This is a genomic window from Photobacterium proteolyticum, from assembly GCF_001939735.1.
Taxonomy (GTDB): domain Bacteria; phylum Pseudomonadota; class Gammaproteobacteria; order Enterobacterales; family Vibrionaceae; genus Photobacterium; species Photobacterium proteolyticum.
Genome location: NZ_MJIL01000053.1, coordinates 54,553 through 112,223, shown reverse-complemented (window position 1 = coordinate 112,223; position 57,671 = coordinate 54,553). Strand labels below are relative to the sequence as shown.

General features: G+C 53.2%; 52 protein-coding genes (2 of these 52 only partly in view). 30 read left to right on the top strand and 22 right to left on the bottom strand.

Going from position 1 to position 57,671, the window contains the following annotated elements; translation table 11 throughout:
• Nucleotides 1-786 carry the 3' portion of a 6-phosphofructokinase gene (gene pfkA, locus BIT28_RS07430; protein WP_075762991.1) on the top strand. It extends 177 nt beyond the left edge of the window, so the window shows 786 of its 963 coding nt (coding positions 178-963); its start codon lies off the left edge, out of view; the stop codon is at nucleotides 784-786.
• Nucleotides 787-909: 123 nt separating this feature from the next.
• Here pfkA and tpiA read toward each other — a convergent pair whose 3' ends face one another.
• Nucleotides 910-1,680: a triose-phosphate isomerase gene (gene tpiA, locus BIT28_RS07425; RefSeq protein ID WP_075762990.1), complete on the bottom strand. Its 771-nt coding sequence runs from the start codon at nucleotides 1,678-1,680 to the stop codon at nucleotides 910-912.
• A gap of 378 nt (nucleotides 1,681-2,058) precedes the next feature.
• On the opposite strand from tpiA, the gene BIT28_RS07420 reads away from it, so the two are divergent.
• Nucleotides 2,059-2,406 (top strand): 5-carboxymethyl-2-hydroxymuconate Delta-isomerase, encoded by a 348-nt coding sequence (locus BIT28_RS07420; RefSeq protein ID WP_075763049.1) that lies wholly within the window; start codon nucleotides 2,059-2,061, stop codon nucleotides 2,404-2,406.
• A gap of 17 nt (nucleotides 2,407-2,423) precedes the next feature.
• Here BIT28_RS07420 and BIT28_RS07415 read toward each other — a convergent pair whose 3' ends face one another.
• The 6 genes from BIT28_RS07415 to BIT28_RS07390 all read right to left on the bottom strand — a co-directional run bounded on the left by BIT28_RS07415 (nucleotide 2,424) and on the right by BIT28_RS07390 (nucleotide 8,154).
• Complete coding sequence (locus tag BIT28_RS07415; protein WP_075763048.1) at nucleotides 2,424-2,771, bottom strand: DUF3135 domain-containing protein; 348 nt, start codon at nucleotides 2,769-2,771, stop codon at nucleotides 2,424-2,426.
• Between the two features lie 181 nt (nucleotides 2,772-2,952).
• Complete coding sequence (locus tag BIT28_RS07410) at nucleotides 2,953-3,696, bottom strand: ferredoxin--NADP reductase (RefSeq protein WP_075762989.1); 744 nt, start codon at nucleotides 3,694-3,696, stop codon at nucleotides 2,953-2,955.
• Nucleotides 3,697-3,709: 13 nt separating this feature from the next.
• Nucleotides 3,710-4,327 (bottom strand): helix-turn-helix transcriptional regulator, encoded by a 618-nt coding sequence (locus tag BIT28_RS07405; RefSeq protein WP_075763047.1) that lies wholly within the window; start codon nucleotides 4,325-4,327, stop codon nucleotides 3,710-3,712.
• Between the two features lie 179 nt (nucleotides 4,328-4,506).
• Complete coding sequence (glpX, locus tag BIT28_RS07400) at nucleotides 4,507-5,514, bottom strand: class II fructose-bisphosphatase (protein ID WP_075762988.1); 1,008 nt, start codon at nucleotides 5,512-5,514, stop codon at nucleotides 4,507-4,509.
• A gap of 225 nt (nucleotides 5,515-5,739) precedes the next feature.
• A complete protein-coding gene (gene glpK, locus BIT28_RS07395) occupies nucleotides 5,740-7,254 on the bottom strand; it encodes a glycerol kinase GlpK (protein WP_075762987.1) in 1,515 nt (504 codons plus the stop codon).
• A 48-nt stretch (nucleotides 7,255-7,302) separates the two neighbouring features.
• Nucleotides 7,303-8,154, bottom strand: a complete 852-nt coding sequence (locus tag BIT28_RS07390) for an MIP/aquaporin family protein (RefSeq protein WP_075762986.1) — start codon at nucleotides 8,152-8,154, stop codon at nucleotides 7,303-7,305.
• A gap of 694 nt (nucleotides 8,155-8,848) precedes the next feature.
• On the opposite strand from BIT28_RS07390, the gene zapB reads away from it, so the two are divergent.
• Nucleotides 8,849-9,091 carry a cell division protein ZapB gene (gene zapB, locus BIT28_RS07380; RefSeq protein WP_075763046.1) on the top strand — a complete coding sequence of 81 codons (243 nt, stop codon included), beginning with the start codon at nucleotides 8,849-8,851 and terminating at the stop codon, nucleotides 9,089-9,091.
• 97 nt (nucleotides 9,092-9,188) lie between these two features.
• On the opposite strand, the gene rraA is transcribed toward zapB, so the two are convergent.
• The 7 genes from rraA to priA all read right to left on the bottom strand — a co-directional run bounded on the left by rraA (nucleotide 9,189) and on the right by priA (nucleotide 17,051).
• The gene (gene rraA / locus BIT28_RS07375; RefSeq protein WP_075762984.1) at nucleotides 9,189-9,674 is read right to left on the bottom strand and encodes a ribonuclease E activity regulator RraA; all 486 of its coding nucleotides are present in this window, start codon (nucleotides 9,672-9,674) and stop codon (nucleotides 9,189-9,191) included.
• 162 nt (nucleotides 9,675-9,836) lie between these two features.
• A complete protein-coding gene (locus BIT28_RS07370; RefSeq protein ID WP_075762983.1) occupies nucleotides 9,837-10,748 on the bottom strand; it encodes a 1,4-dihydroxy-2-naphthoate polyprenyltransferase in 912 nt (303 codons plus the stop codon).
• A gap of 151 nt (nucleotides 10,749-10,899) precedes the next feature.
• Nucleotides 10,900-12,231 carry an ATP-dependent protease ATPase subunit HslU gene (gene hslU / locus BIT28_RS07365; protein ID WP_075762982.1) on the bottom strand — a complete coding sequence of 444 codons (1,332 nt, stop codon included), beginning with the start codon at nucleotides 12,229-12,231 and terminating at the stop codon, nucleotides 10,900-10,902.
• Nucleotides 12,232-12,241: 10 nt separating this feature from the next.
• On the bottom strand, nucleotides 12,242-12,769 hold the full coding sequence (gene hslV, locus BIT28_RS07360) for an ATP-dependent protease subunit HslV (protein WP_075762981.1): 528 nt from the start codon (nucleotides 12,767-12,769) through the stop codon (nucleotides 12,242-12,244).
• Between the two features lie 165 nt (nucleotides 12,770-12,934).
• Nucleotides 12,935-13,507: an SPOR domain-containing protein gene (locus BIT28_RS07355; RefSeq protein ID WP_075763045.1), complete on the bottom strand. Its 573-nt coding sequence runs from the start codon at nucleotides 13,505-13,507 to the stop codon at nucleotides 12,935-12,937.
• A gap of 164 nt (nucleotides 13,508-13,671) precedes the next feature.
• Nucleotides 13,672-14,676 carry a DNA-binding transcriptional regulator CytR gene (cytR, locus tag BIT28_RS07350; RefSeq protein WP_075762980.1) on the bottom strand — a complete coding sequence of 335 codons (1,005 nt, stop codon included), beginning with the start codon at nucleotides 14,674-14,676 and terminating at the stop codon, nucleotides 13,672-13,674.
• Between the two features lie 173 nt (nucleotides 14,677-14,849).
• Complete coding sequence (gene priA / locus BIT28_RS07345; protein WP_075762979.1) at nucleotides 14,850-17,051, bottom strand: primosomal protein N'; 2,202 nt, start codon at nucleotides 17,049-17,051, stop codon at nucleotides 14,850-14,852.
• A 242-nt stretch (nucleotides 17,052-17,293) separates the two neighbouring features.
• On the opposite strand from priA, the gene rpmE reads away from it, so the two are divergent.
• Both rpmE and BIT28_RS07335 read left to right on the top strand, forming a co-directional pair.
• A complete protein-coding gene (gene rpmE, locus BIT28_RS07340; RefSeq protein ID WP_075762978.1) occupies nucleotides 17,294-17,506 on the top strand; it encodes a 50S ribosomal protein L31 in 213 nt (70 codons plus the stop codon).
• 363 nt (nucleotides 17,507-17,869) lie between these two features.
• Complete coding sequence (locus BIT28_RS07335; protein ID WP_075762977.1) at nucleotides 17,870-19,117, top strand: malic enzyme-like NAD(P)-binding protein; 1,248 nt, start codon at nucleotides 17,870-17,872, stop codon at nucleotides 19,115-19,117.
• Between the two features lie 321 nt (nucleotides 19,118-19,438).
• Here the strand turns inward: BIT28_RS07335 and metJ are convergent, their stop codons facing one another.
• Nucleotides 19,439-19,756, bottom strand: coding sequence for a met regulon transcriptional regulator MetJ (gene metJ / locus BIT28_RS07330; protein ID WP_075762976.1), 318 nt, complete (start codon nucleotides 19,754-19,756; stop codon nucleotides 19,439-19,441).
• A gap of 183 nt (nucleotides 19,757-19,939) precedes the next feature.
• Between metJ and BIT28_RS07325 the strand changes: the two genes are divergently transcribed.
• From BIT28_RS07325 to metF, 3 genes are all read left to right on the top strand, one after another.
• Nucleotides 19,940-21,109, top strand: coding sequence for an O-succinylhomoserine (thiol)-lyase (locus BIT28_RS07325; protein WP_075762975.1), 1,170 nt, complete (start codon nucleotides 19,940-19,942; stop codon nucleotides 21,107-21,109).
• The gene (locus BIT28_RS07320) at nucleotides 21,106-23,538 is read left to right on the top strand and encodes a bifunctional aspartate kinase/homoserine dehydrogenase II (RefSeq protein WP_075762974.1); all 2,433 of its coding nucleotides are present in this window, start codon (nucleotides 21,106-21,108) and stop codon (nucleotides 23,536-23,538) included. The genes BIT28_RS07325 and BIT28_RS07320 overlap by 4 nt, the downstream gene beginning before the upstream one ends.
• 309 nt (nucleotides 23,539-23,847) lie before the next feature.
• Entirely contained in the window at nucleotides 23,848-24,750 is a 903-nt protein-coding gene (gene metF / locus BIT28_RS07315) for a methylenetetrahydrofolate reductase (RefSeq protein WP_075762973.1), read from the top strand.
• Nucleotides 24,751-24,833: 83 nt separating this feature from the next.
• Here the strand turns inward: metF and BIT28_RS07310 are convergent, their stop codons facing one another.
• The gene (locus BIT28_RS07310) at nucleotides 24,834-25,403 is read right to left on the bottom strand and encodes a PadR family transcriptional regulator (protein ID WP_075762972.1); all 570 of its coding nucleotides are present in this window, start codon (nucleotides 25,401-25,403) and stop codon (nucleotides 24,834-24,836) included.
• Between the two features lie 462 nt (nucleotides 25,404-25,865).
• Nucleotides 25,866-28,496: a phosphoenolpyruvate carboxylase gene (gene ppc / locus BIT28_RS07305; protein WP_075762971.1), complete on the bottom strand. Its 2,631-nt coding sequence runs from the start codon at nucleotides 28,494-28,496 to the stop codon at nucleotides 25,866-25,868.
• Nucleotides 28,497-29,093: 597 nt separating this feature from the next.
• On the opposite strand from ppc, the gene argC reads away from it, so the two are divergent.
• The 4 genes from argC (at nucleotide 29,094) to argH (ending at nucleotide 34,130) form a co-directional block, all read left to right on the top strand.
• Nucleotides 29,094-30,107, top strand: coding sequence for an N-acetyl-gamma-glutamyl-phosphate reductase (gene argC / locus BIT28_RS07300; RefSeq protein WP_075762970.1), 1,014 nt, complete (start codon nucleotides 29,094-29,096; stop codon nucleotides 30,105-30,107).
• 11 nt (nucleotides 30,108-30,118) lie between these two features.
• The gene (gene argB / locus BIT28_RS07295) at nucleotides 30,119-30,898 is read left to right on the top strand and encodes an acetylglutamate kinase (protein WP_075762969.1); all 780 of its coding nucleotides are present in this window, start codon (nucleotides 30,119-30,121) and stop codon (nucleotides 30,896-30,898) included.
• 93 nt (nucleotides 30,899-30,991) lie between these two features.
• Entirely contained in the window at nucleotides 30,992-32,206 is a 1,215-nt protein-coding gene (locus tag BIT28_RS07290; protein ID WP_075762968.1) for an argininosuccinate synthase, read from the top strand.
• 46 nt (nucleotides 32,207-32,252) lie between these two features.
• Entirely contained in the window at nucleotides 32,253-34,130 is a 1,878-nt protein-coding gene (argH, locus tag BIT28_RS07285; RefSeq protein WP_075762967.1) for an argininosuccinate lyase, read from the top strand.
• Between the two features lie 65 nt (nucleotides 34,131-34,195).
• On the opposite strand, the gene BIT28_RS07280 is transcribed toward argH, so the two are convergent.
• The 3 genes from BIT28_RS07280 to BIT28_RS07270 form a co-directional block, all read right to left on the bottom strand.
• Nucleotides 34,196-34,465, bottom strand: a complete 270-nt coding sequence (locus BIT28_RS07280) for a DUF3624 domain-containing protein (protein ID WP_075763044.1) — start codon at nucleotides 34,463-34,465, stop codon at nucleotides 34,196-34,198.
• Nucleotides 34,466-34,564: 99 nt separating this feature from the next.
• Complete coding sequence (locus tag BIT28_RS07275; protein ID WP_075762966.1) at nucleotides 34,565-36,016, bottom strand: dihydrolipoyl dehydrogenase; 1,452 nt, start codon at nucleotides 36,014-36,016, stop codon at nucleotides 34,565-34,567.
• 92 nt (nucleotides 36,017-36,108) lie between these two features.
• The gene (locus BIT28_RS07270) at nucleotides 36,109-36,837 is read right to left on the bottom strand and encodes a glutathione peroxidase (protein ID WP_075762965.1); all 729 of its coding nucleotides are present in this window, start codon (nucleotides 36,835-36,837) and stop codon (nucleotides 36,109-36,111) included.
• A 170-nt stretch (nucleotides 36,838-37,007) separates the two neighbouring features.
• On the opposite strand from BIT28_RS07270, the gene oxyR reads away from it, so the two are divergent.
• Nucleotides 37,008-37,910, top strand: a complete 903-nt coding sequence (gene oxyR / locus BIT28_RS07265; protein ID WP_075762964.1) for a DNA-binding transcriptional regulator OxyR — start codon at nucleotides 37,008-37,010, stop codon at nucleotides 37,908-37,910.
• A 69-nt stretch (nucleotides 37,911-37,979) separates the two neighbouring features.
• Here oxyR and BIT28_RS07260 read toward each other — a convergent pair whose 3' ends face one another.
• Nucleotides 37,980-40,526 (bottom strand): penicillin-binding protein 1A, encoded by a 2,547-nt coding sequence (locus tag BIT28_RS07260; RefSeq protein WP_075762963.1) that lies wholly within the window; start codon nucleotides 40,524-40,526, stop codon nucleotides 37,980-37,982.
• Nucleotides 40,527-40,671: 145 nt separating this feature from the next.
• On the opposite strand from BIT28_RS07260, the gene pilM reads away from it, so the two are divergent.
• The 9 genes from pilM (at nucleotide 40,672) to BIT28_RS07215 (ending at nucleotide 49,607) form a co-directional block, all read left to right on the top strand.
• Nucleotides 40,672-41,682 carry a type IV pilus biogenesis protein PilM gene (gene pilM, locus BIT28_RS07255; RefSeq protein ID WP_075762962.1) on the top strand — a complete coding sequence of 337 codons (1,011 nt, stop codon included), beginning with the start codon at nucleotides 40,672-40,674 and terminating at the stop codon, nucleotides 41,680-41,682.
• Entirely contained in the window at nucleotides 41,679-42,275 is a 597-nt protein-coding gene (locus tag BIT28_RS07250) for a PilN domain-containing protein (protein ID WP_075762961.1), read from the top strand. The genes pilM and BIT28_RS07250 overlap by 4 nt, the downstream gene beginning before the upstream one ends.
• Nucleotides 42,272-42,856 (top strand): type IV pilus inner membrane component PilO, encoded by a 585-nt coding sequence (locus BIT28_RS07245; protein WP_075762960.1) that lies wholly within the window; start codon nucleotides 42,272-42,274, stop codon nucleotides 42,854-42,856. The genes BIT28_RS07250 and BIT28_RS07245 overlap by 4 nt, the downstream gene beginning before the upstream one ends.
• An 11-nt stretch (nucleotides 42,857-42,867) precedes the next feature.
• Entirely contained in the window at nucleotides 42,868-43,398 is a 531-nt protein-coding gene (locus BIT28_RS07240) for a pilus assembly protein PilP (RefSeq protein WP_075763043.1), read from the top strand.
• Nucleotides 43,399-43,414: 16 nt separating this feature from the next.
• Complete coding sequence (locus BIT28_RS07235) at nucleotides 43,415-45,130, top strand: type IV pilus secretin PilQ (RefSeq protein WP_075762959.1); 1,716 nt, start codon at nucleotides 43,415-43,417, stop codon at nucleotides 45,128-45,130.
• Nucleotides 45,131-45,458: 328 nt separating this feature from the next.
• Entirely contained in the window at nucleotides 45,459-45,977 is a 519-nt protein-coding gene (aroK, locus tag BIT28_RS07230) for a shikimate kinase AroK (protein WP_075762958.1), read from the top strand.
• Between the two features lie 22 nt (nucleotides 45,978-45,999).
• Nucleotides 46,000-47,079: a 3-dehydroquinate synthase gene (gene aroB, locus BIT28_RS07225; RefSeq protein WP_075762957.1), complete on the top strand. Its 1,080-nt coding sequence runs from the start codon at nucleotides 46,000-46,002 to the stop codon at nucleotides 47,077-47,079.
• A gap of 14 nt (nucleotides 47,080-47,093) precedes the next feature.
• Nucleotides 47,094-48,674, top strand: a complete 1,581-nt coding sequence (locus BIT28_RS07220; protein ID WP_075762956.1) for an AAA family ATPase — start codon at nucleotides 47,094-47,096, stop codon at nucleotides 48,672-48,674.
• A gap of 108 nt (nucleotides 48,675-48,782) precedes the next feature.
• A complete protein-coding gene (locus tag BIT28_RS07215) occupies nucleotides 48,783-49,607 on the top strand; it encodes a Dam family site-specific DNA-(adenine-N6)-methyltransferase (RefSeq protein WP_075762955.1) in 825 nt (274 codons plus the stop codon).
• Here BIT28_RS07215 and BIT28_RS07210 read toward each other — a convergent pair.
• Entirely contained in the window at nucleotides 49,604-49,834 is a 231-nt protein-coding gene (locus BIT28_RS07210) for a DUF2970 domain-containing protein (RefSeq protein ID WP_075762954.1), read from the bottom strand. The two genes, BIT28_RS07215 and BIT28_RS07210, sit on opposite strands and share 4 nt — an antisense overlap.
• A 141-nt stretch (nucleotides 49,835-49,975) precedes the next feature.
• Between BIT28_RS07210 and rpe the strand changes: the two genes are divergently transcribed.
• The 8 genes from rpe to BIT28_RS07170 form a co-directional block, all read left to right on the top strand.
• Nucleotides 49,976-50,650 carry a ribulose-phosphate 3-epimerase gene (gene rpe, locus BIT28_RS07205; RefSeq protein ID WP_075762953.1) on the top strand — a complete coding sequence of 225 codons (675 nt, stop codon included), beginning with the start codon at nucleotides 49,976-49,978 and terminating at the stop codon, nucleotides 50,648-50,650.
• Nucleotides 50,650-51,339 (top strand): phosphoglycolate phosphatase, encoded by a 690-nt coding sequence (locus tag BIT28_RS07200; protein WP_075762952.1) that lies wholly within the window; start codon nucleotides 50,650-50,652, stop codon nucleotides 51,337-51,339. Before rpe ends, BIT28_RS07200 begins: the two co-directional genes overlap by 1 nt.
• Before the next feature lie 96 nt (nucleotides 51,340-51,435).
• The gene (gene trpS / locus BIT28_RS07195) at nucleotides 51,436-52,449 is read left to right on the top strand and encodes a tryptophan--tRNA ligase (RefSeq protein ID WP_075762951.1); all 1,014 of its coding nucleotides are present in this window, start codon (nucleotides 51,436-51,438) and stop codon (nucleotides 52,447-52,449) included.
• 136 nt (nucleotides 52,450-52,585) lie between these two features.
• Nucleotides 52,586-53,161, top strand: a complete 576-nt coding sequence (locus tag BIT28_RS07190) for an aminodeoxychorismate/anthranilate synthase component II (protein WP_075762950.1) — start codon at nucleotides 52,586-52,588, stop codon at nucleotides 53,159-53,161.
• Nucleotides 53,162-53,571: 410 nt separating this feature from the next.
• Nucleotides 53,572-54,786, top strand: coding sequence for an aspartate aminotransferase family protein (locus tag BIT28_RS07185; RefSeq protein ID WP_075762949.1), 1,215 nt, complete (start codon nucleotides 53,572-53,574; stop codon nucleotides 54,784-54,786).
• Between the two features lie 182 nt (nucleotides 54,787-54,968).
• Nucleotides 54,969-55,985, top strand: a complete 1,017-nt coding sequence (gene astA, locus BIT28_RS07180; RefSeq protein WP_075762948.1) for an arginine N-succinyltransferase — start codon at nucleotides 54,969-54,971, stop codon at nucleotides 55,983-55,985.
• Nucleotides 55,986-56,003: 18 nt separating this feature from the next.
• Nucleotides 56,004-57,461 (top strand): succinylglutamate-semialdehyde dehydrogenase, encoded by a 1,458-nt coding sequence (gene astD / locus BIT28_RS07175; RefSeq protein ID WP_075762947.1) that lies wholly within the window; start codon nucleotides 56,004-56,006, stop codon nucleotides 57,459-57,461.
• Between the two features lie 46 nt (nucleotides 57,462-57,507).
• Nucleotides 57,508-57,671: the start of a DUF1338 domain-containing protein gene (locus tag BIT28_RS07170; protein ID WP_075762946.1), read on the top strand. 631 nt of this gene lie beyond the right edge of the window; only the first 164 of its 795 coding nucleotides appear in the window; its start codon is at nucleotides 57,508-57,510; its stop codon lies off the right edge, out of view.

Genomic DNA, 57,671 nt, shown 5'->3' with positions numbered 1-57,671 from the left:
GATGTGATCAATAAGGGTGGTACATTCCTGGGTTCAGCACGTTTTCCTGAGTTTAAAGACGAGAAGGTACGTGCACAGGCTATCGAGAACCTGAAAATTCACGGTATCGACGCACTGGTTGTGATCGGCGGTGACGGTTCGTACATGGGGGCGAAGAAGCTGACTGAAATGGGCTATCCATGTATCGGTCTGCCGGGCACCATTGATAATGACGTAGCAGGAACTGATTACACGATCGGTTACCTAACGGCACTGAACACGGTTATTGATGCCATTGACCGTCTGCGTGATACGTCTTCTTCTCACCAGCGTATCTCAATTGTTGAGGTCATGGGGCGTCACTGTGGTGATCTTACCCTGATGTCTGCGATTGCCGGTGGTTGTGAATATATCATCACACCGGAAACAGGCCTGAACAAAGAAGAGCTGCTGGCGAAGATCAAAGAAGGGATCTACAAAGGCAAGAAGCATGCGATTATCGCACTGACTGAGCTGATGACGGATGCCAACGAGCTGGCGAAGTACATTGAAGATGAAACGGGCCGTGAAACGCGCGCGACCGTGCTTGGTCACATTCAGCGTGGCGGACAGCCAACGGCATTTGACCGTATTCTTGCATCTCGCATGGGTGCGTATGCGGTTGAGCTGTTGCAGGAAGGTCACGGCGGTCGCTGTGTGGGTATCCAGAATGAAAAAATGGTTCACCACGACATCATCGATGCGATTGAAAACATGAAGCGTCCGGTTCGCAAAGATCTGTACGATCTGGCTGACAAACTGTTCTAAGACAGGTTTTACTTGATAGATAAAAGCCGACTTTAGAGTCGGCTTTTTTGTTTTTGTTGCTGTGCCGTCCATTAAAAAGGCCACCCGAAGGTGGCCTTTGTTATGCTTGATAATCAAGGTTGATTATTTTTTCGCTTTAGCTGCTGCTTTAGCGATAGCTGCGAAGCTTTCTGCATTCAGTGCCGCACCGCCAACTAGCGCACCGTCGATGTCCGGCTGTGCGAAGTATGCTTCAGCGTTTTCAGGCTTAACAGAACCGCCGTACTGGATAACAACTTTCTTGGCTACTTCTTCGCTCTTCTCAGCGATGTGTGCACGGATAGCTGCGTGAATACGCTGTGCATCGTCAGCTGTCGCTGCTTTACCAGTGCCGATTGCCCAGATTGGTTCATAAGCGATGATTGCACCGTCCAGGGCTTCAACGCCTTGGGTGTTGATCACAGCATCGATCTGACGAGCACACACTGCAACAGTTTCGCCAGCTTCGTTCTGAGCTTCAGATTCACCGATACAAAGAACAGGTGTCAGGCCGTGCTCTTTTAGGAAAGCAAATTTCTTCGCTACGAACTCGTCTGACTCGCTGTGGTATTCACGACGCTCAGAGTGGCCGATGATGATGTGGCTTGCACCGAAGTCTTTTAGCATCTCAGGAGAGATATCACCTGTGAATGCGCCGCTCGCGTTAACGTCGACATTCTGTGCACCAAGGATGATTTTGCTTTCACCTTTGCCGATTAGCTGCTCAGCCAGGTCAAGGTACATTGCTGGTGGAGCTACTGCTACGTCAACACCTTCAACACCTTTAAGTTCAGCATCAAGGCCCTTAAGTAGGTTAGATACCATTTCCTTGCTACCGTTTAGCTTCCAGTTACCCATAACCACAGGATGGCGCATAGCTTTTCTCCAAATCAATTTGATGTAAAAAATAATACCAAAAAGCGTAATTCTCTGATCTGATCAGACAACTATGCTGTTTGGTATCCAGCCATTTTGTAAAAATATAACAGCCTAGGCTGATACTTTTACTGTCCAAAATCATTTCTGTGCTTGGTTGTACCTTTTTCAACAGAAAAAGTGAACTCTCGGCTGAAAATAATTTTAAATAATTTATTTTAGCAGATAAAAAAAGCAGAAAAAGACAGTGATCAATGGTTGAAAAACAACCTAATTGCTTGGCTTGTCAGCAATAGATCAGGTAAGTTGGGTCTTCTGGGATACAGTTTCCTGTATTTTCAACGATTAACAGCATTTCTTAACGTCATGGAGGAAGATGTGCCGAATCTTGTCATGGAATATGCCGATCCGGTTGCCGAACGTGTCAATGTACCGGGGTTGTTGGAAGACTTACACCAAATCTTATTAACATGCGGCCTGTTTGAGCCCGACTCAGTTAAATGTCGCAGTTATCCCTGTCATACCTGGCTGGTAGGCACTGAGGGAGATCTCAATACCTTTATCCATATCGAGCTGAGTATGCTGTCGGGGCGCACTACAGAGCAAAAGCGGGAGCTGGCCAGAAGCTTGATATCGGTGTTGGAGCAGCATGCAAGTACCATCAATAGCCTGACTGTCGATGTGCGCGATATGGATCGTGACAGCTTTATCAAGGTGAGTTGCTAACCTCGCTGCCAGCAGGCTCACTCTTCCCGTTGCTGGGGCAACACCTCTTGCTTCTTTGACGGGGGGGAGAAGGGCATTATCTTCGCCTGGTGTTCCGTTAGCGTCTCAGGCGCGTTTAGTGCCTGGGCAAAGCGTTTTAGCTGTACCTGCAGTTCGGCCATCAGCAGTATGTTGGTGTGGTTGGGGTTTTTCCCCTTGGCAATGACCTGGTTGATATGGCTCATTTGGGCCCGGAGCCTGGGTTGCATTTCGGTACTGGCATTGCTGATGATTGCTTCACTCATCGACAGCCGTAGTGCTTCTAGATCGTCCGGTGCCTGTTCCGCCATTGCTCGTAATTCATCAAAGGAAGGTAAATCTTGCATAACGTATCCCCCAATCTCGCCACCGGCGTTTATACCCACGAGATTCACCCTGAACGATGAGTGGGCTGGTATGTGTTATGCCTTTAAAGGTAGCCAGTCCGTTTGTTGCGGACTGACTCAATTGTGAGACGTTGCATGAGATTGCAGTGATACAAGGTGACCCTTGACCGTTAGCTAATGCTTACCAGTAGTGCTCCATGGTGATTTGGCCGGGCTTGCGACGCAGGTTCTTGGTAAAGCCCATGGATTCCAGCACGGCCTTGGTTTCCCGGACCATTTCCGGATTACCGCAAAGCATGATCTGACTTTTTTCGGGGCTGAGCGGCAGGCCGATATGGCGCTCCAGCATGCCATCGGCTATCGCCAGCGGGATCCGGCCCGGAAGCGATAAGGGGGCAGGCTCACGGCTGACAAAGGGCTGGACGATCAATTGCTCCGGATACTGTGCCTTGAGCTCGTTAATTTCAGCCTGATAACTGAGATCGGCGGCGTAGCGAACAGCATGGATCAGCACGACCTTGCGGAATCGGCGCCAGACATCGGCTTCACGCAGGATAGACAGGTAGGGGCCGATAGCGGTTCCGGTCGCCAGCAGCCATAGGTGTTCGCTGTCGGGGACTTCATTGAGAGTGAAATAGCCATTGGCCCGTGCTGAAATAAACACGGTGTCCCCGCTATCAAGGGCATGGAGGCGTGGGGAGAGCAGGCCGTCGGCAACCCGGGTAGCATAGATCTCTATATTGTTATCGCTGGGGGGATTGACAAAGGAGTAGGCTCGCTGGACCATTTTGCCGTCAATTTCCAATCCAAGCTTGGTAAACTGCCCAGCCTTGAAAGGCTCTATATTTGCATGCAAGACAAGGCTAAACAGGTCACTATTCCAGTGACGATTGGTGATAACCTTCGCGGGGATCCAGTCGGCCATAATAATCTCCTAATTATGATTTTTGTATTCGATAAGCGCAGCGCCTCTCTCCGGCAATAATGTGTTCGTTTCGCTCGACGCGGTACTCGTTGCCCAACAAGCGTTGGAAGACAGAAAGCTCTGATTTACATAGGGAAGGACAGCGCGTGGCGGCATGGCAGATCGGGCAGTGGTTTTCCACCAGAATGAAGTCTTCACCGTCCTGGTGAAGCTGGGCCATGTAGCCTTCCTGTTCCCTCAGTGTAGTAAGTATTTCCAGTTTTTCTCTTACATTATAGCTGTTTGCCAATGCATGCCGATATTGTTCAAAGGTTTGATTCTCTCTGCGTTCAACCACCTGGTTGAGCCCGTCAGTCCCAAAGAGCTCCTCGACAGAATCAAGCATTTGAATAATAAGTTCGCCATGGCGGTCGGCAAAGCGGCGGTGGCCCTTGCTGGTCAGGTTCCAGTGCCGGGTCGGGCGACCAACCTTGGCCTTGATATCCTGGTAATCCACCAATCCGTCTTCCTCTAGCCCCTGTAGGTGCTGGCGTACGCCCATGGTCGTCAGTTTGAATTCTTCGGCCAGCACCTTGGCTGTGACGGGGCCATCCCGCTTCATGCGATAGAGTATTTTTTCAATCGTTTTCATATCAGCTGCTATTTCCTTTATTGGTTTATTATGTAGCCAGTTAAGTAAATAAAGCAACAGCTTTACAAAGTTAAGTATATACCAGAAGTGCCGAGCCGGTGGGAGGGCCTGCTGTTGGCAGTGGAGATAAAAAAAGGCGTGCATCAAATGCACGCCTTCGTTACAACCTGGAGGGCCGGTTACAGAATATGCCCTTTGACAGCATCGTCTTTGCGTGCCAGATAATGGGTCGACTTGATACGGCGGATAGTACGGCATTTGCCGCGGATCAGCAGGGTTTCCGTCGTGGCGATATCGCCCTGGCGGCTGATCCCGTCAAGCAGATCACCTTTGGTAATACCGGTGCCGGCAAAGATCACATTGTCACTCTGGGCCATGTCTTCCATACGCAGCACGATGTTCGGTTCGATACCCATTTCGTGGCAGCGTTCGATTTCAACCTGGCCCAGCTGGCGATTTTCCTCGCTGTCGCCTTTGACCTCGTGGCGCGGCAGCAGGCGGCCGTGCATGTCGCCGCCCAGGGCGCGGATCGCGGCCGCCGAGACGACACCTTCCGGCGCGCCGCCGATGCAGTACATTACGTCGACTTCGCTGTCCGGCATACAGGTCAGGATAGAAGCAGCCACATCACCGTCAGGCACGGCAAACACGCGTACACCCATTGCCTGCATCTGGGCAATCACCTCGTCATGACGAGGCTTGGCCAGCGTGGTGACCACCAGGGTATCGAGCGTTTTGCCCAGTGCCGAGGCAATGTTTTCCAGGTTTTCAGTCAGCGGCAGGCTTAGGTCGATACAGCCTTTGGCCGCCGGGCCGACAACCAGCTTTTCCATATACATATCCGGCGCTTTCAGGAACGAGCCTTTCTCGCCGGCTGCCAATACGGCGAGGGCATTATTCTGGCCCATCGCCGTCATACGGGTACCTTCGATTGGATCAACGGCAATATCGACGGCATCGCCACCTGTTCCTACTTTCTCACCGATATACAGCATAGGCGCTTCATCAATTTCGCCCTCACCGATCACAATTTCGCCCTCGATCTCGGTCTGGTTGAGAAGGGTACGCATCACTTCCACGGCAGCGCCGTCAGCGGCGTTCTTGTCGCCGCGGCCAAGCCATTTGTAGCCAGCCAGTGCTGCACCTTCGGTGACACGAGAAAATGCCATTGCTAAATCGCGTTTCATTGTTACTCCAGAAAGAAAAAAGGCCCAAAAAAATCTGGCGCGATTTTATCACAGCTTGGGTGAAACGTTTGCGTTAATTTTTTGCCGTCGAAATGGCGTTATATTCGCGAAGATGGAGGCGCTTTTGCCCAGCGGCGCGTGATTGCCAGCGTGGAAGCGAGAATAAAAAAGAAGGCCTGCATTGCAGGCCTTCTTGAGGGGGGAACTCAGAGGGAGTGTACGCTGTTAGATGTCGTCTTCGACAGCCCAGCCCTTGGCGCACTCAACGGCACGCTTCCAGCCTCTGTAGCGGCGTTCACGTTTTTCTTCGTCGCCGTCTGGAACGAAGTTGCGATCCAGTACGGCTTTGTCTTTCAGCTCGTCAATACTGCCCCAGAAACCAACAGCCAGGCCGGCCAGGTAACCTGCACCCAGTGCTGTTACCTCGGTAACAACCGGGCGGTGAACTTCGGTAGCCAGAATATCGGACTGGAACTGCATCAGGAAGTTATTGGCCACAGCGCCGCCATCGACACGAAGGGAAGCCAGGTTGATGCCGGAGTCCGTCTGCATTGCATCCAGAACATCACGGGTCTGGTAGGCCACACTCTCCAGCGTTGCACGAATAATGTGGTTGGAGTTAACACCACGGGTCAGGCCGACAATCGCGCCACGCGCATACGGGTCCCAGTATGGTGCGCCCAGACCGGTAAAGGCAGGTACCACATAGGCTCCGTTGGCACTGCCCACTTTCTCGGCAAAGTATTCTGAGTCTTTGGCATCGTCCAGCAGCTTCACTTCATCGCGCAGCCACTGAATCGAAGCGCCGCCCATAAATACCGCACCCTCGAGGGCATAAGCCACGTCACCGGTAGGGCCACAGGCCAAGGTGGTTAGCAGGCCATTGTGAGAGGTCACTTTTTCCTTGCCGGTGTTCATCAGAAGGAAACAACCTGTCCCGTAGGTGTTTTTTGCCTGGCCCGGCTCGACACACATCTGGCCGAACAGTGCGGCCTGCTGGTCACCGGCAATACCGGCAATCGGGATACGGGTACCGCCCTTACCACCAATGTTGGTCTGGCCGTACACTTCCGACGATGCCTTCACTTCCGGCATCATTGACAGCGGAATATCCAGTGCCTTCAGAAGCTTCTCGTCCCACTGCATGGTGTTGATGTTGAATACCATGGTACGTGAGGCATTGGTGAAGTCAGTAACGTGGACACGTCCCTGAGTCATCTTCCAGATCAGCCAGGTATCAACGGTACCGAACAGAAGATTACCGGCTTCGGCTTCTTCACGCGCCCCTTCGACGTTGTCAAGGATCCACTTGATCTTGGTGCCCGAGAAATAAGGGTCGACGACCAGGCCGGTATTGTCGCGGATATATTCTTCCAGCCCCTGTGCCTTCAGTGTTTCACAGGTGTCGGCGGTACGGCGACACTGCCAGACGATAGCGTTGTATACCGGTTTACCGGTGTTTTTGTTCCACACGATAGTGGTTTCGCGCTGGTTGGTGATACCGATACCGGCTACCTGATCGGAGCGGATACCGGCCTTGGCGAGAGCTTCAACCAGTGTCGAGCTTTGGGTCGCGTAGATTTCGAGAGGATCATGCTCAACCCATCCGGCTTTTGGATAGATCTGAGTAAATTCACGCTGTGACGAGCACACAATGTTTGCGTTGTGATCCAGCACAACGGCGCGGGAGCTGGTTGTACCTTGATCTAGTGCAACAATGTACTTTTGCTCTGTTGTCATGATGGTTTCCTCTAGTAGTAATTATATTTTAGGGTAGTAGAGAGATTTTTATGCTTTTGCTGCTTCACTGTCACTTGCGCTTTCTTGCTCTTGTGCAACGGACTCAGCGTTGCCTGGCAGATAAGCACCAATGGCTTTCGGGTATAGCCAACCGCCGAAGCAGGCACCGAAGATAGGCGCCAGGATTGGAACGATCATATAAGGGATGTCTTTACCGCCAGTGAGTGCCATATCGCCCCAACCAGCCAGGAAGGCAAAGAATTTCGGACCGAAGTCACGCGCCGGGTTCATGGCAAAACCGGTTAGTGGACCGAGCGAACCACCGATCACCGCGATCAGAATACCAATCATCAACGGGGCCATCGGACCGCGAGGGGCACCGTTTTTGTCATCTGTTAGGGCCAGGATGGCAAACATCAGTACGGCTGTGATAACAAACTCAACTGCAAAGGCACCACTGAAAGACAGGGCGGCATTCGGGTAGGTAGAGAAAATACCGGCCGTCGCCAGGCTTGCCTCACTGCCTCGAACTATTTGGTTGGTTGCTTCAAACTCTGCGAAAAGGTTGCTGTATAGGCTATAGATCAGAGCGGCGGTACAGAACGCGCCCAGTAGCTGAGCAGCAATGTAAGGCGCTACTTTGCGTTTGTCAAAGCCATGGAACAGTGCCAGGGCAATGGTGACGGCTGGGTTGATATGGGCACCGGAGACACCAGCAGTACAATAGATGGCGATAGCGACACCTAGGCCCCACATGATGCTGATTTCCCATTGACCGAAGTTTGCACCAGTCAGTACAAGTGCTGCGACACAGCCAACACCGAAGAAAATCAATAGTCCTGTACCAATGAACTCGGCAATACATTCGCCAAGTAGCGTATGTTGTTTCGGGGTAGTCATTATTCAGTCCTTTTGTCGAATGTTGTAGGGGTATTTCTTTTATCTTTCTTATTCGCTCTTAATGTACTCGAACTAAACGTAATTGAAATGTTAAAGAATTAATTTTGTGCGTTCGAGCATAAAAATGGGCTCACTTTTGCGCGTTCGCGCAAACGGTTGCGGTTTTTTTAAACTCGATCATCTCAGCTTTGATGCACTGCAATTCAGTTGGTATGTGATTTTGGGTTTTTGAGTTTATCTTATTGAATTGAAATAAAAAATCCGGCCATGGAAAGGCCGGATGTGCCATAAGGGCAAGATCTTGGATAATTCCAAGAGAGATACGATCAAGATAAAAATTAGCATGGCAACCCTGCATTAAAATAGAGTTAGATCGCAATTCTAAGCATTTCGTCACGTTGCGCTCACACACCTTCGAGCATTTGTTCAGTTACTCGGCATTATGGTGAAAAAAGCTATGCTGGGTGGGGGGCGGCAGGGTGGCCGGAGGGGACTGGCTGCATTTGGCTGGGAGTAGGCAAAATAACCGTCAGAATTGTGTAAATTTCACTCATTTGTTGCAAAGCGGCGGATTTGTAGATGCTAGAAGGCGGCAGCCTCGTTAGAATAGGCTCAACAGTAATGTAAACAGAGCCTGTGGGTTATTACCTTAACGGTTTAAGGTAAAATGATAGGCGGAGATCAGGTGAACAATATGTCATTAGAAATGTTGGAAAAGCTAGAAGCCAAAGTACAGATGGCTGTTGATACAATTTCCCTGCTACAGATGGAAATTGAAGAACTAAAAGAACAAAACGATAGCCTATCGACTGAAGCTCAAGAGCTACGCTCTGGCCGAGAAGCGCTGGAACAAGACAACGAGAAGCTACGAAATGATCATCAGGCTTGGCAGGAGCGTGTACGCAACCTGCTTGGCAAGATGGATAGCGTCGAATAAAAAAACAGAGCCTTTGGGCTCTGTTTTTTTCTGTCAGGCAGACACGATGTCATGAGAGGCCGGTAGCCTGATGGCTCCGGCTTGCTCGTTATCCAGTCTACTCGATATCAAGCGGCTCGGGCGAAAGGATAACTCCTGTCGTATCAGCATAGATGTGATCTTCCGGCAGGAAGGTGACCCCGCCAAAATTCACGGCGACATCAACTTCACCGATACCCTGTTCATCGGCACCAACCGGAATGGAAGCCATTGCCTGGATGCCGAGCTCCATTTCGTCCAGATCATCGACGTTGCGGACACAGCCGTAGACAATAATTCCTTCCCATTCATTGGTGGCAGCCAGCTGCGCGATATCGGCATCAATGAGCGCGCGTCTCAGTGAGCCTCCGCCGTCGACAAGCAATACACGGCCCGCACCAGGTTGTTGCAGCGCATCACGAATCAGCCCGCTATCTTCAAAGCACTTAATGGTTGTTACCTGGCCGCCGAAAGAGTTTCGGCCACCATAAGAGCTGAACATTGGCTCAACAACATCGACTTGGTCGAGGTAGATATCGCATAGTTCGGACGTATTATATTCCATAAGTTCGCTTCTTCTTGTGGCAATTGAAAAGGGTTGGTATACAGCCATGCTGAGCATGAGTCGTTGCTGATGGCTTTCTGCTAACCTGTTGAAAGTATAACTAGCCAATATGACATTGCAATAACGCCCCTCACAAAGCAGGGGCAAGTTAGTGTGTCAGATCTAGCCGGCTGCGAGCACGACACCGGCGGCGAATAGCAGGTTTGTGAGCAGCGCACATTTCACCATGGTGGCCATCATCGGGCGCAGGGCGGCTCCGTCTGCTGAATGTAGTACCTGTTTCCCGTGCTTGAACAGCAGGGGGGCACTCAGAATGAACAGCCAGCCAAACGGCGAGTGCATCTCAAGGGCGGCAAATAATGCCAGGCAGAGTACGCTGCCGGCCAGCAGGAACAAATGGTACTTGCGTCCCCAGTCGGGACCCATGCGTACCGCCAGGGTGAGCTTGCCGCAGGCCCGGTCATTGTCGATATCCCGCAGGTTGTTGATATTCAAGACACCAACGGCCAGCAGGCCGCAGGCCGTGGCAGGCAGCATAATGACCGAGTCGATTTGTCCGGCTTGCAGGTAGTAGGTGCCGGCAACGCCAAGCCAGCCAAAGAACATGAGTACCGAGAGATCGCCCAGGCCGCGGTAGCCGTAGGGCTTGTTACCGACGGTATAGGCAATGGAGGCCGCAATCGCCATCAGGCCCAGCAGCATGAAACCGAACATATCCTGGAGGTTGTTGCAGGCGATGAAGATCAGGCTCAGGCCACTGGTGACGGTCAGCAGGATATTTAAGATCATCGCATTGCGCATCGCTGACGGGGTTACCAGCCCGGACTGGATTGCGCGTTGTGGCCCGAGGCGGTGCTCGTTGTCCGTTCCTTTGACGGCGTCGCCATAGTCATTGGCCAGATTAGACAGGATCTGGAGTAAGAGTGCGGTCAGCAGGGCCAGGCCCGCTACTAAAGCAGAAAAACTTCCTTGCCATCCTGCGACTGCACTTCCGCATACAATCGATGCGACGGCCAGCGGCAAGGTTTTGGGTCTTGCGGCATCCAGCCAGATTGCGAGTGAAGATGAATTCATAATGTGCTTATTTCGGAATCAGTCGAAGGGCTATTATGGCGTATACACAGCGATGGGCAACTTTATCGGCAGATTGTTTGTTCAAGAACAAAAAAACGGTGCCTTAGGGCACCGTTTTGATATAGGAGAAGAACAAATAGATTGTTCAGGCTTATAGGATGAAGCGGCTCAAGTCTTCGTCTTCGACCAGCTCACCGAGACGCTCGTTGACATAGGCTTCGTCGATGATCAGTTTGTCACCTGATTTTTCGGTCGCGTCATAGGACAGCTCTTCCATCAGGCGCTCCATGACCGTGTGCAGGCGGCGGGCACCGATGTTTTCGGTACGTTCGTTAACCTGCCACGCGGCATCGGCCAGTTTGTTGATCCCGCTTTCGGCAAACTCAATTTCTACCGATTCAGTCGCCATCAGCGCCTTGTACTGCTCGGTCAGCGAGGCATTTGGCTCGGTCAGGATACGCTTGAAATCGCCGCTGGTAAGGGCTTCAAGCTCGACGCGGATTGGCAGGCGACCCTGAAGCTCCGGGATCAGATCCGATGGTTTCGCCACCTGGAAAGCACCGGAGGCAACAAACAGGATGTGATCGGTTTTAACCATACCGTGCTTGGTCGATACGGTGCTGCCTTCTACCAACGGCAGCAAGTCACGCTGGACACCCTCGCGAGACACATCTGGGCCGGAGGACTCACCGCGCTTACAAATCTTGTCGATTTCGTCGAGGAACACGATGCCGTTGTTTTCAACCGCAAAGATGGCCTGCTCTTTCAGCTCTTCCTGGTTAACCAGTTTCGCCGCTTCTTCTTCGGTCGCCGCCTTCATCGCGTCTTTGATTTTCATCTTGCGCTTTTTGGTGGTGTTACCGGCCAGGTTCTGGAACATGCCCTGAAGCTGGTTGGTCATGTCTTCCATGCCCGGAGGGGCCATGATCTCGACACCCATCTGCGGGGCGGCGATTTCGATTTCGATCTCTTTGTCATCCAGCTTGCCTTCGCGCAGTTTCTTGCGGAAAGACTGGCGGGCCGTCGAGTTGCTGTCTGCTTCTTCATTCTGGCCCCAGGCATCGCGCGCCGGCGGCAGCAGAATATCAAGAATACGGTCTTCAGCCAGCTCTTCGGCGCGGAAGCGGACTTTTTCCATCGCCTGCTGGTGGGTCATTTTCACTGCGACATCAGTCAGGTCGCGGATGATGGTTTCCACTTCCTTGCCGACATAGCCCACTTCGGTGAACTTGGTCGCTTCAACCTTGATGAAGGGGGCGTTGGCCAGTCTGGCCAGGCGGCGGGCAATTTCGGTTTTACCGACACCGGTCGGGCCGATCATCAGAATATTTTTCGGGGTTACTTCGACACGCAGTTCTTCAGGAAGCTGCATGCGGCGCCAGCGGTTGCGTAGGGCAATGGCCACAGCACGCTTGGCCTTGTCTTGACCGATGATATGACGATCAAGCTCATGAACGATTTCGCGAGGAGTCATCTCAGACATTACGGCTTCCTTACTTGGTATCAAGTTCTTCGATTGTATGTTGGTGATTGGTGAAGACACAGATATCACCGGCAATGTTCAGTGATTTTTCCGCAATTTCACGGGCGCTGAGATCGGTATTCTCCAGCAGGGCCGTTGCTGCTGCCTGGGCAAAATTACCACCGGAGCCGATTGCAATCAGATCATTTTCCGGTTGGACGACGTCACCGTTGCCGGTGATGATCAGGGAGCCGGTTTCATCGGCTACAGCAAGAAGGGCCTCTAGCTTGCGCAGCATACGGTCGGTGCGCCAGTCTTTGGCTAGCTCGACGGCTGACTTGAGAAGATGGCCCTGGTGCATTTCCAGCTTGCGCTCAAAACGCTCGAATAGGGTGAAGGCATCAGCCGTGCCGCCGGCAAAGCCTGCTAGAACTTTGTTGTTGTATAAACGGCGCACTTTGCGAGCGTTACCTTTCATTACGGTATTGCCCAGGGAAACCTGGCCATCACCGGCGATAACGACTTTACCGTTTCGACGTACAGATACGATAGTTGTCACGGTTTTACCTCTTTGAGTCTCTCCGGCCTGTGCCGGTATCGGTATTAATGCTTATCTGGGGGTGGGAAAAGTTTTTTTCAAGGTATCGGGATTGGAAAAAGAAAAGGATGCGGCTGCATCCTTTTCCTTGAACCTGATGTTGCGGGCTTTCCGGGGCGGGGCCGTTTATTCCCAGAACCAGATAGCACAAGGCTCGATACCGGCCCGGCGCAGCATGTTGCGGTCACTTTCGGCTTTGCGCTTTTGCGGGTAAGGACCGAGGATCACCCGGTACCAGTTGCCTTTCTCGCCCTGGCTGATCTTGACCTGGCTGGTCAAGCCCTGGAAGGCAATCATGGCCTTGCGCTGTTCGGCCTGATCCTGGCTGCGATAGGCGCCACACTGCATGAGGTAAGGGCGGCTCGGCTTCTGCTCTTTCTTGGCTTCGACCGGGACTTCCTTGTTTTCCAGCTCCTCGATATAGCGCCATTTCTCTTCCGGTTTCGGCGGCAGCTTTTTCTCTTGCGCCTTAACGGCGGGTTTCGGCTGTGGCTTCGGCGCGGGTTTTGGCTGCACGGTCTCGGGCTGGGGAGCCGGCGTCGTTGACAGGAAATACAGGCCGTAGCCGAGTGCGCTGACCAGGCACAATGCTATCAGTGCCCATTTTATCGGGAAGCCGCCGGAGGCAGGGGCTTTACGCGTGTTACGGGCTGGCTTTTTCGGCGAGCGTCCGCGCTTTACATAATCTTTTGTGGCCACAGTTAGAATAAACACAACGGGGAAAACAATTCTCGCTATGTTACAAAGTTGCGCTGGGGCTGACTAGTGCTGGGATCAGATCTGGACGAAATGCTTGCACGCCATTGGGTGAATTTTGTGAGCTTATGCCCAAAACATAAGCTCACATTGGGGCTGTGTTCCGGTTACTGGGCCGGTGGTGCGGCACTTTCCCGGATCACCAGCTTGGCATCGAGCAGGCGGGAGCCTGATGAGATCTCCTTGCCCTTGAGGATTTCAAGCAACATCAGCATCGACTGACGGCCGATTTCATAGCGTGGCTGAGATACAGTGGTCAGAGGCGGATCGCAGTATTCGGCGAACTGGATGTCATCGAAGCCGACAATCGATAAATCTTGCGGTACCCGGAAACCCAGACGCTTGGCTTGCTGCATGGCTCCGATGGCCATGACATCGTTATGGCACAACAGCGCCGTTGGTGGCTCGGGCAGGGACAGCAGGGCGGTGACGGCGCGGGCACCGGCTGCGAACGTGAAATCACCCTTGACGGTATAGGCCGGGTTGAGTTCGACGCCTGCACGACGCAATGCCTGTTGGTAGCCTTGCGATCGGAACTGGCACAGTGCTGCCGAGTCAGGCCCGGAAATTTGGGCAATGCGCTTGTGTCCCATCTGGGTCAGGTAGTTGACGGCCTCAAAGGCGGCAGTCAGGTTGTCGATATGAACGGTCGGAAGCTCAAGCTCCGGGGCAAACTCGCACGCCATGACCATCGGCGGCAGATTTTTTTGCTCGGGTTTGCTGACATCGAACGGCAGGTCCGTGCCGAGCAGTAACATACCGTCAGCCTGCTTGGTGAAGACAAGATTGACGAATGAGTTCTCACGGGTCTTTTGCTGACCACTGTCGCCTAGCAGTACCAGGTAGCCATGTTCCATGGCGGCTTCCTCGATACCCCGGATAATCTCTGTAAAGTAAGGATCACAGATGTCCGGCACGATAGTGACAATGGTTTTTGATTCGTTACGACGAAGATTCCTAGCCAGCGAGTTGGGTGAGTAGCCAGCATCCATGACGGCCTGTTCAACTTTTTTTCGGGTTGAAGCCGACACTTTCTCCGGGTTCATCAAGGCACGGGAGACCGTGGCTGTTGAGACACCGGCGAGCTGGGCAACATCCTTCATTGTCGCCATAATTACAGTTCCTCTCTATTTATATTTCTCTCATTATTGCCGGAGGATCATAGCCAAACCGGGCAGATACCTATACCAGCGAGCCTACTATTGTAGGCGCTCCGTCGGGGATTAAACATGCTCGAAATAGCATAAATTACATTCAATGTGTGACATGAGTCGCATTGTTCATTTTAAGTTAAATCCTGCGGTTCGACATCAATCGACCACCTGACTTTCCTGGCCAGAGGCAGCAGTTGGATAGCCGGCTTGGCGATGGTCAGCATTTGCTGCAAGGTCTTGCGATCCGGCGTCTGGAGCAGTAACTGCCAGCGATAGCGGCCGGCACGGCGCGACAATGGGGCAGGGTTGGGTCCCATCACCGGTGTCTCTTGGCAATAGAGCGGGCTGGACTCAAAAATGCCGCGAACTTGCTGTAAAAATTGCTCAACAAGCTCACTCTCGTTGGCTTCTGCACGAAACAGGGTCAGATAGGTGTATGGGGGCAAGAATGCCTGCCTGCGCTCGTCAAGTGCACTGACGGTAAACTGGTCATAGCCTTTATGCAGCAGAGCCTGAAGCAGAGCGTGTTCGGGGTGGTGGGTTTGCAATATTACCTCACCGGGTTTGCTTGCCCGTCCGGCCCGCCCGGCTACCTGGATGAACAATTGGGCAAGGCGCTCGGCTGCCCGGAAGTCATTGCTGAACAAGGCACTGTCGACATCGATTAGGCTGACCAGGGTAACATCCGGAAAGTGGTGTCCCTTGGCCAGCATCTGGGTCCCGATCAGGATTTGGTATTCGTTGTTTTTTATTGCTTCAAGGTAGCTCTCGAGGCTGCCTTTGCGGCGGGTGCTGTCTCTGTCGATACGTACTGTCTTGTATTCGGGAAACAAAGTTGCCAGCTGCTGCTCCAGCTGTTCGGTACCGACTCCAACGGCATTGAGCTGGGTCGAGCCGCAGTTGCCGCATTGGGGCATCATCGGCCGTTGGGTGGCACAGTGGTGGCAGCGAAGCTCTCCCGATTGCTGGTGGAAGGTGTAGTAGGCATCACAGCGTTTGCACTCGGCGAGCCAGCCGCACTCGTGGCAGATCACGGCCGGGGAATAGCCGCGACGGTTGAGGAACAGCATGACCTGGTTACCGGCCTCGAGATGTTTGCGCATCCTGGCAATGAGCGGAGCTGAGAGTCCAGCCTCCTGATAGAGCCCTTTGACATCCAGCACGCCGTGCCGTGCCTGCTGGGCATTGCCGGCCCGGCGAGTCAGTGTCAGGTGGTGGTACTTGCCGGTTTTGGCATTGTGGAGGCTTTCCAGGGCCGGGGTGGCCGAGCCGAGGATCACCGGGATGTTCTCCCGGTTAGCCCGCATCACGGCGAGATCCCGGGCATGATAGCGCAGGCTGTCCTGCTGCTTGTACGAGGCATCGTGCTCTTCGTCGACAATGATGATGCCAAGGTTGCGAAATGGGGTAAACAGCGCCGAACGGGTGCCGATAATAATGCCTGCCTGGTTGTCTCTGCCAGCCAGCCAGGATGACAGTCGCTCGGTGTCATTCAGCCCGGAGTGAACGGTTTCCAGCGGCACATTGAAGCGGCGGCGGAAGCGGTTGATGGTCTGCGGGGTCAGGCCTATTTCCGGTACCAGGATCAGTGCCTGCTTGCCGGCAGCCAGCATCGGTTCGAGCAGGTTGAGGTAGACCTCGGTCTTGCCGGAGCCGGTTACACCTTCCAGCAGGTAGCAGCCAAATTCCGGGTTGGCATTTACGGTTGCTACTGCCAGTGCTTGCTCGTCGTTGAGCTTCGGCTTTTCTTCGGTAACGGTAAAATCACGCTGCCAGTTCTTTTGGTCTGGTATTTCTTCGAGGGCCTCGATCCAGCCTTTGTCACTCAGTGTTTTCAGTATTGCCGAACTGACCTCCTCGGCCAGTAAGCTCTCGTGGCTGCTTTTGCCATGACGCAGGGTGTTGAGCACCTGAGCCTGACGCGGGGCGCGGCTTAGCGCGGCCAGCGGCTGGTCGCGTCCGGCTTCGGTGATCTGCCACATTTTCAGGCTGCTCGGGGCTGCCTCCCGGCCCTTGCGCAATAGCGTCGGCATGGCATTGGCCAGGGTATCGCCGAGCGGGTACTGGTAATAGCTGCTGGCCCAACTCAGCAGGCCGAACAAGGGCGGATGCCACAGTGGCTCGCTATCCAGCACGGTGTTAACGGCTTTTAGCTGGGCCTGAGGGAAATCGGATTTATCCGTCAGTGATATAACGATCCCGATAAGCTGCTTCGGGCCAAAAGGCACCTTAACCCGGCCGCCGATAACAGGGGACTGGCCTGGCTTTATCAAATAATCAAAAAGCTTATCCAGGGGGACAGGAAGAGCCACGCGGGCAATGTTGGGCGTCATAACTAACCGAGTAATCCACATATACTAAGATTAGGAAGTGTACATTGCTCGGCTGCGGGCGCAAAGCGGTGAAAAAAGGAGCGCATTAGTTGATCTGGGCGACGTGATTGATTACTATACGCCGCCTAATTTATCGTATTGGTGTCAGCTTGCTGATAGCCAAACGTTATACTGTTATTAACGCGTGTGGTGCCCGGCTTTGGATCGGGAGAGCGACACGGCCTTAGCTTTGAGGTTATCCCATGAAACAAGGTATTCACCCAGAATACACAGCAGTGAACGCTAAATGTTCTTGCGGCAACACTTTCGTATTTAACTCTACTATGGGTAAAGACATCAACCTTGATGTATGCGACAAGTGCCACCCTTTCTACACTGGTAAGCAGCGTCAGGTTAACACTGGTGGTCGTATCGACAAGTTCAACAAGCGTTTCGGTGCGCTTTCTAGCAAGTAATTGCCAGATGAATTTCGAAAAAGGGACGCGCAAGCGTCCCTTTTTTTATCTGCGGACAATATCTGGCGCGGGCAAAATTAGTTTTTTCCTTTATACCCAAGCTACCTCAATATGCTCTGAATCCTGCATCTTGAGATAGTTTGGGTATATACCTTCTTTGTTACTGGTTATTTGATGTAGCGAGTAGCACATTTTCTACCCATTATTCCGGTGTTTGTTCAAAATTCTGCTATACCTGAGTATTCCGGTGGGGATTAATTGGCTCGACCAGCGTTGCTGCGCTAGGATTTTGTATCGCTATAGAATATGATCTATCTCCCAATACCGAACTGAACATCATTTTCATTCAGGATCAAGACCACTATGTCTGAAGATTTTCGTCAACAAGCACTGCACTACCACGCTTACCCTGTTCCAGGTAAAACCGCTATTTCCCTAACAAAGCCGGCAGATACGGTTGAAGACCTGGCCCTGGCCTATAGCCCGGGTGTTGCAGAGCCTGTTCGAGAGATCGCTCAAAACGCAGAAAACGTTTACAAGTACACGGGTAAAGGCAACATGGTTGCCGTAATTACCAATGGTACCGCTATCCTGGGCCTGGGTAACCTTGGTCCGCTGGCATCTAAGCCGGTGATGGAAGGTAAGTCATTGCTATTCAAACGCTTTGCGGGTCTGGATTCTATTGATATCGAAGTTAAGCACCGCACCATCGATGAGTTTGTTGATACGGTCGCCAACATTGCCGATACGTTTGGCGGTATCAACCTGGAAGACATCAAGGCACCAGACTGCTTTGAGATCGAGAAACGCCTGATTGAGCGTTGTGCGATCCCGGTCTTCCACGATGATCAGCATGGTACGGCTATTGTAACCGCAGCGGGTATGCTGAATGCCCTTGAGATCCAGGGCAAGAACGTCAGCGAGTCTGTGATTGTCTGCCTGGGGGCCGGTGCTGCCGCTGTTGCTTGTATGGAGCTACTGATCAAGTGTGGTGCCCAGCGCGAGAAAATCTACATGCTGGATCGTAAGGGAGTGATCCATACCCGTCGTGACGATATCAACGAATACAAACAGCTGTTTGCCAACAATACCGATAAGCGTACGCTGGAAGATGTGATTGAAGGTGCCGATATCTTTGTTGGCGTATCTGGTCCTAACTTGCTGACGCCGGAAGCGCTTAAGCTGATGGCCGACAAGCCGGTTGTGTTCGCCTGCTCGAACCCGGATCCAGAGATCAAACCTGAACTGGCACATGCTGTGCGTGATGACTTGGTGATGGGAACTGGCCGTTCCGATTACCCGAACCAGGTGAACAATGTGATTTGCTTCCCGTTCATCTTCCGTGGTGCCCTGGATGTGCGCGCCAGCGTGATCAATGACGAAATGAAGCTGGCTGCTGTTCATGCCATTCGTGAGCTGGCAAAAGAGCCGGTGCCTGCCGAAGTTGTGAAAGCGGCTGGAGCTGATAAGCTGGAATTCGGTGCCGATTATATTATTCCTAAGCCGATGGATTCGCGCCTGCTTCCTCGTGTTGCCAAGGCGGTTGCCCAGGCGGCCATTGACTCTGGTGTCGCGCAGATCGAGATGCCTGTGGGCTATATGGAAAACTGATGTAGTCAGTGATTACAGTTGAATACGATAAGCCAGCCGCACACTGTGTGGCTGGCTTTTTGCTTTTTAGCGTATGGGAAAGGTACTTGATTCTATTCTGCAGGATCTTGTTCCGGATGTTGTCGTTGCGGTGCGAGCGGGTGGTTTGTACCACGGAAGGTTGTGGTTAGATGGGTTAAACGGGAGGACTTTGCTATCTGAGATAGTTAAGGGAGGGGCCGCTAGGCACGTTACTGAGTTGTTGTGTCAAGACAGTATTTTTACTGACTGTGGTTCCAATGTTGTTGCCACAGTCAGCTTTTTGCATCGAACAGTCTAGTATTATTCGTTGATGTCTTCGTATTTTATGCCCATTTCTTCCATCAGCTCCTTGGCTTCTGCCGGCAGATCGTCAGGGCGGTCTTTACGGATGTCATCATCAGTCGGTAGCGGCTGCCCTGTGTAGGCATGCAGGAAGGCTTCGCACAGCAGCTCACTGTTGGTTGCGTGACGCAGGTTGTTGACCTGGCGGCGGGTGCGCTCGTCAGTCAGGATTTTGAGTACCTTTAATGGAATCGAAACGGTGATTTTCTTTACTTGTTCGTTTTTCTTACCGTGCTCCGCATATGGGCTGATGTATTCGCCATTCCACTCTGCCATTTTTTACCTTCTCAGCGATGTTGGATTCAATAAATTTAATATGGGTGAATTTTAGCGGGATTTACTGCCATAAGCAAAGACATATAGACGTCTAGAAGTGTTGACGTCCCAAATAAATGTGGTTAATGTTGTTGATTAAAAGTTATTCGAATGCAGGGCTTGCCCCAGACAAGGAAAGTAAATATGAGTGACAAGAAGCTTGCCACCGTTGCCGTACGTACCGGTATTGAATCAGACACGCAGCATAACGCTGTCGTTCCGCCAATTTACCTGACTTCTACCTATAGCTTCCCACAGCTGGGTGATCTTCCTCAATATGATTATTCACGTTCCGGCAACCCGACTCGAAATATGCTTGCAGATGCCTTGTCTGAGCTCGAGGGCGGGGCCGGCGGCGTGGTTACCAATTGCGGGACGGCAGCGATCAATTTGCTGGCTTCTGCCTTGCTGGGACCGGATGATTTGGTGATAGCCCCCCATGACTGCTATGGCGGTACCTACCGCCTGTTTAACACCCGGGCGGGTAAAGGCGACTTTAAGGTTGAGTTTATTGATCAGTCCGATCCGGATGTATTGGCGGCAGCACTGGCCAGAAAGCCAAAGCTGGTTTGGGTAGAAACCCCGTCTAACCCGCTGCTCCGGGTGGTGGATGTCGCCGAACTGTGTGAACAGAGCAAGCAAGTCGGTGCGTTGGTGGCGGTCGATAACACTTTCTTGTCACCTATCCTGCAGCAGCCTATCGCGCTGGGCGCTGATTTTGTTGTCCACTCGACCACGAAATATATCAACGGCCATTCCGATGTGGTTGGTGGGGTGCTGATTTCCAAAGAGGCCGAACAGGCCGAGAATATAGCCTGGTGGGCCAACTGTATCGGGGCGACCGGGGCGCCGTTTGATGCCTACCTGACCTTGCGTGGATTACGTACCCTTGCGCCGCGGATGAAAATGCACGAGGAAAACAGTGCCCAAGTGCTGGCCTACCTGCAGACCCAGTCGCTGGTCGGCCAGATTTATCATCCGAGCCAGCCCGATCACCCTGGCCATGATATTGCCGTCAAGCAGCAAAAAGGATTTGGCTCGATGCTCAGCTTCGAGCTGGCCGGTAGTTACCGTCAGCTTGAAGTATTTGTCTCTGCATTGACATGCTTTTCGTTGGCGGAATCGCTGGGAGGGACGGAAAGCCTGATAGCTCATCCTGCGAGTATGACGCATCGCGCCATGTCTGACGAGGCTCAGGTCGAAGCCGGGATAAAGCCGTCGCTGCTACGCTTGTCGGTGGGACTTGAAGATCCAAGTGATCTGATTGCCGACTTGGAGCAGGCCTTCAAGCAAGCAGCGGAGGTAACTGAATGAGCCAGCCCGTAAACAGACAGACAGCCCTGCGGCAGTTACATAAGTTCGGCGGCAGTAGCCTTGCCGATCCCGACTGTTATCGTCGGGTGGTGACGATTTTGCAAGAACACTCCGGCAGTGATGATTTGATTGTGGTGTCGGCTGCCGGGAAAACAACCAACCGCCTGATTGCCTGGGTCGAACTGCTGGGCAAGGATGGCCGTCAGGCCCACGAGGCCCTACAGGAACTACGTGCCTTCCAGCAACAGCTGATCACTGAGCTAGTAACAGGCTCGGTGGCAGATGAATTGCAGACTCAGCTACATTTTGAACTTAGCGAGCTCGCCCGGTTGGGCGAGTCCAAGCTCGACGAGGCGGCGATCGCAGCAATTTTGGGGCATGGTGAACTGTGGTCGGCACGTTTACTGTCTGCCTTGCTGGTGCAAAATGGCTTGTCATCCGGACACCTTGACTCACGAGAGTTTCTACGGGCGGAGCGCTCGGCTCAGCCGGAAGTGGATCGGGCCCTGTCGTGGCCGCTGCTTAAGGCGCAGCTGGCCCAGCACAGCCAGCACCGGATCGTGATCACCGGCTTTATGGCCCGTAACCAGAAAGGTGAAACCGTATTGCTGGGTCGCAATGGCTCGGACTATTCGGCGACCATCATTGGCGCGTTGGCTGAAGTCTCGAGAGTCACAATCTGGAGTGACGTTGCCGGGGTATACAGTGCCGACCCGCGTAAAGTCGGGGATGCCTGCTTGCTGCCTTTGCTGCGGCTGGATGAGGCCAGCGAGCTCGCGAGGCTGGCGGCACCGGTACTTCACAGCCGGACATTGCAGCCTGTCGCCCAGAGTTCGATTGACCTCACGTTGCGCTGTAGTCACCAGCCCGAGTCGGGATCGACACGGGTAGAGCGGGTACTGGCTTCGGGGCGCGGGGCCAAGATTATCACTTCGCTTGATGATGTCTGTCTGATTGAGCTGGATGTGGCTCGCTCCCATGACTTCGAGCCTATTTTGGGTGAGCTGGAGCGAACCCTGCAGCGGGCTCAGCTACTGCCATTGGCCCAGAGTGTCGAGGCTGATCAGGGACGTATTCTGCTCGCGTATACCGGTGAGGTCGTCAACAATGTATTGGGCCTGCTGCAAGACAGCGGTATTACCGCGGAGCTTCGTCTGCGGGATGGCTTCTCGGTGGTGGCCGCTGTCGGAGCCGGGGTGGTCAACAACGCCGTCCACTGCTACGGGTTTTATCATCAGCTAAAGAACCAGCCTGTTGAGTTCACGACCGAGCCGGACTCGGGGTTGAGCCTGGTGGCTGTGCTTAGAAAGATTGATACGGCCCCGCTGGTGGCGCAGATCCACCAGAGCCTGTTCCAGGCACAGAAACGGATTGGTCTGGTACTGTGTGGCAAAGGCAATATCGGCAGTCGCTGGCTGGAGTTGTTTGACCGTGAAAAGGTACAGCTGGAGAAACGTCATGGAATGAGCTTTACTCTTGTGGGGGTAGCCGATAGCTGCCGCCATTGGATTGACTTTCAGGGGATTGAACCGACCCGGGCACTGACAGCTTTTGATGACGAAGCGGTTGATTATGCCGAAGGCGAGCTGCTGAATGTGCTGGCCGCACACCCTTATGATGATGTGATGGTACTGGATGTGACAGCCAGCGCCGAGCTGGCGGCCAAATACCCGCAGATTGCCGAAAGCGGCCTGCATCTGATTTCCGCCAACAAGGTTGCCGGCTCTGCCTCGGGAGAGGATTATCATGCCGTACAGGATGCGTTTGCCAAGAGCAGCCGTCATTGGCTGTATAACGCCACGGTAGGGGCTGGACTGCCGGTCAACCATACGGTGCGGGACTTGCGTGAAAGTGGCGATGATATTATTGCCCTGTCGGGGATTTTCTCTGGCACGCTGTCATGGCTGTTCCAGCAGTTCGATGGTACGCTGCCTTTCTCCCAGCTGATAGAACAGGCTTGGCAACAGGGGCTGACAGAGCCGGATCCCCGTCATGATCTCGATGGCAGTGATGTGATGCGCAAGCTGGTGATCCTGGCCCGAGAGTCTGGGCTGGACTTGGAGCCGGAGCAGGTTAGGGTGGAATCCCTGGTCCCTGAGGAATTGGCTCCGCTGACACTGGACGGCTTTTTCGAGCAGGCCGGTGTGTTGGATGAGCTGCTCAATGAGCGGCTGGTCAAGGCGCAGAAGGAAGGCAAGGTACTGCGCTATGTGGCCCGTTTGGACAAAAACGGCAAGGCCGGTGTCGGAGTCGAAGCCCTGCAACAGGAGCATGCACTGGCAAACCTGCTACCCTGTGACAATATCTTTGCCATTGAAAGTCGCTGGTACCGGGATAACCCGCTGGTGATCCGTGGACCGGGTGCCGGTCGGGATGTGACTGCCGGGGCATTGCTGTCTGACATTAACCGGTTGGCAGCGATGTTATAGCGGCTTTTGACAGGCAAAGATCGCACAAGGGAATGCTAGTGTGGTCGAAGGTCTCGCCAATAAATCCCCTTACAGTATGAATCGCTAGTTTGTAGTGAAAAGCCCGCATCTTGCGGGCTTTTGCTTATTAGTGCGATGTTCGCTATGTTGAAGATCGTGCAAGATCAACTTGAGAAATATTCATGTTCACTTTGTTGACATTAAATTGGTTACAAGACATTCTGTAGACATATAGACGTCTAAACGGTTATTTAATGGCGTCACCATTTTAGGGAGCAGGCCCGGGGCCGGAACAGAAAGGAATAGACTATGGGGTATTCACACGCAAGTCACTTGGATTCGCTTAACCAGAACATCGCCGATCTTAACGGTGATATCAACGTTTCGTTTGAGTTCTTCCCACCAAGCAGCGAGCAGATGGAACAGACCCTATGGAATTCTATTCACCGTTTGAAAACCCTCAAGCCGAAGTTTGTTTCAGTGACCTATGGTGCCAACTCCGGCGAACGGGATCGCACTCACTCCATCATTAAAGACATTAAGGAACAAACCGGCCTGGTGGCGGCACCTCACCTGACCTGTATTGATGCCAGCCGCGATGAGCTCCGTACCATTGCCCGTGACTACTGGAATAACGGTATTCGCGATATCGTGGCACTGCGTGGTGACTTGCCGGAGAAAGGTGTCAAGCCCGATATGTATGCCGTCGACCTGGTAGAGCTGTTGCGAAAGGAAGCTGACTTTGATATTTCGGTGGCGGCCTATCCGGAGGTGCACCCCGAGGCAAAGAGTGCCCAATCGGATTTGATTAATCTAAAGCGTAAGGTTGATGCCGGAGCGAGCCGGGCAATTACCCAGTTCTTCTTCGATGTCGAAAGCTACCTGCGTTTCCGTGACCGCTGTGTTGCTGCCGGGATTGATGTAGAAATCGTACCGGGCATCCTGCCGGTTTCCAACATGGTTCAGGCCAAGCGCTTTGCCCTGGCGAACAATGTGAAGATCCCGGGCTGGCTGGAGAAGCAGTACCAGGGACTGGATGACGATCTGCTGAGCCGCCAGATGGTCGGTGCCAGCAATGCGATTGACATGGTGCGTGTACTGAGCCGCGAAGGGGTCAAGGATTTCCACTTCTATACCCTGAACCGTGCAGAGCTGACCTATGCCATCTGCCATACGCTGGGCGTTCGTGCCGAGGCCGGTGTTCAGGTGTAAGCAAGCTTTCCTTCCTGCTCTGAAAGCCATTAAAAAAGCCGCTTTATTAAGCGGCTTTTTTCGATAATGGATAAGGTGCCAAGTTAGCCGTTAAGGGCTACCTTGCTGTCTGCACTGTCCATGTCCTTCAGCTCAACCAGTACTTCTTCAGCCCAGTCAATCCACGCCTGACGGTTGTGAATACCACGGCGAAGCGTTAGACGATCAAGGCGTGCCTGACGGTCCATGTTCTTGTAGTCGCCGAAATGGACTTTCTCCAGTTCGTGGTAGTGGTTCATCAGCGTGTGAGACTCTTCAATCAGCCCTTCCAGCTGTTGTTGCATCGGCACAGAATTGTGCACGCCACAAACCAGTAGTTTGGCAGAGAACTCATCGCGGATGGTTGGGTTGCGAGCAGGCTCCTGGAACCACTCAAACAGTGCCTGACGGCCCAGATCAGTGATGGAGTATACTTTACGATCCGGCTTGCCTTCCTGCGGTTCCAGTTTGCAGGTAACCTGATCGTTGGTTGCCATTTTGTTTAGCTCTCGGTAAACCTGCTGGTGGCTTGCCTTCCAGAAGTAGCCGATGCTGTGGGAAAATTCTTTTGTTATATCGTAACCGGTTGCGTCGCGATTGCTCAGCACGGTCAAAATTACGTGTGGTAGTGACATCTCTTCTATCCGTTAAAATACTACAAATAAAAAACAATCAGACCGACGTTACCCTTCGCTCTTTGGCGTTTGTTATAATCGTCTTGTTGCAGTGCCTGATCGAGATCACGTAGCATACACATCAATGTGATCTTTATCGACACCAGAAAGTGATAATAACCATTTTGGGCAGCGTCCAATTGTTCATCTTGTGATGTTTGTCTATATCTTAAGGTTTCCGATGCACTGCAATATATTGTGATTCATCCATGTTCACAGTGCATGTGATTACTTTAGACTATGCGACTAGTTACATTACGTCTCATTATTGAGTCACTGTAATAAAAAAAGTGTGTAAAAGGTATAAATGGCATATCAGGTCTGATCAGGTTGAGGCGAAGGATTGGGTTTTGGGGAGGTCAGAAAAAAAAGGCCTTCACGCGGAAGGCCTTAAAGTAGCGTTTGGACGTTCGGGCAATCAGGTTAGCCTGTGTTGCGCATGCCTGTTGCGATACCGGCTATGGTTACCATCAATGCCTCTTCCAGCATCGGCGATGGCTCATCTAGCTGACGGGTACGGTACAGCAGCTCGGCCTGAAGCATATTCAGCGGCTCAACATAGATGTTACGCAGGCGAATAGCCTCTGCACCCCATGGGTCCTGTTCCATCAGGTGGGCACTGTTCTCGACATTCAGAACGGCCTTGATGTCTTCCTGCAGCTGATTGCGCAGTTTCTGACCCATAGGCCACAGCGACTTGTCAGTCAGGCGCTGATCATAGTATTCGGCAATCCCGATGTTGGTTTTGGTGAACACCATTTCCAGCATGCCAAGGCGAGTCGAGAAGAATGGCCACTCGCGGCACATATCTTCCAGCTGCTGGGCATGGCCCTTGTCAATCGAGAATTGAATCGCCTCGCCGGCGCCCAGCCAGGCTGGCAGTAGCAGACGGTTCTGACTCCAGGCGAAAATCCACGGTATGGCACGCAGGCTCTCTACGCCGCCTTTCGGGTTACGCTTGGCCGGACGCGAGCCCAGCGGCAGTTTGCCTAGCTCCAGCTCCGGTGTGGCCGCGCGGAAGTATGGGACAAACTCTTCATTGCCGCGTACCACGTCGCGGTAGGCTTCGCAGGAAACTTCAGACAGCACATCCATCAGTTCACGCCAGTCTTGTTTTGGCGCTGGTGGCGGTAGCAGGTTGGCTTCCAGAATCGCACTGGTGTACAGGCTCAGGCTGTTGACGGCAACTTCCGGCAGGCCGAGCTTGAAGCGGATCATCTCACCCTGCTCGGTAACGCGCAGGCCGCCTTTCAGGCTGCGTGGCGGTTGTGACAGCAGTGCAGCGTGTGCTGGCGCACCGCCGCGACCGATAGAGCCGCCACGGCCGTGGAACAGGGTCAGCTCGACACCGGCTTCTTCACAGACATCAACCAGGGCTTCCATCGCGCGGTACTGGGCCCAGCCAGCTGCCATCACGCCGGCATCTTTGGCCGAGTCCGAGTAGCCGATCATGACCATCTGGAAGTTCTGGATAAAGCCACGGTACCAGTCGATATTCAGTAGCTGCTTGATGACCGATTCGGCATTGTTGAGATCGTCCAGTGTCTCGAACAGCGGACAGACATCCATTCTGAACGGACAGCCTGCTTCTTTCAGCAGCAGGTGGACAGCCAGAACATCTGAGGCAGTACGGGCCATGGAAATCACATAGGCACCCAGGGCTTCACGTGGCTGCTCGGCAATCGCCTTACAGGTTTCGATCACTTCCTGGACATCAGGTGAAGGCTGCCAGTCACGAGGCAGTAGCGGGCGTTTGGAGGCCAGCTCGCGCACCAGGAAGGCGACCTTGTCCTGCTCGCTCCATTGATCGTAGTCGCCGAGGCCCAGGTGACGGGTTAGCTCGGAAATGACATCTGAGTGGCGGGTACTTTCCTGGCGGATATCCAGACGTACCAGGTGGACGCCGAAACACTTGATGCGACGCAGCACGTCCAGCAGCAAGCCGTCGGCAATGATGCCCATGCCGCATTCGTGTAGCGACTGGTAACAGGCATAAAGCGGATCCCACAGCTGGTCGACATGCTCGATAATGCCGAAGTTAGGCACGCTCAGGCCTTTAATCTGGGCGTCAAGCACGTCACGGGTATTGGTGAGCTTGGCACGTAGATCCTTGAGGATGGCACGGTAAGGTTCGTGCTCGTCACCGGCCAGTTCGCGCACCTGGTCGTTGCATTTGACCATCGACAGTTCGCTGACCAGCTCCTGGATATCGCTCAGGTACAGATCGGCGGCTTTCCAGCGCGACAGCAGCATGACTTCGCGGGTGACCGACGAGGTCACAAACGGGTTGCCGTCACGGTCACCACCCATCCAGGAGGAGAATTTCACCGGCGAGGCATCAATCGGCAGGCCTTCGCCAAGGTGGGTTGTTAGTTTCTCGTCGAACTGGCGCAGGAATTCCGGTACGGCCTGCCATAGGGAGTTTTCGACAACGGCAAAGCCCCATTTGGCCTCGTCAAGCGGGGTCGGGCGCTGCTGGCGGATCACATCAGAGTGCCACGCCTGGGCAATCAGCTGCTCGAGGCGCTGTTCGACACGTTGGCGCTCGCTTGGAGACAGCTCGCTCAGCTCCAGCTTGGAGAGGCATTTGTTGATCTGCACCAGCTTGTGGATCATGGTACGACGGGCAATTTCGGTAGGGTGCGCCGTCAGTACCAGTTCGATGTTCAGATCACGTACCGCCTGAATCGAGTCAAACTGGCTGATATCACTGTTGCTGAGTTTGCCAAACAGGGTATCGATAGAGTCCGGGCTGCAGATGTGTTCTTCGCAGTGGCGGGATACCGTGTGATACTGTTCGGCAATATTGGTTAGGTTTAGGAACTGGCTAAAGGCACGGGCTACCGGCAGTAGCTCGTCATCAGGCAGGTTTTGCAACTCATCGATCAGTTTCTCACGATCATCCTGATTTCCTGCGCGGGCAGATTTAGATAACTTACGTATAGCTTCCACTTTATCTAGTAGTGGCTCGCCATGCGCATCTTTAATGGTATTACCCAGCAGGTGGCCGAGCATACTGACGTTACTTCTTAACGCGCTGTACTTTTCGTTCATATCGCATCCATCTCGTAATTTTGTTACATCCAAATCGCAATTGCGTTAGTGACAATCTATCCGTGATCCCACTTTCAGGTCAACTTTGATTACATTTAGCCGCCATAAATTGAAGCTAGATTGATATTTGTCATGATATGAAATCCAGTATGTAACAAATTTTCGTAAAAATGGGTCATAAGACACGCATTTAGTGTGCTCTCTGCGCCATTTAGTGTGCTCTCTGCGCATAGTGCTATAACTTTCATCGCTTACTGCGTATTAGATCTGACAATTCTAATTAACATTTTTTTTATTCCTGCTGTTGACAGGCCAAGGATTAATCGGTAAACATATAAATGCAATCAAGATGAATAAAAATTTAGCCATTTATCGATGCCAATATCGACGCTAAGTATCAGCGCAAAGAATAGCTAAAGATGCTGAATGTAGGAAGTTATTAACATGATCCAGGCGACTATTCACAATCTGAATTCCCTCCGACGACGCTAAGTCTCATCGCCTGGTGCGCTCGTGCACCCCTTCATCCGCTGCATCTGCAGCATAGTTTCAAACACCAAGTATTAATTACTTAACGCATTAAAAACGGAATTTCATATGTTGAACACCTTCATTATCGGTGCCAGCGGTTATACCGGCGCAGAGCTGGCGAAAATGGTGCACACCCATCCTCAACTGAATCTGGCGGGCCTGTATGTATCGGCAAATAGCCTTGATGCCAATAAGCCAGTCAGCGACCTGCATGGACAGCTCAAAGGGATTGTCGATCTGCCGCTTCAGCCTTTGACGGATCCTGCTGCGGTTGCCGCCAAGGCAGATATCGTCCTGCTGGCCACGGCCCACGAGGTTAGCCACGACTTGGCAACGATTTTTCTCTCCAAGGACTGTCAGGTGTTTGATTTGTCAGGTGCGTTTCGGGTGCAAGGCGATGACTTCTATACCCAGTACTACGGCTTCGAACATCAGCATCAGCAGTGGCTGGAGAAGGCGGTTTATGGTCTGGCCGAGTGGAATAGCCAGGCGATTAAGCAGGCGCAGCTTGTGGCTGTTCCGGGCTGCTACCCAACCGCATCGCAGCTGGCGCTGAAACCGCTTTTGGAGGCTAACCTTATTGATAAAGACCAGTGGCCTGTTATCAATGCGGTGAGCGGTGTTTCCGGCGCTGGCCGTAAAGCCACTATGGTCAACAGCTTCTGTGAGGTCAGCCTGCAGGCCTATGGCGTCTTCGGTCATCGTCACCAGCCTGAGATTGCGACGCACCTTGGTTGCGATGTGATTTTCACCCCTCATCTCGGCAACTTTAAGCGCGGGATCCTGGCAACGATTACGGCCAAGTTAGCCCCGGGTGTTGATGCCGGGAAAGTAGCCGAGGCCATGCAGCAAGCCTATCAGGGCCAGAGTGGCCAGCATGCTGTCAGGTTGCTGGGCGAGCAAACGGCAAGTATTCAAAATGTTGTTAACACTTGCTTCTGCGATATTGGCTGGAAGGTACAGGGTCAACACATTATTTTAACATCGGCAATTGACAACTTATTGAAAGGTGCCTCATCTCAAGCGATGCAGTGCATAAATATTCGAAATGATTTCCCGCAATTAACGGCGTTGGTTTAGGAGGTAGCACCATGAGTCAGGTCCCTTTGGTAATTAAGTTAGGTGGTGCTGTGCTGTCATGCACGGACACGCTGGAAAAACTGTTCGGTGCGATCAGCCATTATCAGGAAAAAGCCCAGCGACCACTATTGCTGGTTCACGGCGGCGGCTATCTGGTTGACGACCTGATGGAAAAACTGCAGCACGAGACCGTAAAGAAAGAAGGCCTGCGGGTGACCCCGAAAGAGCATATTCCCTTCATTGCCGGCGCGCTGGCCGGTACGGCCAACAAAGTTTTGCAGGGACAGGCGATTAAATCAGGCGTAGCTGCTGTGGGTCTGAGCCTTGCCGATGGCGGCCTGTGCCAGATCACTGAGCTGGACCCGGAGCTGGGTTCAGTCGGCAAGGCTGCCCCGGGCAATAGCGAACTGGTGAAGCTGATTATGGCCTCTGGCTATTTGCCGATTGTCAGCTCGATTGGCCTTGATGGTGATGGCGAACTGATGAACGTCAATGCCGATCAGGCGGCGGTTGCGGTGGCGGCGGCGCTGGATGCTGAACTGGTTCTGCTGTCGGATGTCAGCGGTGTGCTGGACGGCAAAGGGCGGCTGATTGCCAGCCTGACTGAAAACGAAGCCGAGGCGCTGATCACCCAGGCCGTGATCACCGATGGCATGGTCGTCAAGGTACGGGCTGCTTTCGAAGCTGCGAAAGCACTGGGACGGCCGATTGAAGTGGCGACCTGGCGTTACCCGGACAAGCTGGAAGCCTTGTTCGATGGCCAGAGTATCGGCACCAAGTTCTCGGTGTAAGCCGGGCGAAAACAGAATTTATTTGATTAGAACACCCATTATATTAAAACGCCTGAGCGGTATGACCGTCGAGCAGGCAAGCAGGAGAGCATTATGAGCAAGGTAACTAAAGTAGTATTGGCCTATTCCGGCGGTCTGGACACATCAGCGATTATTCCATGGCTGAAAGAAAACTATGACTGTGAGGTTGTGGCGTTTGTGGCCGATGTCGGCCAGGGTGAGGCAGAGCTGGAAGGGATTGAAGAGAAGGCATTGGCCTCGGGAGCATCTTCTTGCTTCATTGCTGACCTTAAGGACGAAATGGTCGCCGACTATATCTACCCGAGCCTTAAGACCGGTGCTATCTACGAAGGCAAATACCTGCTGGGTACTTCAATGGCACGTCCGATTATCGCCAAGGCACAGGTTGAATGTGCACTGGAAGTCGGTGCTGATGCCGTCTGCCACGGCTGTACCGGTAAAGGTAATGACCAGGTACGTTTTGAAAGTGCCTATGCGGCCCTGGCACCACAGCTGACAGTGATTGCGCCTTGGCGTGAGTGGGATCTGCGTAGCCGTGAGGCTCTGCTGGACTATCTGGCCGAGCGTGACATCCCATGTACGGCGTCACTGGAAAAAATCTACTCGCGTGATGCCAATGCCTGGCACATTTCGACTGAGGGCGGAGTACTGGAAGATACCTGGAACCAGCCTAACGAGCTGTGCTGGGTCTGGACTAAAGATCCTGAAGATGCACCAGAAAAACCAGAAACGGTGTCAATCCTGATTGATAAGGGCGAAATTGTCGCGGTTGACGGCGAAGCGATGTCACCACTCAACGTTCTGACCTACCTCAACGAGAAAGGTGCCGAGCACGGTGTCGGCCGTATCGATATCGTCGAGAACCGTCTGGTGGGTATGAAATCCCGTGGCTGCTACGAAACTCCGGGCGGCACGATTATGAACGAGGCACTGCGTGCGGTTGAACAGCTGGTTCTCGACAAGGAATCGTTTGAGTTCCGTGAGTCTATCGGCCTGAAAGCCTCGCACCTTATCTATGACGGTCGTTGGTTTACCCCGCTTTGCAAATCATTGCTGGCAGCTGCCGATGAGCTTGCCCAGGATGTGAGCGGTGAAGTTGTGGTGAAACTCTATAAGGGGCAAGCTACAGTTGTTCAGAAGCGCTCGCTAAACAGCCTGTACTCGGAAGAATTTGCCACCTTTGGTGAAGATGAGGTTTATGACCACAGTCATGCTGAAGGCTTTATCCGCCTGTACTCGCTGGCCAGCCGTATTCGTGCGTTAAACGAACAAAAGAAAAATAAATAATTCAGAGCAATGAGCAAGTCGAGTAGCGAAGCATAGGAGAAGTACCATGGCACTATGGGGCGGACGTTTTAGTCAGGCAGCTGACACACGGTTCAAGCAGTTCAACGATTCACTACGTTTTGATTACCGTTTGGCGGAGCAAGACATCGTTGGTTCTATTGCATGGTCAAAGGCACTGCGTCAGGTGAATGTCCTGACGGATGAAGAGCAGCAGAGGCTCGAGCTGGCGCTGAACGAGCTTAAGCTGGCGGTGATGGAAGATCCGGAGCAAATCCTGCGCTCTGATGCCGAGGACATTCACAGCTGGGTTGAGCAGCAATTGATCAGCAAGGTGGGGGATCTGGGCAAGAAACTGCACACCGGTCGTTCGCGTAACGATCAGGTTGCGACGGATCTGAAGCTATGGTGTCGTCAGCAGGGCCAGCAGCTACTGTTGATGCTCGATAAGCTGCAGAACCAGCTGGTCTCGGTCGCCCGTGACCATCAGGGGACGGTATTGCCTGGCTATACCCATTTGCAGCGGGCACAGCCGGTGACGTTTGCCCACTGGTGTCTGGCCTATGTGGAGATGTTCGAGCGTGATCATTCGCGTCTTCACGACGCGCTTAATCGTCTTGATACCTGTCCGCTGGGTTCGGGGGCGCTGGCCGGTACGGCCTATCCGATTGACCGCGAGGAGCTGGCCCATAGCCTGGGTTTCCACCGGGCAACCCGCAACAGTCTTGACTCGGTGTCTGATCGCGACCACGTGATGGAGCTGTTGTCGACGGCCTCTATTTCGATGCTGCACCTGTCACGGATGGCGGAAGACTTGATCTTCTATAACTCCGGCGAATCGAACTTTATCGAGCTGGCGGATACTGTGACCTCGGGCTCGTCCCTGATGCCGCAGAAGAAAAACCCGGATGCGCTGGAGCTGATCCGGGGTAAATGTGGCCGGGTATACGGTTCGATGGCTGGCATGATGATGACGGTGAAGGCATTGCCGCTGGCCTACAACAAAGACATGCAGGAAGACAAGGAAGGTTTGTTTGATGCCCTTGATAGCTGGCATGACTGTATGGAAATGGCTGCGCTATGTTTTGACGGCATCAAGGTCAATAAGGATCGTACCCTGGAAGCCGCGATGCAGGGCTACTCGAATGCCACCGAGCTGGCTGATTACCTGGTTGCCAAAGGTATCCCGTTCCGTGAAGCCCACCATATCGTCGGGGTGGCCGTGGTGGCCGCTATCGACAAGGGCTGCGCACTGGAAGAGCTGTCACTAACCGAAATGAAAGCCTTCTCCGAGGTGATAGACGAGGATGTGTATCCAATCCTGACGATTGATTCGTGTCTGGACAAGCGTTGTGCCCTTGGTGGGGTCGCACCTAACCAGGTGGATTATGCGATTGGCCAGGCCGAGAAGCGTCTCGAGAAACGCTACTCGCCGGGTGTGAAGGTACGGGGAGCACGTCTGACCGACCTTGATGCCATTGAGGGCATGGTTGTCTACTGGGCTGGACTGGGTGAGAACCTGCCACGGATGCGCAATGAACTGGTGCGTGATATCGGCTCGTTTGCCGTGGCTGAACACCACGGAACAGTGACGGGATGTGCATCGCTGTATGTCTACGACTCCGGATTGGCAGAAATTCGCTCACTGGGTGTCGAGGCCGGCTGGCAGCAGCAGGGCCAGGGTAAGGCGATTGTCGAACATTTGATTGAGAAAGCCGGTCAGATGGCGATCAAGAAGGTCTTTGTACTGACGCGTGTGCCTGAATTCTTTATGAAGCAAGGCTTTATCCCGACATCCAAGTCGTTGTTGCCGGAAAAAGTGATGAAAGACTGTGACCGTTGCCCGCGTCAGCATGCCTGTGACGAAGTCGCGCTGGAAGTGCGTCTGGATCAGGAGCAGGCGATTCCGACAGTAAATGTCGCGTAACGGCTAGCTCGCTATTCGAATGTAAAAAATCCGGTCGCAGGCGTTATCCTGCAGGCCGGATTTTTTTATGGCGATTGTTGCTGGCGCGCGCTCTTGTTGGTCTTTTTTAGCCACAACATGAAGGCGACTACCCAGTGGGCGATCAGCAGCAGGCTGAAGGCGGTGGCGGCAAAAAGAAGGGTAATGGACTCCACGACGGTAGGGGTAGGCAGGTAGAAGTAATACCAGGCGCCCCAACTGATCACGCTCAGTACTGATAGCTGAACCATACATTGGCGGCATCGCCCGAGCTTTTGTTTGAATACTTGCGCCGCTTGGCAGCTACGACAACCCATGATGTCATCCGAATTGCTTTGACAGAAAATAGGATTGTACATGAAAAAAGCCCTCCGGATGGAGGGCGGATCGGTAGTGCAGGAGAGTTGTTGTGTTGATTAACAGCCTGGGCCACAGTCCAGACAGTGCTTGATCATTTCCGGACCCAGGTGCAGCTTGGCATTGAGGTCACGCAGTGCGGTGCGAACCCCTTCCTCGATAACCGGGTGATAGAAAGGCATGTCCAGCATTTCTGCTACGGTCATCTTGTTCTGGTGTGCCCAAGCCAGCAGGTGCGCCAGGTGTTCGGCATTCGGGCCCATCATTTCGGCACCCAGGAAACGGCCGGTACCGTGTTCACCGTAGACATGAAGCATCCCTTTGTTGCGCAGCATGACACGGGAACGGCCCTGATTTTCAAACGACACCTCACCGGTTTCGAAACAGCCGCAGTTACCAAGACGTGTGGTAATTTCCTTGTAGGTTTCGCCGACCATTGCAATTTGCGGATCAGAGAAGACAGCCGAGATTTTCGAGCGGCGCAACCCGGCGCGGATATCCGGGAAGCGGCCGGCGTTATCACCGGCAATACGCCCCTGGTCAGCCGCCTCGTGCAGCAGCGGAAGCTGGTTGCTGGCATCACCGGCGATAAAAATATTCTCGGCCGACGTCTGCAGGGTAAAGTGATCGGCTACCGGTACACCACGTTCATCCAGTTCCAGCGAAGTATTCTCTATCGCCAGCTTGTCGACATTCGGGCGGCGGCCAGTGGCAGCCAGGACATAGTCGACAGTGATCACTTTGAATTCGCCGTCCTTATCCAGGTACTGGATCTCGACAGCATCACCAATACGTTTCATGCTCTCGAGCCTGACATCGGCATCGAGGTAGAACTCTTCGTTGAAGGCCTTGTCGGCATAGGCCATAACAGCAGGGTCGGTGAGTGGACCAACCTGACCACCAAGGCCGAACATGACAACTTCTACACCAAGGCGTTTTAGAGCCTGGCCCAGTTCAAGGCCGATAACACCGGGACCGAATACCGCAACCGAACTTGGCAGGTCGTCCCAGTTGAACACATCATCATTGATGATCAGGCGATCACCCAGCTCGTTCCATACTGCCGGGTAGGCAGGGCGGGAGCCCGTTGCAATCACAATACGCTTGGCGGTGATTTGGGTGTGATCGTCGACGGTCAGGGTGTTGTTGTCGATGAACTTGGCATAGCCGGAAATCTTGTCTTGTGACGGGATTTCGTCGACCCCTTCCAGAACAAAGCCGACAAAGCGGTCTCGCTCGCGCTTGACACGGTCCATGACTTCACGGCCGTTAATGACGATTTCGCCTTGCGGGTGGACACCAAACGCCGGCGCCTTTTCGATCTGGTGAACGCTTTCTGCAGCAGCAATCAGCAGTTTTGATGGCATGCAACCAACGCGGGCACAGGTTGTGCCGTAAGGACCGCCTTCAATCATTACTACGCTATCGGTATGGGCCTTGGCTGCGCGGTATGCGCCCAGGCCTGCGGTGCCACCACCGATGACTGCAACATCAACATTCAGGGTTTTCATTTTTGCTCTCTCCACTCAAATCTTGCCAGTTTTCGGCTGTATTCGTAACGGTGGGGCATTACGCCCCACCTTGTTATTGCTGCCTGGCCGATTTAGCCCAGGAATGCTTCTAGTTCTTCGCTGCCGCCGATGTGCTTGCCGCCGATAAATACCTGAGGCACGGTGCTGCGACCGGATACTGCACGCAGGCTGACAGTGGTTGCATCCTTGCCCAGGATAACTTCTTCATACTGCAGTCCCTTATCGATAAGGTTCTGCTTCGCCTTGGCACAGAACGGACAGCCAGGCTTGGTAAATACCGTGATTGACTCTTGCAGCTTGTGCTCGGGAGCCACGTATTGAAGCATGGTGTCGGCATCAGAGACTTTGAACGGGTCGCCCGGCTCTTCGTTTTCGATGAACATTTTTTCTACCACGCCGTTTTTCACCAGCATGCTGTAGCGCCATGAGCGAGGACCGAAACCAAGTTCCTCCTTGTCGACCAGCATACCCATACCTTTTGAGAACTCGCCGTTGCCGTCTGGGATGAAGGTGATGTTTTCTGCTTCCTGATCAGCCTTCCAGGCGTTCATAACAAAGGTATCGTTGACCGACACGCACAGGATGTCGTCGACACCGTGCTCGGCAAAAACGGATGCCAGTTCGTTGTAGCGCGGCAGGTGGCTTGAAGAACACGTTGGAGTGAAGGCGCCTGGCAGGCTGAATACCACCACTGTCTTGTCGGCAAAAAGCTCGTTGGTGGTTAGGTCAACCCACTGGTTGCCCTGGCGGGTGTGGAAAGTAACCTGTGGGACTGCCTGGCCTTCTTTTGATGCGAACATAATATTTTCCTCAATAATTCAAATGTGTATAGATGGTTTTTATGTCTCAACCGGAGCTTACTCTTCGCTGCTCCGTTTTGATGTGATGATTATGTCGATTTTGGCTTGATAGTTCTAATCGTTTGCTGCTATTGTTTTGATAGTTAATTTCTATCAAAAGATATCTAGTCATGAACATTCGAGATCTTGAGTATCTGGTGGCGTTGTCTGAGCATAAGCATTTCAGAAAAGCGGCCGAGGCCTGTTTTGTCAGCCAGCCCACCCTGAGCGGCCAAATCCGCAAGCTTGAAGACGAGCTCGGTGTATCCCTGCTGGAGCGAACCAGTCGCCGGGTGCTGTTTACCGATGCCGGTCTGAGCCTGGTCTCGCAGGCGCAAAAAGTGCTGCTGGAGGTCAAGGTGCTGACGGAGCTGGCGAGCCAGCAGGGGGAAAGTATGGCCGGGCCGCTGCATATCGGGTTTATTCCGACCGTCGGTCCGTATTTGCTGCCGCACATTATCCCGCAGATCAAGGCTTCGTTTCCGCAACTCGAGTTGTTCCTCCATGAGGCGCAGACCCACCAGTTGGTCCGACAGCTGGAAGAGGGCAAACTGGACTGTATTATTCTGGCCGCCGTCAAAGAGACCGAGCACTTCATTGAGCTGCCGCTCTACCATGAACCTATGGTTCTGGCTGTCCCTGAGGAGCACCCTTGGGCCAAGAAAGAAACGCTGGATATGGCCCAGTTAAACGGCGAAACCCTGTTGATGCTGGGAGACGGCCATTGTCTGCGGGATCAGGCGATGGGCTTTTGCTTTGCCGCCGGTGCCCATGAGGATGGCAGCTTCAAGGCGACCAGTCTTGAGACGTTGCGCAACATGGTTGCCGCGGGAAGCGGGATCACGCTGCTGCCTAAGCTGGCAACGCCCAAAGAGCAAAATCGCGATGGGGTGAGCTATGTAAAAGCCTGCGATCCGGTACCGACACGCCTGATCACCCTTGCATACCGGCCGGGCTCACCGCTGCGGGGACGCTATGAGAAAATCGCCGAGCTGATCAACCAGCATATTGCGGCCCACTTCAGTGTTGATTAAGGGCTATATCGCCAGATATAAAAAGAGCGCCATTCGGTGCTCTTTTTTCGACGTGAACTTGGCGTTGGATCAGAATAGCTCGTCGGAACTGTCTGATTCAAAAATACCGTCAGAGGATCCTTCGCCCACCTGCTCGGTCGGCTCTGTTCCTTTTTCGAAGTACTCGAACATCGAGGTGTAATCATTGCGGTTGCTGAGCTTGCCGGTATCGCGGTCAATCCGGACCTTGACGATATCGGACGGTAGCTGCTTGCGCTGAACCGGCACATCTTCCAGGGCGGTTTCCATAAAGGTTACCCAGGCCGGCTGGGCTGTTTTGGCCCCGGCTTCACCACCGGAAATCTGTTTTTTGTCCAGATTGTTGTTCCAGGCGGCTTTACCCAGCTCACGGCTGTGATCATCAAAGCCGACCCAGGACGTCGCGACAATATTCGGGCCGAAACCTGAGTACCACGCATCTTTCGAACCATTGGTGGTACCGGTTTTACCGCCGACATCACGGCGCTTGAGTACCTGACCGCGCCAGCCGGTGCCGTTCCAGCCGCTGCCGTGACGCCAGTCGCCGCCACCCCAGATATTGCTCTCCAGCATCTCGCGAACGAGAAAGGCATTTTGCTCAGAAATAACCTGTGGCGCATAGCGCGTCTGCTGCTGGTCGCTTTCTATGGCACTGCCGGTATCGCCCAGTTCCTGCTCGCTGATAGCAATGTCGTTCAGTACCGCCCGGCTGGCTGCGATGTTATTGCCGGCCTGCTGCTGTTCCCGCTGACAGTCGTTGTTGCAGACAATATTCGGGTTGGCCTGATAGACCAGATTGCCGTAAGGATCTTCAACGCGCTCGATGAAGTAAGGCTCGACATAATAGCCGCCGTTGGCAAAGACAGAGAAACCCTGGGCCATTTCTAGCGGTGTCAGACTGCCTGCGCCTAGAGCAATGGCTTCTGCCCGCGGCAGATCTTCGCGCTTGAAGCCGAAGCGGGTCAGGTAGCTGATGGTATCGTCCAGACCGACATTTTGCAGTACCCGCACGGCCATCACGTTTTTCGACTGTGCCAGTCCAAGGCGCAGGCGTGTCGGGCCGTTATAGGTTGGTGGCGAGTTTTTAGGACGCCATGCCGTGCCCATGCTCTTGTCCCAGCGGTTGATTGGTGCATCATTGACCAGGGTTGCCAGCGTCATGCCTTTTTCCAGCGCCGCCGAGTAAATGAACGGCTTGATGCTGGAGCCGACCTGACGGATGGACTGGGTGGCACGGTTAAATTTGCTGTGGACAAAGTTGAAGCCGCCGACCATGGCTTTGACTGCGCCGTTTTGCGGGGAGACCGCGACAAAGGCTGTGTTGGCATCAGGTACCTGGCTCAGTACCCACTGCTGGTCTTTTTGCTGTACCCAGATTTGCTGACCGGCCGCCAGAATATCTGCCGCGGTCTTAGGCGCAGGTCCCTGGCGGGTGTCGGTCATGAACTTACGGGCCCATTTCATGCCGCTCCACTCAATGGTGTGCTGTTCGCCGTCATTGGTCAGAACCTGGGCGCTCTTGCCGCTGGTGGCCATAACGACGGCGGCCTGGAGCTCGCCATAGCTCGGCTGTTTGTTCAGGTGCTCGATGACCTTGTCTGTCGTCCAGGCTATCTGTTCGGGTTTCCACAACGTGGCGACAGCGCCTCTGAAGCCATGGCGCTGGTCATAGTTCAGCAGGTTGTTGACTGCTGCCGTCTGGGCTGCACGCTGTAGCTTGGGATCAACCGTGGTGTAGATACGCATGCCGGAGGTATAGGCATCTTCACCGTAGCGCTCAACCATCCAGGCGCGGGCGCGTTCGGCAAAATACGGTGCATTGAGTTCAATTTCTGCACCGTGATAACGGGCGAGAATTGGCTCGGATCGGGCCTGATCGAGTTCAGCCTGGGTGATGTAGCCTTCGGCAAACATACGACCCAGGACGACGTTACGACGTGTGGTGGCGCGATCCATCGAGTAGATCGGGTTCATGGTCGACGGGGCTTTCGGCAGGCCGGCGATAATGGCAATTTCGCTCAGGGTCAGCTGGCTGACCTCTTTGCCAAAATACACCTGCGCCGCTGCACCGACACCGTAGGAACGGTAGCCGAGGTAAATTTTATTGAGGTAAAGCTCGAGGATCTCTTCTTTGCTCAGCAGTTGCTCGATATGGATAGCGATAAAAATCTCTTTGATTTTTCGCATTATCTTCTTTTCGTTGGAGAGAAAGAAGTTTCGGGCCAACTGCTGGGTAATCGTACTTGCCCCCTGTTTGGCCGAACCCGAGGTAGCCACGACAAAGGCGGCACGGGCGATACCGATCGGGTCAATACCGGGATGGTCGTAGTAACGGCTGTCTTCGGTCGCGATGACCGCATTGATCATTTGCGGCGGAATATCGTCAAGTGCCAGAGGAATGCGCCGTTTCTCACCGAACTGGGAGATCAGCTTACCATCTGCACTGAATACCTGCATAGGTGTCTGTAATTCAACATTTTTTAGAGTTGCAACATCTGGGAGCTCTGGTTTTACATAAAGGTAAAAACCAAAGATAGTACCGACTCCAAGAATTGTGCAAATCATTGCAAGGATAAGTAATCGCTTTATGAACTTCACTTGAGAATTCCTGTTACACCATCATTCGACCGTTCAATCTATTTCAACCAATAGTATAAAGATAACTTAAATAAAATTAACGCCATAGGTTGGTGTTTGTTAGAAAAATATATTGCTTTTCCATTAACAGGGAGCATAGCACGGTATGTTTCGGAACCCACCAATAATTGGCATTGATATCGGCCATCATAGCGTTAAAGCGGTCGTCTTGAACCCAAAAAAAGAGCAACTGGAACTCTCTGCCTTTGCAGAAATTACCTTGCCTTCTTCGGTTATTAACGACCAGCATAGCGTGAATACCTCAGCCTTGTTGTCAGCAATACGTAAATTAAAAAAGAGCCTGCCGTTTAACGCCAGAAAAGTGGCTATCGCCCTGCCGGACAGCGCGGTCATTAGTAAAGTGATCCAGCTTGATACGAATCTGAGTGACGAAGAAGCGGAGTTTGCGGTGACCCAGGCGCTCAGTGCTTCTTCCCCCTTTCCGGTTGAAGAGCTCAGTTTGGATTTTTTTCCGCTGTCATCGGATGCCTTTGTTGAAACGGCAACGACCGTACCGTTTCAGGTGTTTGCTGCGCGAAAGGACACCATAGACAGCCGGGTCAAGGCATTAAAAAAGGCGGGCCTGCATCCCGGGGTGGTAGAGCTCCAGACACACGCACTATTGTGGCTGGGCGAGTATATAGCTGAACGCGCCGCGATGCAGGAGTTGTGGGGTGTTGTGGATATCGGGATGCACTGTACAGAATTTAGCATCAAGCCACCTGGCGGTGCGGCCTACCACCGCGAAATGGCTTTTGGTACCTCACTGGTAAGCGGGAATATGGCTGACAGCAGCGAAGAGCCGGAGGTCTTAGCCCCCGAACTCGAGCAGGCAGAAGTCTTTACCAAGCAACTGGCGGATCACCTCAAGCGACAGTTTCAGCTTTATAACTCGACACACCCACGCTCGGTGCTAAAAGGGATTTGGCTGTGTGGCGGGGGACAGCATGTTGTGCTGGAAGAACTGCTGGCACGGTTGCTGGGTGTAGAAGCCAGCTGGATCAACCCTTTTCGGTATTTTCCCTGTAGCAAAAAGCTGGGGCAGATCGCCAGCAATAGCTATTACGGCCAGTATGCGGTTGCGGCCGGGCTGGCTATAAGGGGTGCCAGTCAATGATTGCACGCTTGAATTTGTTGCCATGGCGGGAGGAAAAGCGAAAGCAGCATAAGCAACGTTTTTTTACGATCCTGGCGGGCGTCATGCTGGCAGTCGCCGCCATGCATTGGGTGCTGGCGAGCTACATTGAACAGCAGCAGGCGCACCAGCAGGCACGGAATCAATTGTTGCAGCATGAAATATCAACACTCGAGCGCCAGCTTGCATTTTTACCCGGCCTCGACAGACAGCGCGCAGCACTTAATAAGCGGCTTGGGGTGATAGGGGACATTCAGCAGGAGCGTAATCAAATCACGCTCCTGCTGAGTATATTACCCGGTATTGTTCCGCAGGGAGTCTACCTCGACAGTGTGTCGATGTCGTCCAACCGGATCGCCGTCAATGGGATCGGTGACTCTACCGGTCGTCTGGCCATACTGCTATCCAATGCCGAGCAGTCCCCCTGGCTGGAGGATGTGGCCATGCACTCGATTGTAGCGACGAAAGGTGATCAGGCACAGGACCAGACCCGGTTTAATGCCTCGTTTACCCTGGCAACGCATCCGGAGTCGGCATCCGGGAAAACCCATAGCCAACAAGGAAAACGGCAGTGAGTGACTGGCAAGATTTAGACCTGGATGAAATAACCGAGTGGCCGTTGATACCGCAATGTGTCGTGGCGTTGTTTCTGGCATTGGCGATGGGCACTGCAGGCTATTGGTATTGGCTGACACCGTTGCAAGAGGAGCTGGCCCGACTAAAGCATACAGAACAGGAGCTTCGCCAGCAGGTTGGAAAGCGGGCCAGCCAAGTGGCGGCCCTGCCCAAGGTAAGAGATCAGATTGAAGCGCTGGAAGAGCGCTATCAGTATGTCGTACAGCAATTGCCCGAGGAGGAGGAGCTGGCAAGCCTGCTGTCTGGCGTGAATGACATCGGGGTCCGCAATGGCCTCGAGTTTCAACGTATCGAATGGGGCCCAAGGCGTGAACACCCTCTGTATTACGAACTTCCCATCAATATTGCCCTGACTGGCCGCTACGTAAACATCGGTCAGTTTGCGGAGTCGGTTGCCAGGCTATCACGTATTGTGACCCTGAATGACTTCGATTTGGTTTTTCTCCGGCAGCACCAAAACCAGGAAACCCTGTCGCTGAAGGTGTCTGCCAGTACCTATCGTTTTAAAGCGCCAAAATAGAGGTGGCCGGTTTGAAAAGGATATCATTGCTGGTCTTCATGTGCTGGCTGGTGGTTGGCTGCCGGGCCAATGAAGATTCTGTTCGGCAGTTTATTGAACAGGCTCATAACCAGGCTCTGGTGCAGATAGCTCCCCTGCAGGAACAGTATGTCTTTGTGGCTGACGAGTTTGTTATGGCCAGTAATCGAATCCCCTTTGTTCGACCTCGCCCGGAACTGAAGACCGTCGGGCAGGAGAGAGATATGGCTTGCTGGCAGCCGGATATGACGCGTGCACGCAGTGCTTTGGAGGGTGTTCCTTTGGCCCAGCTCCGGATGAAAGGGGTTATCGGTGACAAGCGTGTACTTTGGGCGATTATTGCCAGGCCAGACGGCAAGCTGGAAAAAGTCCGGGACGGGCACTACCTGGGCCTCAATTTCGGCAAGGTTCGACAGGTTAGCCCGAGCAGTGTCGAGATTGAAGAAGTATTACCTGACGGTATGGGGTGCTGGTTGAAAAGGCTGACCACATTGCCACTCGCTTCTGCAGGTTCTGCCGTATAGAAGGAAGAAACAAAAGATGAAAAGGATTTTTCCAGTATCCACTGGTGCGTGGGCCAGGTATTGGCTGCCTGTGTGGCTGTGTCTGGTCTCGATGGCTTTTCCTGTGGCTGCCGTGATGGTGGTGGATAACCAGATAGCCGATATTGATTTCAGGCGGGACAAGCAAAACCGGGGGGTACTCAGTGTCAAGCTGGCCAAGCCCCAGTCGCTGGTTGATATGCGCAAGTCCGGCAGGCAGCTTTACATTGAAATGATGGGGACGACGCTCAGTGACGAGATGGTGTATCTGCTCGATGTTGCCGACTTTGCCACGGTTGTCGAGTCCGTCGAGACGCTGCGGACCGAAAAGGGGGCCCGGCTGGTGCTCAACACAACCGCCGACTTTGTCTACGACTATGACTTGAAAGGCGCACTGTTAACGGTGTTTGTTGCCGGCCGGCCTGAGCAGGCCAAGGCGGGGCAGAGCCGTGACGTGAGTTACAGTGGCAAGCCTATTTCAATTAATTTTCAGGATATTCCCGTTCGTAACGTGCTTCAGCTGATTGCGGAATATAACGATTTCAACCTCGTGGTCTCAGACTCCGTGCAGGGCAGTGTGACCCTGCGCTTGGATGATGTGCCCTGGCCTCAGGTCCTGGAAATTATCCTGCAGGCCAAAGGGCTGGATAAGCGGGTGCAGGGCTCGGTGGTATTGATCGCTCCGAAGCAGGAGCTGACCCAGAGCGAGCAGCAGGTTCTCGAGGCCAGGCGTAAGGAGCAGGAACTGGCTTCATTGCGCTCGGAAATCATTCAGGTCAATTTTGCCAAAGCCACGGATCTTGCCGAGTTGCTTCAGGGGGGGGGCGGGGGCAGCAGCATGCTCTCAAACCGGGGCTCCCTGCATGTCGATGACCGTACCAACTCATTGATTGTCAATGATCTTGGTGAGCGTATCGATACCATCAAGAATATCATTGCCGCGCTGGATATTCCGGTCAAGCAGGTTCATATCGAGGCCAGGATCGTTTCGGTCAATGAAGGGGATATTGATGAAATCGGGGTTCGCTGGGGGGTACTGAGTAGCAGCGGCAGCAAGACGGTCGGCGGCTCGATTGAGAGCAATCTTAACTCTGTCGGGCTGTTGGAAGAAGAGGCGACAGTGGAAGATTTCCTTAACGTCAACTTGGCCGCCACTCAGGCCGGGGCCTCCAGTATTGCCTTCCAGGTTGCCAAAATGGGCGATATCCTGCTGGATCTCGAGCTCTCTGCCCTGCAGTCGGAAAATAAGCTGGAAATCATTTCCAGCCCGCGGCTTGTCACTACCAACAAGCAGATGGCCTATATCGAGCAGGGGACTGAGATCCCCTACCTGGAGGCCTCGTCAAGCGGGGCGGTATCTGTTGGCTTTAAGAAGGCGGTACTGAGCCTGATGGTGACGCCGCAGATCACCCCGGATGACAAACTGGTGCTGGATTTGGTGGTGACCCAGGACAAACCGGGAGATGTCGTGAGTACCGGTACCAGCGAGGCGGTAGCCATTGATACCCAGCGAATCGGCACCCAGGTGCTGGTGAATAATGGCGAGACGGTGGTGCTGGGGGGGATTTATCAGCACCAAACCAATAACTCGATCAGAAAAGTCCCCGTATTGGGGGATTTGCCGATACTTGGTGCCTTGTTCCGCCACAAACTGAACAAGCTGGCCAAGCGAGAGTTGCTGATCTTCGTGACCCCGAAGATAGTGATGCGGTAAGTATACGGGAGTCATGGACAGTGCAGGCAGGGTTGACGGTATGATTGTTAGATGCGCGCTGCACCATGATGAAAAGCTAACTTATTGTGTTTATTGATGGCTTTGGCCTCTACAAGGCGATTATTCCGCAGGATCCCCGTGCCGATGCGTGTCTCAAGGGTAATTAAATTGGTAATGAGGCACACTAGCTATTGCCAAATGATAGCGAGTCCTGAGATAATTTTCGGTCTTATCACGAATTAAATGTGAGGAAGTTGGCGCCTCGGGCTTATTTATCGATAGCCTGCGGGCGGTGTCGTTTTATTAACCGCGCGTAAAATTGCTAAAAATGGCTGAAAAACGAAATATTTTCCTGGTCGGCCCAATGGGTGCCGGCAAAAGCACTATTGGTAGACATCTTGCACAGCAGCTACATATGGAATTCTTTGACTCTGATTCTGTCATTGAAGACCGTACTGGAGCCGATATCAGCTGGGTATTCGATGTGGAAGGTGAAGACGGTTTCCGTGTTCGCGAAGAGAACGTGATCAATGACCTGACCCAGGAGCAAGGGATCGTCCTTGCGACAGGTGGTGGTTCCGTTAAAAGTAAAGAGAACCGCAACCGCCTTTCTGCTCGTGGTATTGTGGTTTATCTTGAAACTACCATAGAAAAACAACTCGCCCGTACTCAGCGTGACAAAAAGCGTCCTCTGCTACAGACAGATACGCCACGCGAAGTACTTGAAGCTCTGGCAGAAGAGCGTAACCCTTTGTATGAAGAGGTTGCAGACTATGTGGTTCGCACTGACGATCAGAGCGCCAAGGTAGTTGCAAACCAAATCATCAAAATGCTTGAAGAGCGTTAATCAATAGTAAGAGAAGCTGACCATGGAACGGATCAACGTCAACTTAGGTGACAGAAGCTACCCAATCTCAATCGGCGCCGAGTTATTTACTGACCCGGCGTTGTTTTCCTCTGCCATCAGTGCCGGTCGACGTGTTGTCGTGGTCAGCAATGAAACGGTGTCGCCGCTGTATGCCGATACAGTGATGGCGACTATCCGTCAGCTCCAATGCGATGTCGCTCTGCTTTCGCTGCCTGACGGTGAGCAATACAAAACCCTGGAGACCTTCAACCAAATCATGACATTTTTGCTGGAAGGCAATTACGGTCGTGATGTGGTGATTGTTGCACTCGGGGGCGGTGTTATTGGCGATGTAGTGGGGTTTGCGGCTGCCAGCTACCAGCGTGGTGTCGATTTTATCCAGGTACCGACCACCCTGTTGTCACAGGTGGACTCTTCTGTCGGCGGTAAAACGGCGGTAAACCATCCCCTGGGTAAAAACATGGTTGGGGCCTTTTACCAGCCTAAGGCCGTTGTGATTGATAACCACTGCCTGAAAACCTTGCCTGAGCGCGAGTTTGCTGCTGGCATGGCAGAAGTGATCAAGTACGGTATTATCGCTGACAGTGAATTCTTCACCTGGCTGGAGCAAAACCTCGAGAAGCTGCAGGCATTGGATAATGATGCGCTCAGTTATGCGATCGGTCGCTGCTGCCAGATCAAAGCGGATGTTGTTGCTGCCGACGAAAAAGAGTCAGGCGTACGTGCATTGCTGAATCTGGGGCATACCTTTGGCCATGCTATTGAGGCTGAAATGGGGTATGGCAACTGGCTGCACGGCGAAGCGGTGTCGGCAGGCACAGTACAGGCCGCCCAGACTGCCCATCTGCATGGTCTATTGTCGTCAGATGATGTCCAGCGAATTACCCGCTTGCTCGAGCGGGCTAACCTACCGGTCAAAGCCCCGGCATCAATGAATTTTGATTGTTATATGAAGCATATGATGCGGGATAAAAAAGTCTTGTCAGGTCAGCTAAGGCTGGTATTACCGACATCTATCGGTAGTGCCGAGGTCGTGGCTGATGTGCCCCACGATATCTTGCGTCGTGTGATTAATTCTTGAAGTTGTGAACAACCATGACTCGTGACACCTCAGTCGCAGCGTTGGATCTGGATACCCAGGTCCAACTCCTTTCCCGTATACAGTTTTTAACCCGCTTTAGTTCTAATCTTATTCAGATAACTGGCCGCGAAGGGGCCGGTAAAACATGGCTGGCACAGCGTTACCTGGAACAATGGGCGCAGGGTAGCAACCAGACGCTATTGCTTTGCCACAGGGCACAGTCCGACAGCCAGCATCGCTCTATCATACTGAAGCAGCTTGTTGCCCAGCCGGTTTTCAACGAACAGGACCCGCTGCAGGAAAGTGTCGATCGCATGCTCGGAAGTGGTCCTGCCAATTTACTGCTGGTTATTGATGATGCGCACTTGCTCAGTGCGACGCTCATTGCCGAGCTATGGGCCTTGGTGCAACAGGCGCAGAACATGCCTGGCTGGCAAATCAACGTGTTGCTCTTTAGCCAGTCGGGGCGGCTGGACAAATATCTGAGCCAGGTTTCCCATGGTCAGGGGGCGGCACCGCTTGAGTTGGAAATTGTTGACTTCAGTGAACAAGAAGTGCAAACCTTTGTCGAAGTGATATTTGCCACAGATAGGTTGGATGCCCACGGAAGGCGCGCGTTGAGGGATAAAGCGGCAGCGTCATCGCCTGTTCCCGGGGCACTGATGCAACTAGAACAAACGGAGCAGACAAATATGGCCAGTTCACGATCACGTACCTTATCGCCAATGACATTGCTGGCTGTTTTACTCGTTGTTGCAGCTGCCGGGCTGGCGTTCGTCTTTTTTCCGGCAGGTGATTCCGAGCCGGTTGTTGCACAGACTGAGAGTCCGGAACCGGCCGACGAGGCTCGTCAGGCACTGACCCTGTCAACCGGACAGGTGGAAGAAGAGCTGAGCGAATCGCTGCCTGAGCCAATATCCGGCGAAACAGCGCTATCACGAGATGTTACCGATAGCATCAATGATGATTCTCACCGCCTGCCTCAGGAGATCTCGCTGGAGGGACTGACTGTTGGCCGCAGCGATGATAATCAGCGGGTTGTGCTGCCGTCAGATGTTGTGGATGCGATGATCACCGAACAGGAACTGGGGGGCAGTGGGGCCATTGCGCTTGCCGAACAGCCCGCTGTTGAAGAGGCTGTGAGCGAAGCCATTCAGCCTGCGGATACCGCAGGGCAGACAGGTCGGGAGATCGCATTGGTGGCAGGTGAGCAGGTCCCGCAAAGCGAGCCCGGATCCGATGTTTTGCCTGAGCCTGTCTCAGCAGCTCCCGCAGATCAAGCGGAAGAGGAAAGCACCAATCTTGGGGCTGCCCTGAAAGGGGTCGACAAGCGACATTATGCGCTGCAGCTGGCTGCTCTCAAGTCGCTGTCGGCAGCCAATAAATTCATTGCTGAGTACCAAATCGCCAATATTGCAACCATCTATGAGACCCGCCGCAATGGCGAGCCGTGGTTTATTGTGATCAGTGGTGACTACCCGAATATTGTTGCTGCCCGCAGGGCAGAAACACAGTTGCCGGAGAGGCTACAAGTTGTTCAGCCATGGGTAAAATCTTACGCACAGATCCATCGTGAAATCGAGCGGGTGAAATAATCACAGCGGCAAGCAGATAATTACGTGAATTGGTATCAGACTCGGGGTGAAATGAGGTACAATCCGCCACCTTTCGTAACAATATCGGTTCTGGTGGTGGTTAGCTGAATGAAAAAGCATCGTGCATTCCTTAAATGGGCTGGAGGCAAATACTCTCTGGTCGAGGATATCGAGCGCCATCTGCCACCTGCGCGTAAACTGGTCGAGCCCTTTGTCGGGGCCGGCTCTGTCTTTCTGAATACTGATTTCGAGCATTATCTGCTGGCGGACATCAATCCGGATTTGATCAATCTCTATAACACCCTGAAAGAGAAGCCTGAGACCTATATCAACGACGTGAAAAGCTTTTTCACACCGGAGTACAACCAGAAAAGCGCATACCTGGAAATTCGCGAAGCCTTTAACAAGACCGATGATCCCTATCTTCGTTCTCTGTACTTCCTGTATATGAACCGCCATGGCTTTAATGGCCTGTGTCGTTATAACAAGAAAGGCGGCTTCAACGTCCCGTTTGGCTCCTACAAGAAGCCGTATTTCCCCGAGGACGAAATGTATTTCTTTGCCGAGAAGGCCAAGCGCGCGACGTTTGTTTGCGAAGGCTATCAGCAGACGTTTTCCCGGGCCCGTAAAGGGTGCGTGATTTACTGCGATCCGCCTTATGCGCCGTTGTCGACCACGGCGAATTTTACTTCATATGCAGGAAATGGGTTTAGCCTGGATGATCAGGCGGCATTGGCCGATGTGGCAGAGAAGGCCGCCACTGAGCGCGACATACCGGTATTGATATCCAATCACGATACTACGCTGACCCGCCGTCTGTACCACGGTGCCGAGCTGTCCGTGGTCAAGGTGAAGCGTACCATCAGCCGTAACGGCAGCGGACGCAATAAGGTAGATGAGCTACTGGCGTTGTTTAAGCCGCCGGTAGTCTAGCGTCCGTGGGTTGCTGTGACGACAAGGGTGATGGCAGCCACCAGGGCAATAAATAACAGAATCCCGCTGATCCCGGCAATAATAAATGGCCAGGGTGACTTCTGGCTGAAGTCATGCTGGCGGTTGCGATCCGACTGTACCCCGAATAGGGCCGCCGCGATGCTGAGAGCCAGGCTTTTTGGCTTGTTGTTCTGATTTTTCTTATCGTTAACGCGTTGTTTTTCCATTCCCACCTCCTCATGCTCTAAAAGCATAGTCATTATATTATCAATTGCAGGTAGAAATCCGTTAAGACATCATTCTTTGGATCGGGTAGAATTGCGCCGATTTCCGATAACGTTTTCGTATGTACCGTATAGAGGCTGAACATGAAGGACTTTTTGATCGCTCCATCTATCCTGTCTGCAGATTTTGCTCGTCTTGGCGAGGATGTCGAGAAAGTATTGGCTGCAGGTGCCGATGTTGTGCACTTTGATGTGATGGACAATCACTATGTACCGAACCTGACATTTGGTGCGCCGGTGTGTAAGGCACTGCGTGATTACGGTATTACAGCGCCGATTGATGTTCATCTGATGGTTAAGCCGGTAGACCGTATTATTCCTGATTTTGCCAAGGCCGGTGCCACGATGATCACCGTCCATGCCGAGGCCACTGAGCACCTGGACCGTACGCTGCAGCTGATCAAAGAACACGGCTGTCAGGCTGGAGTGGTCTTTAACCCGGCTACACCGCTGCATTATTTAGACTACGTCATGGATAAAGTGGACTTGATCCTGCTGATGTCGGTTAATCCGGGCTTTGGCGGCCAGTCTTTCATTCCGAACACTCTGGATAAGCTGCGTGAGGTACGTAAGCGTATTGAAGCCTCTGGCCGTGAAATTCGCCTGGAGATAGACGGTGGCGTCAAGGTCGACAACATCCGTGAAATTGCCGAGGCGGGCGCGGATATGTTTGTCGCAGGCTCGGCCATTTTCAGCCAGCCGGACTACAAGGCGGTGATCGATGAAATGCGCGCCGAGCTGGCCAAGGTAGAGCGTTGATGGATCACTTCAAAGGCATTAAGTTTATTGCTTTTGACCTGGACGGAACGCTGCTCGACAGCGTTCCTGATCTGGCAGAAGCGGCCGACCAGGCCATGCGCGCCCTGGGGCGTCCGGGCGTGACGGTCGAGCAGGTGACGACCTGGATCGGCAACGGTGCCGATATTCTGATTGGCCGGGCGCTAAGCCGTAGCCTTGAGGTAGACCCTGAACTTGATCCCGAGCTGCATAAAGAGGCCCGCCAGCTGTTTGACCGTTTTTACGATGCCGGCGGCCATAAGCAGAGCGCGCTTTACGACGGGGTGAAAGATACCCTTGCCACTTTTCACCAGGCCGGAGTGCCGATGGCTATCGTCACCAACAAGCCTGCCCAGTTTGTTCCGCACCTGTTGGAGCAGCACGGTATCAGTGACTATTTTGTCGATGTGATTGGCGGTGATACCTTTCCGCTTAAGAAACCGGATCCTTTTGCCCTGCACTGGTTGATGGAGAAGCACCGGCTGGCCGCATCAGAAATGCTGATGGTCGGTGATTCACGTAACGATATCTTGGCGGCAAAAGCCGCGACATGTTATGTTGTCGGATTGACCTACGGTTACAATTACGGTCAGCCGATCAGTGACAGTGAACCCGATATTGTGCTGGATCACTTTAGCCAGTTGGCAGAAGTGGTTAAACTAGACAGCTAGTACGATCAGGTCTGCGTATATCTGACGATAAGTTTTGAATATTAGTCAGCGGCACTTGTGCCGCTGCTTATCTTTAGTGACATAGGAAATCCCATCATGAGTAAACCCATTGTATTGAGTGGCGTCCAGCCTTCTGGCGAATTGAGTATTGGTAACTATTTGGGGGCGTTGCGTCAGTGGGAACAGATGCAGGATGATTATGACTGCCAGTACTGTGTAGTCGACCTTCACGCTATCACTGTCCGTCAGGATCCGAAGGCGCTTCACGAAGCCACGTTGGATGCATTGGCTATCTGCCTGGCGGTTGGTGTCGATCCTAAGAAGAGCACGCTGTTTGTTCAGTCGCATGTCCCTGAACATGCCCAGCTAGGCTGGCTGCTGAACTGTTATACTCAGATGGGTGAACTGAGCCGAATGACCCAGTTCAAGGACAAGTCACAGCGCCATGCCAACGATGTTAATGTCGGCCTGTTTGACTATCCGGTACTGATGGCGGCGGATATCCTGCTTTACGGTGCACACCAGGTACCAGTGGGCAGCGATCAGAAACAGCACCTTGAACTGGCCCGCGATATTGCCACCCGTTTTAACAATATCTACGGCGGTGGCGAGACGATTTTCCAGGTGCCTGAACCTTATATTCCGACAATTGGTGCACGTGTCATGAGCCTTCAGGATGCGACCAAGAAAATGTCCAAGTCTGATGACAATCGCAAGAACGTTATCACCCTGCTGGAAGAGCCGAAGTCGATTATCAAGAAGATCAACAAGGCGCAGACAGATACCGAGACCCCGCCACGTATCGCTCACGGTGTCGACAAGGCCGGTATCACTAACCTGATGGGCTTGTACTCGGCTGCAACGGGCAAATCGTTCGAAGAGATCGAAGCCCAGTATAAAGGGGTGGAAATGTACGGCCCGTTCAAGAAAGATGTTGGCGAAGCGATTGTCGCGATGCTTGAGCCTGTTCAGGCGGAATACAAGCGTATCCGTGAAGACCGCGCCTATATGGATTCTGTCATGAAAGCCGGTGCCGACAAGGCCTCAGAACGTGCTGCCGTTACCCTGAAGAAGGCTTACGAAGCGGTAGGTTTTGTTGCTCGTCCGTAAGTAACGTACCGATAGTTATTGTTAAAACCGGCCTTGTGGCCGGTTTTTCTTTAATGCTTTTCTGAAATCATGGCTTGCCTTTCCTGTCCCCTATAGCAAAATAGACCGCCAACTCATCCTGGGAGCTGATGTATCAATGCTGCTGATTATCGACAATTATGACTCTTTCACCTACAACCTGTACCAATACTTCTGCGAGCTGGGCGCTGAGGTGAAAGTCGTGCGTAATGACGAAATTGATATTGCAGGCATTGAGGTTTTGTCGCCTTCCCACCTGGTGATCTCGCCGGGCCCCTGTACACCTGATGATGCCGGTATTTCACTGCAGGCCATCGAATATTTTGCCGGTAAGCTGCCAATTTTGGGGGTTTGCCTTGGCCATCAGTCGATAGCGCAGGTGTTCGGCGCAAAAGTGGTGCGTGCCCGACAAGTGATGCACGGCAAGACATCGCCAGTTGTTCATACTGATCGCAGTGTGTTCGAAACCCTGAATAATCCGCTGACTGTTACCCGTTACCATTCGCTGGTGGTAAAGGCCGATACATTACCGGATTGTTTTGAGGTGACGGCCTGGACTGAGCGCGGGGGTGAGTTCGACGAAATTATGGGAATAGCCCACAAGACGTTGCCGATCGAAGGGGTGCAATTCCATCCTGAGAGCATTTTGACCGAACAGGGTCATCAGCTTCTGGCTAACTTTCTGCGCCGCTAACAGAGCAGAAAGTACAGTAACAGGATTATCTGCTGAATGAGCCTCTGGCGCAGTCAATAATCTACTCACTAGGTTGCGGGATTTTCTCTGCCTTTCGATTGGAAAGGTCCGTAAATCTGTCTTATTTCCGCGATCCTCATCACTTTTCTTAACATTTAGTCAGCGTTTTTTAGAAAAATCCTCTGGCAAGCTTATGCACTAGAGGTGAACTCAGCTGCCTTTATTTCCTCAGCGGAAATACACTTTTTTCCATTGGGTTGTTAATAAATTTCCCTCAAACCCGCATAAATATGTATTCAACAGAGCGTTAGCCAACCCAGATAAAGGATAAAAAAAATATTCTGCTATTGGAATTGGTTAATAAAATGTAAATACTATGCTTAAGACGCAATACACAGAAGGAAAGGATGATGGCAATGGAGCACAAAGTAGGACGTCAGCTGTTTGATGAGGTGATGGTACCTTGTTATTCCCCGATGCAGATCGTACCGGTGAAAGGCCAGGGTGCGCGTGTGTGGGATCAGGACGACCGGGAGTATATTGATTTTGCCGGCGGTATCGCAGTGAGCTGTCTGGGCCATTGTCACCCTGTTATGGTCAATGCACTCAAGGAGCAGGCCGACAAGCTATGGCATTTAAGTAATGTCATGACCAACGAGCCGGCGCTGCGTCTGGCGCAAAAGCTGACCGAGCACAGTTTTGCCGAAAAGGTGTTCTTTGCCAACTCCGGTGCCGAGGCTAACGAGGCGGCGTTGAAACTGGCCCGTCGTTATGCGGCCGATAAGTTTGGCCCGGAAAAATCTGAAATTATCTCATTCCAGCAGGGCTTCCATGGCCGCACCTTCTTCACCGTAACCGTCGGTGGCCAGGCTGCCTATTCTGACGGCTTCGGCCCGAAACCCGGTGACGTGACCCACTTGGTATACAACGACCTGTCGACACTGGCCGAGCATATGTCAGAGCGCACCTGTGCGGTGATGATGGAGCCGTTGCAGGGTGAAGGCGGGATCATTTCGCCGACCCAGGAATTTATCCAGGGCGTACGTGAGCTCTGCGACAAGCATAATGCCCTGTTGATCTTTGACGAGGTCCAGACGGGTAATGGCCGTACTGGTGACTTTTATGCCTACCAGGGGCTGGGTGTCACACCGGATATTCTGAGCACGGCGAAATCACTGGGCGGTGGTTTCCCGATTGGTGCCATGCTGACAACCTCTGAGCTGGCCGTTCACCTGAAGGTCGGTACACACGGTTCGACTTACGGCGGCAACCCGCTGGCCTGTGCCGTTGCCGAAGCAGTGGTGGACGAAGTGACCAAACCGGAGGTACTGGACGGTGTTAAGCAGCGCGAGCAGTGGTTCCGTGAAGGACTGGCCCAAATTAATGCCAAGTACCCGATCTTTGACGAGGTACGTGGTAAAGGCCTGTTGCTGGGTGCTGCCCTGAATGAAGAATGGCAGGGGCGTGCCCGTGATATTTTGCTGGCGGCCGGTGAAGAAGGCCTGATGGTACTGGTTGCCGGTGCTAACGTCGTGCGCTTTACTCCGTCACTGGTGATCGACAAGGCCGATATCGATGAAGGTATGGCCCGTCTTGAGCGCGCGATTGCCAAGCTACATCAATAAAAAGCGACATCAATAACGCTGCACTGATAAACAAGCGATACCAATACATCCGTAAAATATGCAGTGGCTGACAGGAGCCTGGCCACTGCAGTTGCCTGTTTCCGAACATGAAAAGGCAATCAATTCACTAGAAAACAATGAGCTAGCGGCAACAGCCGCTACCTGCATCAGGAGGGAGTTCGATGCTGGTTATACGTCCTATTACTGAAGCCGATTTGCCGGCGCTTATGCAATGCGCCGAAGAGTCCGGTCATGGTTTTACTTCACTACCGGTGAATGAAGAAATCCTGCGCAACAGGATTGAACACTCGGTGGAAAGCTTTGCCAAAGCCGTCACCAAGCCGGGACCGGAAGGATACCTGATGGTGGCAGAAGACACCAAGACGGGAGAAATTGCCGGTACGACAGCAATAGAAGCCGCTATCGGGCTGGACAATCCCTTTTATACCTACCACCTGAGTACCGTGGTTCACTCATCTCGCCGCCTCAATGTCCATAACGTGGTGAAAGTCCTGACATTTGGCAATGACTACACCGGTGTGAGCGAGCTATGCACCCTGTTCTTGCGTCCGGAATGGCGTCAGGGGCTGAATGGTCGCCTGCTGTCGAAGTGCCGTTTTATGATGATGGCCGAGCACCCGGAGCGATTTGATACCACGGTGATCGCCGAAATGCGCGGCGTTTCCGATGAGGAAGGGCACTCGCCGTTCTGGGAATGGCTGAAAGAGCACTTCTTCTCGATTGATTTTACGTTGGCAGACTACCTGACCGGCATTGGGAAGAAGGGCTTTATTGCCGATCTGATGCCGAAGCTGCCGATTTACGTCAACCTGCTTAGCCCGGAAGCCCAGGCGGTGATTGGCGAGGTACATGAAAAGACACGTCCGGCACTGCGTTTGCTGGAAAAAGAAGGGTTCAGCTGCCGCGGCTATGTCGACATTTTTGATGCTGGCCCGACGGTCGAGTGTGATACCCGCAATATCGAGTCGGTACGTCACTCTCAGCGTTGCACCGTTGTGATTGGCGAGTCTGCGACAGGCAAAGACTGCATTATCAGCAACAGCTCATTTGAGAATTTCCGTGCTGTTGTCGGCAAGGTCGTTCTTGATGAAGAGAAGGCGATCGCGCAGATGGACGCGGAAATGGCAGAAGCACTGCAGGTGAAAAATGGTGATCAGGTTCGCCTGATTGCGCAATAAAAAGGACGGGAGAACATCATGACACAATGGATAGCAGGAAACTGGCAGGAAGGTAATGGCGAAGCGATGCAGTCACTGAACCCGTTCAGCGGTGAGGTGATCTGGCAGGGGAAAGGCGCGACTGCCGAGCAGGTCGAGCTAGCTGTTGCCAGTGCCCGTCAGGCCCTCCTGAGCTGGCGCAAAACGGCCTTTAGTGAGCGCCAGGCCATCGTTGAGCGTTTTGCCGAGCTGGTCAAAGAAAACAGCGAACATATTGCGCGTACCATTGCCGAGGAAACCGGCAAGCCGTTGTGGGAGACCCGAACGGAAGCCGGGGCGATGGTCGGCAAGATAGCCATCTCGTTACGTGCTTATGATGAGCGTACCGGCCACAAACAGAAAGAAGTGGCCGGAAGCCAGGCAATCCTGCGTCACCGTCCGCTGGGTGTCATGGCGGTATTCGGTCCTTATAACTTCCCGGGCCACTTGCCTAACGGCCACATAGTGCCTGCGCTGCTGGCCGGTAATACCGTTGTATTCAAACCGTCAGAACTGACGCCGAAAATTGCCGAAGAGACCATGAGGCTGTGGCAGCAGGCTGGCTTGCCAGACGGGGTGATTAACCTGGTGCAGGGGGCCCGTGCCACGGGTGAGGCTCTGGCGGGTTCTGCCGGTATCGATGGCTTGTTGTTTACCGGCAGTGCCAACACTGGTCATATTCTCCATCGTCAGTTTGCCGGTCAACCGGGCAAAATGCTGGCGCTTGAGATGGGCGGCAATAACCCGATGGTGATCTCTGAGGACTATGGCGAGCTGGAAGCGACTGTCTACACTATTATTCAGTCAGCCTTTATCAGTGCCGGACAGCGTTGTACCTGTGCCCGTCGCTTGTATCTGCCACAGGGCGAGAAGGGGGATGCGCTGCTGAAGCGTCTGGTCGAGGCTACATCGCAGCTTGTTATCGACGGCCCGTTTGCCGAGCCGCAGCCATTTATGGGGCCACAAATCTCTGAGGCGGCCGCTGACGGTATCGTCCGTGCACAGGCCAACCTTGTGAGTCTTGGGGGCGAAGTCCTGTTGGAAGCCAAGCGCGGTCAGGGAGCAATAGTGACGCCGGCGATCATCGAGGTGAGCAAGGTGGCAGAGCTTCCGGATGAAGAGTACTTCGGTCCGCTATTGCAGGTTGTCCGTTATCAAGACTTGGAGCAGGCGGTAACGCTGGCCAATGATACCCGCTACGGTTTGTCGGCCGGGTTGGTTTCTACCAATGATGAAGAGTGGCAATACTTCATTGACCACATTCGTGCCGGGATTGTAAATCGCAACCGGCAGCTGACCGGTGCCAGCGGTGATGCGCCGTTTGGCGGACCGGGCGCATCCGGTAATCTTCGACCGAGTGCATATTACGCCGCGGATTACTGTGCGTATCCGATGGCGTCGATGGAAGGTGAGCAGACCGAGTTACCGGCTCAGCTGTCACCGGGTATCAAGCTGTAAGCGCGAGAGAGCGGAATTAACCGACAAGTAAGGGGATAACATCATCATGGAAAGGGTTGAACAACTGTTTAATGCGCTGTGGCAAGATTATACCCAGCGTCTATGTCCGTCGGCAGGTCAGGTTCATGATCTGTTAGAGGAAGGTGAGCCCCTGCTCAATGATCATATTGCGCTGCGGACGTTTAACCTTCCGCAAGTCGGGCTTGACCG

Excerpts from the sequence above, each read along its gene's own strand:
- tpiA (WP_075762990.1), bottom strand. The coding sequence starts at position 1,680 with ATGCGCCATCCTGTGGTTATGGGTAACTGGAAGCTAAACGGTAGCAAG.
- BIT28_RS07415 (WP_075763048.1), bottom strand. The coding sequence starts at position 2,771 with ATGCAAGATTTACCTTCCTTTGATGAATTACGAGCAATGGCGGAACAG.
- BIT28_RS07410 (WP_075762989.1), bottom strand. The coding sequence starts at position 3,696 with ATGGCCGACTGGATCCCCGCGAAGGTTATCACCAATCGTCACTGGAAT.
- BIT28_RS07405 (WP_075763047.1), bottom strand. The coding sequence starts at position 4,327 with ATGAAAACGATTGAAAAAATACTCTATCGCATGAAGCGGGATGGCCCC.
- glpX (WP_075762988.1), bottom strand. The coding sequence starts at position 5,514 with ATGAAACGCGATTTAGCAATGGCATTTTCTCGTGTCACCGAAGGTGCA.
- glpK (WP_075762987.1), bottom strand. The coding sequence starts at position 7,254 with ATGACAACAGAGCAAAAGTACATTGTTGCACTAGATCAAGGTACAACC.
- BIT28_RS07390 (WP_075762986.1), bottom strand. The coding sequence starts at position 8,154 with ATGACTACCCCGAAACAACATACGCTACTTGGCGAATGTATTGCCGAG.
- zapB (WP_075763046.1), top strand. The coding sequence starts at position 8,849 with ATGTCATTAGAAATGTTGGAAAAGCTAGAAGCCAAAGTACAGATGGCT.
- rraA (WP_075762984.1), bottom strand. The coding sequence starts at position 9,674 with ATGGAATATAATACGTCCGAACTATGCGATATCTACCTCGACCAAGTC.
- BIT28_RS07370 (WP_075762983.1), bottom strand. The coding sequence starts at position 10,748 with ATGAATTCATCTTCACTCGCAATCTGGCTGGATGCCGCAAGACCCAAA.
- hslU (WP_075762982.1), bottom strand. The coding sequence starts at position 12,231 with ATGTCTGAGATGACTCCTCGCGAAATCGTTCATGAGCTTGATCGTCAT.
- cytR (WP_075762980.1), bottom strand. The coding sequence starts at position 14,676 with ATGGCGACAATGAAGGATGTTGCCCAGCTCGCCGGTGTCTCAACAGCC.
- priA (WP_075762979.1), bottom strand. The coding sequence starts at position 17,051 with ATGACGCCCAACATTGCCCGCGTGGCTCTTCCTGTCCCCCTGGATAAG.
- rpmE (WP_075762978.1), top strand. The coding sequence starts at position 17,294 with ATGAAACAAGGTATTCACCCAGAATACACAGCAGTGAACGCTAAATGT.
- BIT28_RS07335 (WP_075762977.1), top strand. The coding sequence starts at position 17,870 with ATGTCTGAAGATTTTCGTCAACAAGCACTGCACTACCACGCTTACCCT.
- metJ (WP_075762976.1), bottom strand. The coding sequence starts at position 19,756 with ATGGCAGAGTGGAATGGCGAATACATCAGCCCATATGCGGAGCACGGT.
- BIT28_RS07325 (WP_075762975.1), top strand. The coding sequence starts at position 19,940 with ATGAGTGACAAGAAGCTTGCCACCGTTGCCGTACGTACCGGTATTGAA.
- BIT28_RS07320 (WP_075762974.1), top strand. The coding sequence starts at position 21,106 with ATGAGCCAGCCCGTAAACAGACAGACAGCCCTGCGGCAGTTACATAAG.
- metF (WP_075762973.1), top strand. The coding sequence starts at position 23,848 with ATGGGGTATTCACACGCAAGTCACTTGGATTCGCTTAACCAGAACATC.
- BIT28_RS07310 (WP_075762972.1), bottom strand. The coding sequence starts at position 25,403 with ATGTCACTACCACACGTAATTTTGACCGTGCTGAGCAATCGCGACGCA.
- ppc (WP_075762971.1), bottom strand. The coding sequence starts at position 28,496 with ATGAACGAAAAGTACAGCGCGTTAAGAAGTAACGTCAGTATGCTCGGC.
- argC (WP_075762970.1), top strand. The coding sequence starts at position 29,094 with ATGTTGAACACCTTCATTATCGGTGCCAGCGGTTATACCGGCGCAGAG.
- argB (WP_075762969.1), top strand. The coding sequence starts at position 30,119 with ATGAGTCAGGTCCCTTTGGTAATTAAGTTAGGTGGTGCTGTGCTGTCA.
- BIT28_RS07290 (WP_075762968.1), top strand. The coding sequence starts at position 30,992 with ATGAGCAAGGTAACTAAAGTAGTATTGGCCTATTCCGGCGGTCTGGAC.
- argH (WP_075762967.1), top strand. The coding sequence starts at position 32,253 with ATGGCACTATGGGGCGGACGTTTTAGTCAGGCAGCTGACACACGGTTC.
- BIT28_RS07280 (WP_075763044.1), bottom strand. The coding sequence starts at position 34,465 with ATGGGTTGTCGTAGCTGCCAAGCGGCGCAAGTATTCAAACAAAAGCTC.
- BIT28_RS07275 (WP_075762966.1), bottom strand. The coding sequence starts at position 36,016 with ATGAAAACCCTGAATGTTGATGTTGCAGTCATCGGTGGTGGCACCGCA.
- BIT28_RS07270 (WP_075762965.1), bottom strand. The coding sequence starts at position 36,837 with ATGTTCGCATCAAAAGAAGGCCAGGCAGTCCCACAGGTTACTTTCCAC.
- oxyR (WP_075762964.1), top strand. The coding sequence starts at position 37,008 with ATGAACATTCGAGATCTTGAGTATCTGGTGGCGTTGTCTGAGCATAAG.
- pilM (WP_075762962.1), top strand. The coding sequence starts at position 40,672 with ATGTTTCGGAACCCACCAATAATTGGCATTGATATCGGCCATCATAGC.
- BIT28_RS07250 (WP_075762961.1), top strand. The coding sequence starts at position 41,679 with ATGATTGCACGCTTGAATTTGTTGCCATGGCGGGAGGAAAAGCGAAAG.
- BIT28_RS07235 (WP_075762959.1), top strand. The coding sequence starts at position 43,415 with ATGAAAAGGATTTTTCCAGTATCCACTGGTGCGTGGGCCAGGTATTGG.
- aroK (WP_075762958.1), top strand. The coding sequence starts at position 45,459 with ATGGCTGAAAAACGAAATATTTTCCTGGTCGGCCCAATGGGTGCCGGC.
- aroB (WP_075762957.1), top strand. The coding sequence starts at position 46,000 with ATGGAACGGATCAACGTCAACTTAGGTGACAGAAGCTACCCAATCTCA.
- BIT28_RS07220 (WP_075762956.1), top strand. The coding sequence starts at position 47,094 with ATGACTCGTGACACCTCAGTCGCAGCGTTGGATCTGGATACCCAGGTC.
- BIT28_RS07215 (WP_075762955.1), top strand. The coding sequence starts at position 48,783 with ATGAAAAAGCATCGTGCATTCCTTAAATGGGCTGGAGGCAAATACTCT.
- BIT28_RS07210 (WP_075762954.1), bottom strand. The coding sequence starts at position 49,834 with ATGGAAAAACAACGCGTTAACGATAAGAAAAATCAGAACAACAAGCCA.
- rpe (WP_075762953.1), top strand. The coding sequence starts at position 49,976 with ATGAAGGACTTTTTGATCGCTCCATCTATCCTGTCTGCAGATTTTGCT.
- BIT28_RS07200 (WP_075762952.1), top strand. The coding sequence starts at position 50,650 with ATGGATCACTTCAAAGGCATTAAGTTTATTGCTTTTGACCTGGACGGA.
- trpS (WP_075762951.1), top strand. The coding sequence starts at position 51,436 with ATGAGTAAACCCATTGTATTGAGTGGCGTCCAGCCTTCTGGCGAATTG.
- BIT28_RS07190 (WP_075762950.1), top strand. The coding sequence starts at position 52,586 with ATGCTGCTGATTATCGACAATTATGACTCTTTCACCTACAACCTGTAC.
- BIT28_RS07185 (WP_075762949.1), top strand. The coding sequence starts at position 53,572 with ATGGCAATGGAGCACAAAGTAGGACGTCAGCTGTTTGATGAGGTGATG.
- astA (WP_075762948.1), top strand. The coding sequence starts at position 54,969 with ATGCTGGTTATACGTCCTATTACTGAAGCCGATTTGCCGGCGCTTATG.
- astD (WP_075762947.1), top strand. The coding sequence starts at position 56,004 with ATGACACAATGGATAGCAGGAAACTGGCAGGAAGGTAATGGCGAAGCG.